The sequence below is a fragment of the Limibacillus sp. MBR-115 genome, from assembly GCF_040549425.1.
GTDB lineage: Bacteria > Pseudomonadota > Alphaproteobacteria > Kiloniellales > CECT-8803 > Limibacillus > Limibacillus halophilus.
Window position 1 is genome coordinate 170,575 of record NZ_JBEPTJ010000005.1, and the last position, 57,127, is coordinate 227,701.

At 55.8% G+C, this 57,127-nt stretch carries 53 protein-coding genes and 2 tRNA genes (2 of these 55 running past the window's edge); 40 read left to right on the forward strand and 15 right to left on the reverse strand.

The window, feature by feature from the left end; all coding sequences use genetic code 11:
* The 4 genes in view from ABIE63_RS12080 to ABIE63_RS12095 are tightly spaced (at most 28 nt apart) and all read right to left on the reverse strand, a layout consistent with a single transcriptional unit that may run on beyond the window.
* Positions 1–803: the 5' portion of a GNAT family acetyltransferase gene (locus ABIE63_RS12080; RefSeq protein WP_354504730.1), read on the reverse strand. 205 nt of this gene lie to the left of the window's left edge; only the first 803 of its 1,008 coding nucleotides appear in the window; its start codon is at positions 801–803; its stop codon lies off the left edge, out of view.
* Positions 804–820: 17 nt separating this feature from the next.
* The gene (gene sseA / locus ABIE63_RS12085; RefSeq protein WP_354504731.1) at positions 821–1,693 is read right to left on the reverse strand and encodes a 3-mercaptopyruvate sulfurtransferase; all 873 of its coding nucleotides are present in this window, start codon (positions 1,691–1,693) and stop codon (positions 821–823) included.
* 28 nt (positions 1,694–1,721) lie between these two features.
* Entirely contained in the window at positions 1,722–2,429 is a 708-nt protein-coding gene (locus tag ABIE63_RS12090; RefSeq protein WP_354504732.1) for an alanyl-tRNA editing protein, read from the reverse strand.
* Between the two features lie 3 nt (positions 2,430–2,432).
* On the reverse strand, positions 2,433–3,464 hold the full coding sequence (locus tag ABIE63_RS12095) for a cysteine synthase A (protein WP_354504734.1): 1,032 nt from the start codon (positions 3,462–3,464) through the stop codon (positions 2,433–2,435).
* Positions 3,465–3,662: 198 nt separating this feature from the next.
* Here ABIE63_RS12095 and ABIE63_RS12100 point away from each other — a divergent pair, with 198 nt between their 5' ends.
* From ABIE63_RS12100 to ABIE63_RS12120, 5 genes are all read left to right on the forward strand, one after another.
* On the forward strand, positions 3,663–5,240 hold the full coding sequence (locus ABIE63_RS12100) for an ABC transporter substrate-binding protein (RefSeq protein ID WP_354504735.1): 1,578 nt from the start codon (positions 3,663–3,665) through the stop codon (positions 5,238–5,240).
* 73 nt (positions 5,241–5,313) lie between these two features.
* Positions 5,314–6,324 (forward strand): ABC transporter permease, encoded by a 1,011-nt coding sequence (locus tag ABIE63_RS12105; RefSeq protein ID WP_354504882.1) that lies wholly within the window; start codon positions 5,314–5,316, stop codon positions 6,322–6,324.
* A gap of 1 nt (position 6,325) precedes the next feature.
* A complete protein-coding gene (locus ABIE63_RS12110) occupies positions 6,326–7,255 on the forward strand; it encodes an ABC transporter permease (protein WP_354504736.1) in 930 nt (309 codons plus the stop codon).
* A 3-nt stretch (positions 7,256–7,258) separates the two neighbouring features.
* The gene (locus ABIE63_RS12115; RefSeq protein ID WP_354504737.1) at positions 7,259–8,098 is read left to right on the forward strand and encodes an ABC transporter ATP-binding protein; all 840 of its coding nucleotides are present in this window, start codon (positions 7,259–7,261) and stop codon (positions 8,096–8,098) included.
* Positions 8,099–8,100: 2 nt separating this feature from the next.
* The gene (locus ABIE63_RS12120; protein ID WP_354504738.1) at positions 8,101–8,886 is read left to right on the forward strand and encodes an ABC transporter ATP-binding protein; all 786 of its coding nucleotides are present in this window, start codon (positions 8,101–8,103) and stop codon (positions 8,884–8,886) included.
* An 11-nt stretch (positions 8,887–8,897) separates the two neighbouring features.
* Here ABIE63_RS12120 and ABIE63_RS12125 read toward each other — a convergent pair whose 3' ends face one another.
* A complete protein-coding gene (locus ABIE63_RS12125; RefSeq protein WP_354504739.1) occupies positions 8,898–9,500 on the reverse strand; it encodes an NUDIX domain-containing protein in 603 nt (200 codons plus the stop codon).
* A gap of 96 nt (positions 9,501–9,596) precedes the next feature.
* Between ABIE63_RS12125 and ABIE63_RS12130 the strand changes: the two genes are divergently transcribed.
* The 5 genes from ABIE63_RS12130 to ABIE63_RS12150 all read left to right on the forward strand — a co-directional run bounded on the left by ABIE63_RS12130 (position 9,597) and on the right by ABIE63_RS12150 (position 17,070).
* The gene (locus tag ABIE63_RS12130; RefSeq protein WP_354504741.1) at positions 9,597–10,832 is read left to right on the forward strand and encodes an alpha/beta fold hydrolase; all 1,236 of its coding nucleotides are present in this window, start codon (positions 9,597–9,599) and stop codon (positions 10,830–10,832) included.
* 287 nt (positions 10,833–11,119) lie between these two features.
* Positions 11,120–12,763 carry an ABC transporter substrate-binding protein gene (locus tag ABIE63_RS12135; RefSeq protein ID WP_183416343.1) on the forward strand — a complete coding sequence of 548 codons (1,644 nt, stop codon included), beginning with the start codon at positions 11,120–11,122 and terminating at the stop codon, positions 12,761–12,763.
* Positions 12,764–12,835: 72 nt separating this feature from the next.
* Positions 12,836–13,771, forward strand: coding sequence for an ABC transporter permease (locus ABIE63_RS12140; RefSeq protein ID WP_183416344.1), 936 nt, complete (start codon positions 12,836–12,838; stop codon positions 13,769–13,771).
* Between the two features lie 11 nt (positions 13,772–13,782).
* Positions 13,783–14,934, forward strand: coding sequence for an ABC transporter permease (locus ABIE63_RS12145; RefSeq protein ID WP_183416345.1), 1,152 nt, complete (start codon positions 13,783–13,785; stop codon positions 14,932–14,934).
* A gap of 21 nt (positions 14,935–14,955) precedes the next feature.
* Complete coding sequence (locus ABIE63_RS12150) at positions 14,956–17,070, forward strand: ABC transporter ATP-binding protein (protein WP_354504742.1); 2,115 nt, start codon at positions 14,956–14,958, stop codon at positions 17,068–17,070.
* Here the strand turns inward: ABIE63_RS12150 and ABIE63_RS12155 are convergent.
* From ABIE63_RS12155 to ABIE63_RS12165, 3 genes are all read right to left on the reverse strand, one after another.
* Positions 17,063–18,922 (reverse strand): adenylate/guanylate cyclase domain-containing protein, encoded by a 1,860-nt coding sequence (locus ABIE63_RS12155; RefSeq protein ID WP_354504744.1) that lies wholly within the window; start codon positions 18,920–18,922, stop codon positions 17,063–17,065. The genes ABIE63_RS12150 and ABIE63_RS12155 overlap by 8 nt on opposite strands.
* Positions 18,923–19,054: 132 nt before the next feature.
* Positions 19,055–19,130 (reverse strand) — tRNA-Asn (locus tag ABIE63_RS12160).
* Positions 19,131–19,233: 103 nt separating this feature from the next.
* On the reverse strand, positions 19,234–19,659 hold the full coding sequence (locus ABIE63_RS12165; RefSeq protein ID WP_354504745.1) for a DUF4864 domain-containing protein: 426 nt from the start codon (positions 19,657–19,659) through the stop codon (positions 19,234–19,236).
* A 135-nt stretch (positions 19,660–19,794) separates the two neighbouring features.
* Here ABIE63_RS12165 and ABIE63_RS12170 point away from each other — a divergent pair.
* From ABIE63_RS12170 to ABIE63_RS12210, 9 genes are all read left to right on the forward strand, one after another.
* A tRNA-Cys gene (locus tag ABIE63_RS12170) sits at positions 19,795–19,868 on the forward strand.
* A 217-nt stretch (positions 19,869–20,085) separates the two neighbouring features.
* Entirely contained in the window at positions 20,086–21,471 is a 1,386-nt protein-coding gene (locus ABIE63_RS12175) for a hypothetical protein (protein ID WP_354504746.1), read from the forward strand.
* 126 nt (positions 21,472–21,597) lie between these two features.
* Positions 21,598–22,257, forward strand: a complete 660-nt coding sequence (locus tag ABIE63_RS12180; protein ID WP_354504747.1) for a protein-L-isoaspartate O-methyltransferase — start codon at positions 21,598–21,600, stop codon at positions 22,255–22,257.
* 13 nt (positions 22,258–22,270) lie between these two features.
* Entirely contained in the window at positions 22,271–22,606 is a 336-nt protein-coding gene (locus ABIE63_RS12185) for a rhodanese-like domain-containing protein (RefSeq protein WP_354504749.1), read from the forward strand.
* Positions 22,607–22,654: 48 nt separating this feature from the next.
* Entirely contained in the window at positions 22,655–24,034 is a 1,380-nt protein-coding gene (locus tag ABIE63_RS12190; protein ID WP_354504750.1) for a TolC family outer membrane protein, read from the forward strand.
* Positions 24,035–24,184: 150 nt separating this feature from the next.
* The gene (locus ABIE63_RS12195; RefSeq protein ID WP_354504751.1) at positions 24,185–24,685 is read left to right on the forward strand and encodes a DUF2497 domain-containing protein; all 501 of its coding nucleotides are present in this window, start codon (positions 24,185–24,187) and stop codon (positions 24,683–24,685) included.
* Between the two features lie 117 nt (positions 24,686–24,802).
* Positions 24,803–27,451, forward strand: a complete 2,649-nt coding sequence (locus ABIE63_RS12200) for a valine--tRNA ligase (protein ID WP_354504752.1) — start codon at positions 24,803–24,805, stop codon at positions 27,449–27,451.
* 167 nt (positions 27,452–27,618) lie between these two features.
* On the forward strand, positions 27,619–29,355 hold the full coding sequence (gene ilvD / locus ABIE63_RS12205; protein ID WP_183416353.1) for a dihydroxy-acid dehydratase: 1,737 nt from the start codon (positions 27,619–27,621) through the stop codon (positions 29,353–29,355).
* Entirely contained in the window at positions 29,336–30,265 is a 930-nt protein-coding gene (locus ABIE63_RS12210; RefSeq protein ID WP_354504753.1) for a DMT family transporter, read from the forward strand. Before ilvD ends, ABIE63_RS12210 begins: the two co-directional genes overlap by 20 nt.
* Here ABIE63_RS12210 and ABIE63_RS12215 read toward each other — a convergent pair.
* The gene (locus ABIE63_RS12215; protein WP_354504754.1) at positions 30,262–31,596 is read right to left on the reverse strand and encodes an NAD(P)/FAD-dependent oxidoreductase; all 1,335 of its coding nucleotides are present in this window, start codon (positions 31,594–31,596) and stop codon (positions 30,262–30,264) included. The two genes, ABIE63_RS12210 and ABIE63_RS12215, sit on opposite strands and share 4 nt — an antisense overlap.
* A gap of 2 nt (positions 31,597–31,598) precedes the next feature.
* Between ABIE63_RS12215 and ABIE63_RS12220 the strand changes: the two genes are divergently transcribed.
* Together ABIE63_RS12220 and metG are read left to right on the forward strand one after the other, a co-directional pair.
* Positions 31,599–33,095, forward strand: coding sequence for a M81 family metallopeptidase (locus ABIE63_RS12220; RefSeq protein ID WP_354504755.1), 1,497 nt, complete (start codon positions 31,599–31,601; stop codon positions 33,093–33,095).
* Between the two features lie 116 nt (positions 33,096–33,211).
* Positions 33,212–34,900, forward strand: a complete 1,689-nt coding sequence (gene metG, locus ABIE63_RS12225; RefSeq protein ID WP_354504757.1) for a methionine--tRNA ligase — start codon at positions 33,212–33,214, stop codon at positions 34,898–34,900.
* Positions 34,901–34,903: 3 nt separating this feature from the next.
* Here metG and ABIE63_RS12230 read toward each other — a convergent pair whose 3' ends face one another.
* The 3 genes from ABIE63_RS12230 to erpA form a co-directional block, all read right to left on the reverse strand.
* Positions 34,904–35,680, reverse strand: coding sequence for a rhomboid family intramembrane serine protease (locus ABIE63_RS12230; RefSeq protein WP_354504759.1), 777 nt, complete (start codon positions 35,678–35,680; stop codon positions 34,904–34,906).
* Positions 35,680–36,453 carry an exodeoxyribonuclease III gene (locus ABIE63_RS12235; protein WP_354504760.1) on the reverse strand — a complete coding sequence of 258 codons (774 nt, stop codon included), beginning with the start codon at positions 36,451–36,453 and terminating at the stop codon, positions 35,680–35,682. Before ABIE63_RS12235 ends, ABIE63_RS12230 begins: the two co-directional genes overlap by 1 nt.
* A gap of 130 nt (positions 36,454–36,583) precedes the next feature.
* Entirely contained in the window at positions 36,584–36,943 is a 360-nt protein-coding gene (gene erpA, locus ABIE63_RS12240; protein ID WP_354504761.1) for an iron-sulfur cluster insertion protein ErpA, read from the reverse strand.
* A 118-nt stretch (positions 36,944–37,061) separates the two neighbouring features.
* On the opposite strand from erpA, the gene ABIE63_RS12245 reads away from it, so the two are divergent.
* The 14 genes from ABIE63_RS12245 (at position 37,062) to ABIE63_RS12310 (ending at position 50,420) form a co-directional block, all read left to right on the forward strand.
* Positions 37,062–38,243, forward strand: coding sequence for a deoxyguanosinetriphosphate triphosphohydrolase (locus ABIE63_RS12245; RefSeq protein ID WP_354504763.1), 1,182 nt, complete (start codon positions 37,062–37,064; stop codon positions 38,241–38,243).
* Positions 38,240–39,991 carry an arginine--tRNA ligase gene (gene argS, locus ABIE63_RS12250; protein WP_354504764.1) on the forward strand — a complete coding sequence of 584 codons (1,752 nt, stop codon included), beginning with the start codon at positions 38,240–38,242 and terminating at the stop codon, positions 39,989–39,991. Before ABIE63_RS12245 ends, argS begins: the two co-directional genes overlap by 4 nt.
* 2 nt (positions 39,992–39,993) lie before the next feature.
* Positions 39,994–40,878, forward strand: a complete 885-nt coding sequence (locus ABIE63_RS12255; RefSeq protein WP_354504766.1) for an SPOR domain-containing protein — start codon at positions 39,994–39,996, stop codon at positions 40,876–40,878.
* 25 nt (positions 40,879–40,903) lie between these two features.
* On the forward strand, positions 40,904–41,911 hold the full coding sequence (nagZ, locus tag ABIE63_RS12260; RefSeq protein ID WP_354504767.1) for a beta-N-acetylhexosaminidase: 1,008 nt from the start codon (positions 40,904–40,906) through the stop codon (positions 41,909–41,911).
* A gap of 20 nt (positions 41,912–41,931) precedes the next feature.
* On the forward strand, positions 41,932–42,738 hold the full coding sequence (locus ABIE63_RS12265) for a ScpA family protein (protein ID WP_354504768.1): 807 nt from the start codon (positions 41,932–41,934) through the stop codon (positions 42,736–42,738).
* Positions 42,735–43,529 carry an SMC-Scp complex subunit ScpB gene (scpB, locus tag ABIE63_RS12270; protein ID WP_354504770.1) on the forward strand — a complete coding sequence of 265 codons (795 nt, stop codon included), beginning with the start codon at positions 42,735–42,737 and terminating at the stop codon, positions 43,527–43,529. The genes ABIE63_RS12265 and scpB overlap by 4 nt, the downstream gene beginning before the upstream one ends.
* Before the next feature lie 82 nt (positions 43,530–43,611).
* Positions 43,612–44,679, forward strand: coding sequence for an ABC transporter ATP-binding protein (locus ABIE63_RS12275; RefSeq protein WP_183416366.1), 1,068 nt, complete (start codon positions 43,612–43,614; stop codon positions 44,677–44,679).
* 88 nt (positions 44,680–44,767) lie between these two features.
* On the forward strand, positions 44,768–45,034 hold the full coding sequence (locus ABIE63_RS12280) for a twin-arginine translocase TatA/TatE family subunit (protein ID WP_354504771.1): 267 nt from the start codon (positions 44,768–44,770) through the stop codon (positions 45,032–45,034).
* A gap of 77 nt (positions 45,035–45,111) precedes the next feature.
* Entirely contained in the window at positions 45,112–45,612 is a 501-nt protein-coding gene (tatB, locus tag ABIE63_RS12285) for a Sec-independent protein translocase protein TatB (RefSeq protein WP_354504772.1), read from the forward strand.
* 11 nt (positions 45,613–45,623) lie between these two features.
* Positions 45,624–46,448 (forward strand): twin-arginine translocase subunit TatC, encoded by an 825-nt coding sequence (tatC, locus tag ABIE63_RS12290; protein ID WP_354504774.1) that lies wholly within the window; start codon positions 45,624–45,626, stop codon positions 46,446–46,448.
* A 139-nt stretch (positions 46,449–46,587) separates the two neighbouring features.
* Complete coding sequence (gene serS / locus ABIE63_RS12295; protein WP_354504776.1) at positions 46,588–47,865, forward strand: serine--tRNA ligase; 1,278 nt, start codon at positions 46,588–46,590, stop codon at positions 47,863–47,865.
* Complete coding sequence (gene surE / locus ABIE63_RS12300; RefSeq protein ID WP_183416371.1) at positions 47,858–48,643, forward strand: 5'/3'-nucleotidase SurE; 786 nt, start codon at positions 47,858–47,860, stop codon at positions 48,641–48,643. The genes serS and surE overlap by 8 nt, the downstream gene beginning before the upstream one ends.
* Positions 48,640–49,296, forward strand: a complete 657-nt coding sequence (locus ABIE63_RS12305; RefSeq protein WP_183416372.1) for a protein-L-isoaspartate(D-aspartate) O-methyltransferase — start codon at positions 48,640–48,642, stop codon at positions 49,294–49,296. The genes surE and ABIE63_RS12305 overlap by 4 nt, the downstream gene beginning before the upstream one ends.
* A gap of 98 nt (positions 49,297–49,394) precedes the next feature.
* Complete coding sequence (locus tag ABIE63_RS12310; RefSeq protein WP_354504778.1) at positions 49,395–50,420, forward strand: peptidoglycan DD-metalloendopeptidase family protein; 1,026 nt, start codon at positions 49,395–49,397, stop codon at positions 50,418–50,420.
* Between the two features lie 15 nt (positions 50,421–50,435).
* On the opposite strand, the gene ABIE63_RS12315 is transcribed toward ABIE63_RS12310, so the two are convergent.
* The gene (locus ABIE63_RS12315) at positions 50,436–51,314 is read right to left on the reverse strand and encodes an ATP-binding protein (protein WP_183416374.1); all 879 of its coding nucleotides are present in this window, start codon (positions 51,312–51,314) and stop codon (positions 50,436–50,438) included.
* A 175-nt stretch (positions 51,315–51,489) separates the two neighbouring features.
* Between ABIE63_RS12315 and yajC the strand changes: the two genes are divergently transcribed.
* The 4 genes from yajC (at position 51,490) to ABIE63_RS12335 (ending at position 54,827) form a co-directional block, all read left to right on the forward strand.
* A complete protein-coding gene (yajC, locus tag ABIE63_RS12320) occupies positions 51,490–51,828 on the forward strand; it encodes a preprotein translocase subunit YajC (RefSeq protein ID WP_354504779.1) in 339 nt (112 codons plus the stop codon).
* 71 nt (positions 51,829–51,899) lie between these two features.
* A complete protein-coding gene (secD, locus tag ABIE63_RS12325; RefSeq protein WP_354504781.1) occupies positions 51,900–53,462 on the forward strand; it encodes a protein translocase subunit SecD in 1,563 nt (520 codons plus the stop codon).
* 20 nt (positions 53,463–53,482) lie between these two features.
* A complete protein-coding gene (gene secF, locus ABIE63_RS12330; RefSeq protein ID WP_183416377.1) occupies positions 53,483–54,412 on the forward strand; it encodes a protein translocase subunit SecF in 930 nt (309 codons plus the stop codon).
* A 25-nt stretch (positions 54,413–54,437) separates the two neighbouring features.
* On the forward strand, positions 54,438–54,827 hold the full coding sequence (locus ABIE63_RS12335; protein ID WP_354504782.1) for an Mth938-like domain-containing protein: 390 nt from the start codon (positions 54,438–54,440) through the stop codon (positions 54,825–54,827).
* 21 nt (positions 54,828–54,848) lie between these two features.
* Here the strand turns inward: ABIE63_RS12335 and ABIE63_RS12340 are convergent, their stop codons facing one another.
* Complete coding sequence (locus tag ABIE63_RS12340) at positions 54,849–55,475, reverse strand: protocatechuate 3,4-dioxygenase (RefSeq protein WP_354504784.1); 627 nt, start codon at positions 55,473–55,475, stop codon at positions 54,849–54,851.
* 159 nt (positions 55,476–55,634) lie between these two features.
* Positions 55,635–56,234 (reverse strand): superoxide dismutase, encoded by a 600-nt coding sequence (locus ABIE63_RS12345; RefSeq protein ID WP_354504785.1) that lies wholly within the window; start codon positions 56,232–56,234, stop codon positions 55,635–55,637.
* 181 nt (positions 56,235–56,415) lie between these two features.
* Here ABIE63_RS12345 and ABIE63_RS12350 point away from each other — a divergent pair, with 181 nt between their 5' ends.
* Positions 56,416–57,127, forward strand: partial view of a phytoene/squalene synthase family protein gene (locus ABIE63_RS12350; protein WP_354504786.1) — the 5' portion only. 152 nt of this gene lie beyond the right edge of the window; only the first 712 of its 864 coding nucleotides appear in the window; it begins with the start codon at positions 56,416–56,418; its stop codon lies beyond the right edge, outside the window.

A 57,127-nucleotide genomic window follows, 5' to 3' on the forward strand; every position in this document is an offset into this window, starting at 1 on the left:
AACTCCGGCATCACGCCCAGTAACGCGAGGTCCACCGTTCCCGGCTTCCTCGCATCTAACTCGAAGAAGCCCGCGGGAACACCTTCGGCATAGAGAACGAAAACCTCTACGAGGTCGTTCTCGATAATGTCCCGAAGTGCATCGTCGCTCATGCGCCGCCGTTCGTACCAAAGCCAGTCCCGACCGACCGTATTGTAAAGGAATCTATAGAACGAGAGGGTCGGGCGCTCTGCCCGCAACAATCCCAAGCGATGACCGGTCAAGTGTGGGGTTTGGAGTGAGGCGACTTTACGTTCGGTCATCTCCAGGTAGGTGATGGTCACCTCAATGCGATCGTGGAGGTTAGCATCGGCCGGTGGTTCTCCCCGATCGATAAGCCACTTTTGTCGCAGACTGCAGGGGTTGATCTCGTATCCGATCGCTTCATAGAAGCTGTGCGCTTTGTGATTACCTGGACGGATCATGAGTTGAACCTTGGCCACTTTTCGGGCCTTCAACCATGCTTCCGAGGCATCGACGAGGAGGCGTCCAAATCCCTTCCTTTGATGGTCCTCAGCGACGGCTAGATAGTAGAACCAGCCGCGATGACCATCGTGCCCGACGCAAACACTTGCCGCTAAAGCACCATCGACTTCGCCGATCAGTATTTGCGCATCTTTGCTTGCTTGCCACAGACCGATATCGCGGGTCGGATCGTTGTACCAAGCGAGCATCCCCAGGTTCTTCCACAGAGCCACCAGCGCATCGAAATCAGTGTCCCGATACCTGCGAATCTTCAGCGATTTCTTCTCGCTTTGCCCCATCGACTTGATCTCTGTGATCAGTTGGACGCGATTTCGCCGGACTCCACCGGTGTTCCGCTGCTGTCCAGACCCCACTCACTCCAGGAGCCGTCATAGACCGCGAAATCCTTGTGCCCTATCTCATGCAGGGCGAGGGCCAGGACCGACGCCGTGATCCCCGATCCGCAGGTCGTGACGATCGGTTTTGAGAGATCAATTCCGGCTTTCTCAATGTGCTCCAGCAATAAGTGGTTGGGCAGAAGAACACCGGAGGCTGAATCGATTACGTCGGTGAAGGGGAGGTTCAGACTGCCTGGAATGTGGCCGCTGCGTCTGCCCGGCCAGAGCTCGGGCTCGCTGCCATCGAAGCGCCCCCGTGAACGAGCGTCTACCACCTGGAAACGTTGGGATTCGAGGTTGCGCATCATCTGGTCTTTGTCCTTGACCAAAAAGCTGTTTTTGCGCGCGGTGAAATGCCTGGGACCGGGCAATCGCATTGGGCCACTCTCAACAGGTTTCCCTTCCGCTTGCCACTTTGGAAGCCCGCCATCAAGGACGGTCACATCGCTGTGTCCAAAGACCTTGAACGTCCACCACACGCGAGGTGACGAACGCATGCCGAGGCGGTCGTAAACCACGATTCTGTTGCCATCACCCAGACCCAAATTACGGACTCGGGAGGAAAACTTTTCCGGTGACGGCAACATGTGCGGCAAATCGCTGTTGTCGTCCTTGATCTCATCGATATCGAAAAAGACGGCGCCGGGAATGTGGGCCTCTTCGAATTCTGCCTGGGCATCGCGCTTTTCGGCAGGGAGGAAGTAGCTGGCGTCCACGATACGGACATCTGGTGCTTGAAGATGCTCAGAAAGCCAAGCCACTGATACTAGAGCGCTGTTGTTGGGTTTCATGCAGGCTTCCCGTTTGCTGCTTGTGAGCTCATGCTTCGTCGAAAGCAAGGTTTATGCGGCGGTTCTGCTTACCCTTGTTTTCAATTTTGCGAACCACAACCTTGCCGATTTCCGCGGTTCGCGCAACGTGCGTTCCACCGCAGGCTTGCAGATCGACACCCTCGATCTCCAGTAGCCTGACACTGCCGAAACCGGTAGGCGGCGCGACGGACATTGTACGAACGAGATCAGGACTGGAGGCTAATTCCTGATCGCTGATCCAGCGGGGCGAGATCGTGTGGTCCTCCGCAATGACCCGATTGAGTGCCTCGCTCAGGGCTTCTTTATCCGGTGCCTCGGCAAGATTAAAGTCCAAACGGCCCTTGCCGTCGCCTACTTGGCCGCCGGTCACGTCGCCGTCGATCAACGAGCAAAGAACGTGCAGGCAGCTATGCATGCGCATATGGCGGTAGCGGCGATCCCAATCAATCCGTGCAGTTATCGGATCGCCTGGTTTCGGCAGTAGCGAACCTTCCTCCAGAATGTGGAGGACATCGTCCGGACCGGCGCCTTTGCGTGCTTCAACAACCCGTATCTGTGTGCCGTCAGCCAAAACTAATACGCCGCTGTCGCCCGGTTGCCCGCCGCCGGTGGGATAAAAGACAGTTTGATCCAACGAGACACCGTCCGGCCCGGCTGCAATCACGGTAGCGGTGCATTCTTTTAGATAGGAGTCTTCCCGAAAGAGTGCCGTCATTGATCAGTTTCCTTTCATTCCTCCATCTCGCAAATTAGCAACCCACTCAGGGAAAGGAATATCCTTGGAACGCAAAAAGTCCGCATTGAACAGTCTGCTGGTGTACCGCGTTCCGGAATCGCACAGCATCGTTACGATCGTGTGACCTGTCCCCATCTTCTTTGCCAGCCGTATTGCTCCGGCAACGTTGATCCCGCTTGATGTGCCTAAAATCAGACCCTCTTCCTCAACCAGGGAGAATACCTGGGGGATTGCTTCCTGGTCGGTTATTTGAAACGGCTCGTCTACGGGAGCGCCTTCCAAATTGTCTGTGATACGCCCCTGGCCAATCCCTTCCGTGATTGAACTTCCTTCGGCCTTCAGTTCGCCGTTCGCATAGAAACCATAGATCGCCGAGCCCATGGGATCCGCGAGGCCGATCGTGATATCCTTGTTGCGTTCTTTCAGGGCTAAGCCCGTGCCGCAAAGCGTGCCGCCAGTACCGACCGCGCAGATAAAACCGTCCACGGTGCCATCGGTCTGTTGCCAGATTTCCGGCCCGGTCGTTTCGTAATGCCCTTGCCGGTTTGCAACATTGTCGAACTGATTTGCCCAGATGGCGCCGTTGGGCTCGCTAGCCGCTCTTTCTTCAGCAATGCGACGCGAAACGTGCACGTAATTCTCAGGGTTCTTGTAGGGAACGGCAGGGACCTGGACCAACTCCGCACCGCAGAGACGCAACATTTCCTTCTTTTCCTCACTCTGCGTCTCCGGGATGACAATAACGGTGCGATACCCGCGCGCTCGTGCCACAAGAGCCAGGCCGATACCGGTGTTGCCAGCGGTCCCTTCAACAATAACGCCGCCGGGGCGAAGTTGGCCGCGGGTCTCGGCATCCTTGATGATGGCCCAGGCAGCACGATCCTTGACGGATCCGCCTGGGTTCAGGAACTCCGCCTTTCCCAGTATTGTGCAGCCTGTTTCTTCCGACGCTTTTCTGAGTTTGATCAGCGGCGTGTTGCCAATCGTGCCGATGAAGCCATTTCGTATATCCATTGTGTGGGTCTCCGGGAGAGGGGAGAGTATGCCTTTGCCACAGAGACTAGCCAGCAGGCTAGCGGGCGGCAAGGGGTGCCCATTTCGGGTTGACTCTTTTGCTGAGTCACGTTGAAGCTGTCCATACTTCATGCATTTCGAATGCCTGGTAACAAATAAGAAAAACAGGGAGTTCAGAAAATGATAAAGAGGCTGTTATTGTCTGCAGCAGCGGGCGTGCTGTTGTTTGGTTTGAGCGGGCCGGCTTCGGCTGAAACCCCAAAAGATACACTGGTTATTGCGGCGCAGATCGATGATATCGTCTCACTCGATCCGGCCGAGATTTTTGAATTTTCCGGCACCGACCTAGCCAACAATGTTTATGACACTCTGGTGGAGCTCGATCCTAATAACATGGGGCCACTCGTGCCGGGGATTGCAGAGAGTTGGAGCGTTGCGGATGACGGTGTGACCTACACCTTCAAGATTCGCGAAGGCGCCAAATTCCATAGCGGCAACCCCATCACCGCTGAAGATGCGGAGTTCTCCATCCGGCGTGTGATTGCTCTGGAGAAAACACCTTCATTCATTTTGACGCAATTCGGATTCACGACCGAGAACATGGAGCAGACCATCAAGGCGACGGGCCCTTATGAGTTGACCCTTGTGACGGACAAGCCCTATGCGCCTTCCTTTGTGTTCAATTGTCTGACGGCGCCAGTGGCTTCGATTGTCGACAAGAAACTGGCCATGGAACACGAGAAAGATGGCGACTTCGGATACGAGTGGCTGAAAACCAACTCCGCTGGGTCCGGCGCTTATTCTTTGCGATCCTGGAAGCCGAACGAATCTTATGTCTTGGACGCGAATGCCGATTACTGGCGTGGAACGCCTGCGATGAAGCGGGTGTTCGTGCAGCATGTGCCGGAATCCAATAGCCAGCGTTTGGCCCTTGAAAAGGGCGATATTGATATCGCGCGCAACCTTTCGCCCGATGACATCGCTGCTATTTCCGGAACGCCAGGCATCAAGGTTGAAGATGACCTGAAAGGCCGCATTCTTTACTTCTCGCTCAATCAGAAAGATGAGCGGCTGTCGAACCCCAAGGTGATCGAAGCCTTCAAGTATCTGGTCGATTACGAAGGGATGTCTCAGTCCTTCCTGCGTGGACAGTACACCGTGCATCAGGCTTTCCTCCCGCTCACCTATCTCGGTGAGTTGAAGGAAAAGCCATATTCGCTGAATCTTGAGAAAGCGAAGGCTTTGCTTGCCGAGGCCGGGTATGCGGATGGATTCGACGTGCAGATATACGTGCGTACCGATCCGCAGCGTCTGGAGGTTGCCCAGGCTTTGCAGCAGGTTTGGGCGCAAGCCGGCATCAAAGCCGAATTGGTAACGGGCACGGGCAAGCAGATACTGACCCAGTACCGTGCGCGCCAGCACCAAATCTACCTAGGTGCCTGGGGTCCGGATTATCCTGACCCGCATACGAACGCCGATACCTTTGCCCACAACACCGATAATTCGGACGAGGCGGGCCTTACGGGCAAGCTTGCGTGGCGTAACGCTTGGGAGATTCCGGCTATGACCAAGGCGACCGAAGCGGCCGTATTGGAAAAGGATTCTGACAAGCGTGCCGAGATGTATCGCACGATCCAGCGGGAGCATCAGCAGACCTCGCCGTTCGTCGTCATGTTCCAGCAAATCATTCAAACAGCGGAACGCGACAACGTTTCGGGTCTACGGACGGGTGGTGCTACGCACGACGTGTTTTTCTGGACCGTAACGAAGAACTGATCGGCGCAACGGACGATCCGTGACTGAAAATTCATCAAGCCGTGAAACGGCAACCGGGAAGCCCGCTTCCCGGTTGCCGGGCCTGAAGGCTGTCGCAAGCACGATTCTTTCCGTCGCCGTGACTTTCTTTGGCCTGTTGCTGGTTACCTTTCTCATCGGACGGGTCATACCCATCGATCCGGTGTTGGTGGTGGTCGGAGAACGCGCATCACCGGAAATCTATGCCAAGGCCGTAAAGGAACTTGGGTTGGATCAACCGATATATATTCAGTTTCTGGACTATATCGGAAAGGTGCTGACCGGAGATTTCGGGAAATCGCTGTTGACGGCCCGGCCCGTGCTTGAAGATATGGCGCGGGTGTTCCCGGCAACTTTGGAACTCGCGACCGTTGCGACGATTTTCGGTGTGTTCCTGGGCATTCCGGCCGGTGTTATCGCTGCTGTCAATCAGGGGCGTTGGCCTGATCACCTGATCCGTCTCGTCGCACTATTTGGCTACTCTCTGCCGGTCTTCTGGCTGGCCTTGATCGCGTTGCTGGTCTTCTACAGCGAACTCGGGTGGGTCGCCGGGTTCGGGCGGTTGGATATTTTCTATGAAGACATTGTTCCGGCCGTGACGGGCATGATCCTAGTGGACAGCCTTTTGGCCGGGGACATGGAGGTTTTCAACAACGCCGTCAGCCATATCATTCTACCATCCGCCGTCCTCGGATATTTCTCGCTGGCCTATATCGCACGTATGACCAGGTCGTTCATGTTGGAGCAATTGCGCCAAGAGTATGTGACGACAGCACGGGTGAAGGGGCTCTCGGAAAGTCGGGTCATATGGTATCACGCCTTGGGTAACGTCATGGTGCCACTGATCACGGTTGTCGCGCTTTCCTACGCCTTTTTGCTGGAAGGCTCGGTATTGACCGAAACAGTGTTCGCTTGGCCAGGGCTCGGCTTCTACATCACCAATTCTTTGCTCTCGGCCGATCTGAACGCCGTATTGGGTGGAACGATCGTTGTCGGCGCGGCCTTCATTGGTATCAATCTACTGTCCGACCTGCTTTACAAGCTGGTCGACCCTAGGACCCACTGAAATGCCTGATACCAAGGCACAGCACCCGCAGGGCGGTCTGAAAGCTTGGCTTACGAGCGATACGCCGACGTCGCGACTGCAGGCCCGCGCGGTTCAGGTATATCTCGCTTCCCTGGATTTCGTGCGTAACCCGCTGACCGTGACGGGATTGGCGATTGTCTTGGGGCTTTTGCTCGTCGCTCTTTTCGCGCCCTTCATCGCCACGCACGATCCTTTTGCTCAAGTGCTGGACGACCGCCTGTTGCCGCCTGGCGAGAAGGGTTACATCTTTGGCACCGACGAATTGGGCAGGGACATCTTCAGCCGGATCGTCTATGGCAGCCGGATCACCCTGATGATTGTTGCGATTATTGCTGTGATCGCGCCGACTGTCGGCCTGATAGTCGGTACCCTTGCCGGCTATCTTGGGGGCTGGGTCGATGTCGTCTTAATGCGGATTACCGATATTTTCCTCGCCTTTCCGCGCTTGGTTCTGGCGCTTGCCTTCGTCGCGGTACTGCCGCGCGGCGTGGAAAACGCCATTCTGGCAATTGCCATCACATCCTGGTCGCCTTATGCCAGAATCGCCCGGGCTGAGACGCTGACGGTTCGGCGGGCGGATTACATTGCCGCAATCCAGATTCAGGGGGCCTCCAGTTTTAGAATCATTCGAGGGCACATTGTGCCGATGTGCCTTTCTTCGGTGATCATACGCATGACATTGGATATGGCCGGGGTGATCTTGATAGCTGCTGGTTTGGGCTTCCTCGGCTTGGGCGCGCCGCCGCCAACGCCTGAATGGGGCGCCATGGTCTCCGCCGGGCGCAAGGTTCTGTTGGATCACTGGTGGGTGGCAACGTTACCGGGGCTTGCAATCGGCATCGTTAGCTTGGCCTTCAATCTTCTGGGCGATGGGCTGCGCGACTTGCTCGATCCGCGTAGTGGGGGGTAGCGAATGTCCGATGATCCGCTGCTTCAGGTAGATAGGATGTTTGTCGATTTCCACACCCGAACGGGCGTTGTTGAGGCGGTTCGGGGCATATCTTTTAGCGTCGGACGTGAAAAGGTGGGGATTGTCGGGGAGTCAGGGTCCGGCAAGTCGATGACGGGCAAGGGAATCCTGGGGCTGGTCCCTTATCCAGGCGTCGTTCGCGCCGATCGTATTTCGTTTGACGGCGTGAACCTATTGAACGCCGATGCGACTCGGATGCGCTCCATCCGCGGGCGGCGCATTTCAATGGTGATGCAGGACCCGAAGTATTCCCTGAATCCGGTGATGACGGTTGGGCGGCAGATTGATGAGGCCTACCGGAAGCACAATAAAGTCGGCCAGAACGAAGCCAAGCGCCGTACCTTGGAGATGCTGGAGGCCGTGCGAATCCGTAATCCCGAGCGGGTGTATCAGCTGTACCCCCATGAAGTGTCGGGCGGTATGGGTCAGCGAATCATGATCGCAATGATGTTGATCCCGGACCCGGACCTGCTGATCGCAGACGAACCGACCTCGGCTCTCGACGTGACGGTCCAGCTTCAAGTATTGGCGATCCTGGATGATCTGGTGACTGAACGTGGCATGGGATTGATGTTCATCAGTCATGATCTCAATCTTGTCGCCTCTTTCTGCGACAGGGTTCTCATCATGTATGCGGGCAGGATCGTTGAATCATGCGATGCCCGGAACCTGTCGGCGGCAAAGCACCCCTACACGCAAGGCCTGTTGAATTGCTTGCCGCAGGTCGACCAGCCTGCTGCTGAGCTCCCCGTCCTGGAACGCGATCCGGCGTGGTTGGATTAGGCATGTTACAGATCGAAAAGCTAAATGTTGTCTTTGGTACTAAGGATCGCCAGGTCCATGCGGTGCGTGACGTTTCATTATTGATCCCGCCGGGTGAGAGCTATGGATTGGTTGGCGAATCCGGCTCCGGAAAATCGACGGTACTGCGCGCCATCAGTGGGCTCGTTACCGAGTGGACAGGTAACATCAACCTGGCGGGCCGTGATCTGGGGCCAAAGCGTGAGCGTGGTTTCGCCAAGGATGTGCAGATGGTGTTTCAAGATCCTTATGGGTCTTTGCACCCACGCCACACAGTTGATCGAACCTTGATGGAGCCCGTTGCTATTCATGGTCTGGACAACGCCGACGAGCGCATAGAGAAGGTTCTTAACGAGGTGGGGCTGGGTCCAAGCTTTCGCTATCGTTATCCGCACCAACTTTCGGGCGGGCAGCGGCAGCGTGTGGCGATTGCCAGGGCGCTGATCCTGGAGCCGAAATTACTGTTGTTGGACGAGCCGACTTCGGCACTTGATGTCTCGGTGCAAGCCGAGGTTTTGAACCTGCTGCAACGCTTGCGGCGGGAACTGGGCCTGACTTATCTGCTCGTCAGTCATAATCTGGCGGTTATTGCGCAAATGTGCGGTCACCTCGCGGTCATGAACCATGGTCGCGTCGTTGAGGAAATGACGGCGGAGCAATTGCGTGGTGGCTTGCCGGAGCATCCCTATACACGCCAACTTTTAGTGGCCAGTCGCGGTTATGACCGTGCTGCGATCGATCAGTTCGAAGAATATGCGGATATGGGCTGACCGCGGCCCGCCTAGGTGTTCCAGCGTTTTGTTACGTCTTGGCGGTTAAGCTTCAGCCACTGGAGGGCGATGATGGCCGGAGAATTCTGGATTCGGCCTTCTTCCAACATGGCCCAGGCCTCGTCGAATGGCAGGACGCGCGCCAGAATATCTTCGTCCTCATCTTCCAGGCCGTGTATTCCGCCCAGCCCGGCATCATCCATATGGGCCAGAAAGATCGTGGTGGCTTCGGTACAGGCACCCTGGCTTGGCATGTAAGTCATGATCCTTTCAAGCGCCAGGGGTTTGAATCCCGCTTCCTCCTGGCACTCACGGACGGCTACGTCTTCCAGGTTTTCGCCTTCTTCGACGATCCCGGCAATAATCTCCTGCTGCCAGGCGTCCTGGCCGATTAAATGCGCGGGGAGGCGAAACTGCTCGAGCAATAGAATTGTATCGCGCACCGGATCGTAGGGCAGAACGGCAACGACCGGTTCACGCAGGAACACTTCCCGCTCGATCTCCCGGGTCCAACCTCCGTCGTGGCGGCGGTGGCGTAGTCGAAAGATGGCTAGGGCAAAAAAGCCTTTAAAACCGGTTTTCCTGGAATGAATTTCTATTCGAGGGTCATCCATCACGTTTGTGCTATCCCGTCTTACGCTATGCTGGCTCCGAGCATAGGTAGCAAAGGGCCAAGAGCAACAGCAATTCGATCCTGGAAGGAAGTAGAAATGGCAGCCAAAAGTGAAAAGGTGGTCTTCACCGGCGCTGAGGGACAGAACCTCGCAGCGCGGCTTGATAGCCCGCAGGGCGAACCATTGGGCTATGCCTTGTTTGCGCACTGCTTTACCTGCAGTAAGGACATATTTGCGGCATCGCGGATCGCGCGAGGCTTGGCTGAACAGGGTATCGCAGTACTTCGGTTTGACTTCACGGGGTTGGGTGCCAGCGACGGTGAGTTTGCCAACACCAACTTTTCCAGCAATATCCAGGACCTGTTGTCGGCCGTTGCTTTTCTGCGTCGCGACTATCAGGCGCCAGCACTACTGGTCGGGCACAGTTTGGGCGGTGCCGCAGTGCTGGCCGCGGCCGGGGATGTTCCTGAATGCCGCGCCGTGGCCACCATCGGCGCACCTGCCGATCCGGCACACGTGGCCCATAACTTCGGCGCCTCTCAGGAGGAGATCGAACGGGTTGGTGAGGCGGAGGTTACCCTTGCTGGCCGCAAATTCACGATCAAAAAGCAGTTTTTGGACGATATCGCCAGTCAGCGGCTGGAAAATCGTATTTCGGAACTAAAGAGGGCGCTTTTGATTTTCCATGCACCGCTCGACAACACCGTGGGAATTGATAACGCGAGCCGTATATTCATCGCGGCGAAGCACCCAAAGTCATTCGTTTCGCTTGACCAAGCCGATCATCTCCTCAGTCGCCATGAAGATGCCGCTTATGTTGCGCAAGTTCTGAGTGCCTGGGCAGGGCGCTACATCGCAGCAAGCACGACCGAAGCGAGGACCAGCGTCGAATCGACTGAAGGCACTGTGGTTGTACGCAGTTCAGGGGCGGGGCGATTCACCCAAGACATTGAAATCGGAAAACATCGTCTGATCGCGGATGAACCGACGAGCGTCAGTGGTGGTCTGGACCGGGGACCGAGTCCCTATGACCTGTTGCTTGCCGGGTTGGGGGCCTGTACCTCCATGACGCTACGCCTCTATGCCGAACATAAAAAACTGTCCCTCGATAAAGTCGCGGTACGTTTGCAGCATAAAAAAATTCATGCTGCCGATTGCGCAGACTGTGAAACAAAAGATGGAAAAATCGACTTAGTTGCCCGTGAGATAACAATTACTGGAGATCTCACCGATGCCGAGAGGCAGCGCTTGCTTGAAATTGCGGATCGTTGCCCGGTACATAGAACACTGGAAAGTGAAATCAAAATCAAAACAGTTTTAACAGCCGAATAGTATTCAAGATTAAGGCATAATTTTTCTATTCTGTTCATTAAGTCAGTAGTGTTGACCGAGTTGTAATCAGTTTGGATTTGTACTTTTAGGGAGGCATAGAAACCGAGGCGTAATTTTGTATGAAAGTGGGAGCTAGTATCGCTCTGGGGTTTTGACTTTACGCCGTAGGTCGTCCTCATGTTAGGATCGTTCGCATTCGCGATATTGTGACTCTGTTACCCCGTCTTCAATGAAGCTTCGGGGAGTGAACAGGCCCCGACTATCTAACTCCAGGGAGGCTATAAGAAATGTCTAACAACGAAACTTTGACCGGGGCCCGCCTACACCCGGCTATCGAGCCGATGGCGGAAACGGTTAAGTCCGGGAAAATGGACCGCCGAGAATTCCTCGCGCTCTCCACAGCTTTCGGCGCAACGGCTGCGACCGCATACGGTCTGCTCGGTTTGACGCTTCCGAAGCCCGCTGCGGCTGAAGGTAAGAAGGGCGGCGTCATGAAGGTCTCCATGAACATCAAGGGGATCGAAGACCCGCGTATTTATGACTGGTCGGAAAGAGCGAACGTGGCGCGCCAGTTTTGCGAGGCCTTGGTTCGCTGGAACTCAGAGTTCGTTTTCGAACCTTGGCTCCTTGAAGGCTGGGAAGCCAACGATGATGTAACGCAATACACTTTGTTTGTCCGTAAGGGCGTCAAGTGGAGCAACGGTGATGACTTCAACGCCGATGACGTTGTTTTCAACCTGAACCGTTGGTGTGAAGCCGAGATAGAAGGCAATTCTATGGCCTCTCGCCTTTCCAATCTTGTTGACCCCGACACCAAAAAGGCGCGTAGCGGTGCAATCGTCAAAGTTGATGATTTCACGGTTCAACTGAATCTTGCCGCACCGGATATTTCCATCATTCCCGGCGTGGCCGACTATCCGGCTTTGATCGTTCATCGTAATTTCGAAAAGGATGGCGGCGATCTCAGCAAAAACCCGATTGGAACCGGTCCGTTCAAACTTGATTCCTTCGAAGTAGGCGTGGGTGCGACCCTGAGCCGGTCCGATAACTGGTGGGGTGGCGAAGCCTTGCTTGATGGGATTGAGTTCATCGATTACGGGACCGATCCTGCTGCAGAAATTGCGGCGTTCGAAGCGGGCGAGATTCACACCAACTATCAGACGACCGGCGACTTCGTTGAGATAATGGAAGGCCTTGGCCTCGAAACCTCCAACGTGATCACCGCGGCGACGGTCGTTGCGCGTATGAACGTCACGCAGAAGCCTTACGACGACGTGCGCGTGCGCCGTGCGATCCAACTGGCGGTCGACAACGAGACGGTACTCGCTTTGGGTTACAACAACGCCGGATCGCCGGCCGAGAACCACCACGTTGGGCCCATGCATGAAGAATATTTCAAGCTTCCGCCAATCAAGCGCGACCCGGCAGCGGCCATGGCTTTGCTGAATGAGGCGGGTATGGCAGATACGGAGTTTGAACTAATCTCGATCGACGACGACTGGCGCCGCAATACCAGTGACGCCATTGCCGCTCAGATGCGTGACGCCGGAATCAAAGTGAAAAGAACCGTCATTCCCGGTTCATCATTCTGGAACAACTGGACGCAGTATCCTTTCTCGACCACCAACTGGAATGCGCGCCCGCTGGGTGTGCAGGTGCTTGCCTTGGCCTATCGGACCGGGGAAGCCTGGAACGAGACTGCCTACAGCAATCCGGAATTTGATGAGAAGATCAACGCGGCTCTTGCGGTTCTCGACGCAGACAAGCGTCGTGTGCTGATGGAGGATATCGAGAAAATTCTCCAGGACTCGGGCATTATGATTCAGCCTTACTGGCGTGGTCTATTCTGCAGCAACGTGCCTGAATTGAAGGGACGCAATATGCACCAGACCTTCGAGATGCATTTCGAAAAGGTTTACCTGGAAAGCTAAGGTCAGCGTGAAGGCGGGAAGGGGACAGATGTCCCCTTCTTGCTTTTCTGTCTCTTTGCGAAAGGGCCTGTGATGCTCACCTTCATCAGTCGTCGGGTTGGCGTGCTTGCGCTGACGATGATCGTGCTTACCCTTGTGGTATTTGCATTGGTCAACCTTGAGCCAAATCTGAAAAAATTGGCGCTTGAACAGAACAACAACCGCATGACGCAAGAAGCGGTTGATAGCTGGCTTGAAAAGAATGGATACAACCGGCCTCTGCTCGTGCGTTATGGCGAGTGGCTGTTCAATGCATCGCGCGGGGACCTCGGGGAATCGACTCGCTTCAAATCGCCTGTGAACGACGTGCTTCCCAAGCGGCTTGGATATACCGGAACTTTGGCATTCTGGGTCATGATCATCATGGTGCCCTCGGCGCTGATCGTGGGAATTCTCGCCGGTATGCGTGAAGGCAGTTTTCTTGACAGAGTCCTTTCTATTTTCTCGATCGGCACGACCGCAACGCCCGAATATGTGAGCGGTATCCTCTTTACCGTGGTTTTCGCCTCTTGGCTGGGGCTTCTAAAAGGGGTTTCCAATGTCGATAGCGTAACCGTCGAGAACTTTACGCTTCCAGTCATGACGATGGCGCTCTACGGAATGGGCTATATCGCGCGCATGACGCGAGCGTCCATGGCTGAAGTAATGACTTCCCAATACATTCGTACCGCGCGGCTAAAAGGACTCTCGTTTCGGGCCGTCGTCTTCAAGCATGCACTGAGGAATGCGCTGATAGCACCCTTTACCGTTATCATGCTGCAGTTCCCCTGGTTGCTGACAGGCGTCGTGATCGTAGAAAATCTATTCAACTACAAAGGATTTGGTTGGACCTTGGTGGAAGCCGCGGACAACAACGACATTAACCTGCTGCTTGCCTGCTCGCTGGTATCGGTTGCCGTTGTGATAACGACGCAGTTGATATCCGATATCGGCTACGCCTTCCTCAATCCACGTATTCGCGTCAGCTAGGGGGACGTTCAATGGAAAGCATAGGCTTCCTTGAGATCTGGGGCGTCGTCATAGCGCGGCTATGGCCGGTGTGGCTTGGCTTGGCAGTCTTGATGGGCGCGAGTGCATTTTACCGCGACCGGTTGGGGCTTTATGGACGGCTGTATCATAGCAATGTGGGTATGGTGGGTCTTGGGATCGTCTTTTTTTGGATCCTTACGGCATTATTTGCCGATATTGTTGCTCCCTTCGACCCGATTGAGCAGTTCGTGCTGCTGAAACGGGCGGCGCCCGGATCCATCGAAGCTGAGACCGGCAGAGCATTCCTGTTCGGTGCGGACAACCTGGGGCGCGATCTGTTCAGCCGCATGGTTTACGGCAGCCGTTTTGTGCTTCTGATTGCACCTGCAGCGACCTTGGTGGCCTTTTTGGTTGGAATCTCCTTGGGATTGCCGGCGGGGTACTTTGGCGGCAAAAGCGATGCGATTCTTTCCTTCATCGCCAATCTCGTGCTGGCCTTCCCTGTGATCTTGTTGTTCTACCTGCTGGTAACGCCCGGTGTTCGAGAGACCGCCATTCCGAATTTCATGGCGGGGGTGTTCTTTATCTTCCCGGTTTTGATTTTTGCGATGCTGTTCTACACCCGCTATGCGCAACGTGCCGGATTACTCGCAATTCTGCTCGCGGTTACCTTCGGGTTGGGTGGCTGGATGTACATCGGCGTGGTCTTTGACCTCGACCCGCTTGGCATCATCCATCTGGAACCGAACGAGCTGAACATCTTTGCCGCGGTGGTGTTTGCGTCATCGCCCGGTGTTTTCCGTATCGTTCGCGGTCTGACGATGGATATCAAGACACGCGATTACGTGGCTGCCGCGCAAACGCGAGGCGAGGGGTCCTGGTACATCATGTTGTGGGAAATGCTTCCCAACGCCCGCGGTCCGCTGATCGTCGATGCCTGCCTTCGCATTGGCTATACGACGATCCTCCTTGGAACGCTCGGTTTCTTCGGTCTGGGTTTGGCCCCGGAGTCTCCGGACTGGGGCTCCATGATCAATCAGACCCGTGGATTCATCCGCATTGTTCCAACGATTGTGCTGCCACAGACGATTGCTTTGGCATCGCTGGTTCTTGGCCTCAACCTGCTGGCCGACGGCTTGCGGGAAGAATCATTGCGAGACTGATCGAGGAAGGAGAATACAGCGATGAGTGATCCGATCCTGGAAATTGATAACCTCTCGATCTCCTTTTTTACCCGAATTGGAGAAATCCCGGCGGTCATGGATTTCTCCTGTAGTGTCCAGCCAGGCGAAGCGATGGGCCTTGTCGGTGAATCCGGCTGTGGCAAATCAACTGTTGCGCTCGCTATTATGCGCTACCTCGGGTCGAACGGCCGGATTGTAGATGGCTCGATCAAGTTCAAGGGCCGCGACATGAGCACACTCTCCGAAGAGGAGTTGTCGCAATTGCGCGGATCAAAAATCGCCATGATCTATCAGGAGCCCATGGCTAGCCTGAACCCGGCGATGCGCGTTGGCGCTCAATTGACCGAAGTCCCCATCCTTCATGAAGGGGTTTCGATGGCGGAGGCCGAGAAACGCTCCATCGAGATGCTGGAGGCCGTACGCCTGCCTGATCCGGAGCGGATCATGCGGGCCTATCCGCACCAACTTTCCGGCGGTCAGCAGCAACGCATTGTGATTGCTATGGCGTTGTTATCCAAGCCGGAGTTGCTCCTGCTCGATGAACCAACGACCGCATTGGACGTTACTGTCGAAGCTGGGATCATTGAACTGGTGAAGAACCTAGGGAAGCAGTTCGGCACCTCGATGATCTTCATCTCTCACAACCTGGGTTTGATTTTAGAGACCTGTGATCGCATTACGGTCATGTATTCTGGTGAGGCCGTGGAGACAGGCACGGTCGACGAGGTCTTCAACAAAATGCGCCATCCCTATACGCAAGGGCTGTTCCGTTCCATTCCCTTGCCGGGCACCGACAAGAACGCGCGCCCAATCGAACCAATTCCCGGACAGTTTCCCTTGCCGCATGAGCGCCCGCCTGGCTGCAATTTCGGCCCACGTTGCGCGCATTTCAAAGCCGGACTTTGTGACGTTGGTAATCTAGCCATGCACACAATTGGGGGCGAGGAAGGCCATGCCTCCCGTTGCGAGCGCATTAGTGACATCGATTGGGCAGCGCCAATTGTCGCGTCGAAGGAGTTTGCCGAAGTAGAGCCTGGCGACGTCGTTTTGAAGGTGGATAAGCTAAAGAAATACTACACCGTCAGCGCCAACGAGATTTTTGGCGGTAAGCAACGCACAGTTAAAGCCAATGAACGTATTACGATGGATGCGCGCGAAGCTGAAACCGTTGCCATTGTCGGCGAGTCCGGCTGCGGGAAATCCACCCTGGCGAAGGTCCTGTTGGGCCTGGAAACAGGCACCGATGGCGTGATCGAACTCAACGGGGAGGATATTACCTATAAACCTGTCGAAAAACGCTCAACAGGTACCGTGAGTTCGCTTCAGATGGTGTTCCAAAATCCTTTTGATACCCTTAATCCAAGCCATTCCATAGGCTCGCAAATCATCCGCGTGCTGGAGCTATTCAAGATTGGGAAGGACCAACAGGAACGCGAAGCACGCATGTTTGAACTGCTCGATATGGTCAAGCTTCCACGCGCATTCGCCGACCGCAAGCCTCGCCAGCTATCAGGCGGCCAGAAGCAACGTATCGGCATTGCGCGCGCGTTTGCGGGCCATCCAAAAGTCGTCGTTGCGGACGAGCCCGTTTCCGCCTTGGATGTCTCGGTCCAGGCTGCGGTGACCCAACTGCTAATGGAGATCCAGCGCGAGTCACGCACGACCATGCTATTCATCAGTCATGATTTGTCCGTCGTGCGGTATCTGGCGGATCGCGTTGTCGTAATGTACTTGGGGCACGTTGCTGAAAAAGGGACGACCGACGAGGTTTTCTCGCCGCCCTATCATCCCTATACGGAGGCGCTGCTTTCCGCCGTCCCCATAGCCGACACGTCGGTTCGCAAGAAGCGGATCATTCTGGAAGGTAATCTGCCATCGGTGATGAACCCGCCAAAGGGCTGCCCTTTCTGCACGCGCTGTCATCGGCGCATTGGCAAGGTTTGCGATACGGAAGTTCCGCCAATTCATAATATCTCGGATACCCACAGCATCGCCTGCCACATTCCGCTGGAAGAGCTTATGAAGGTTGAGCCGGTTATCGTGCTGGCGGGGAGCGGTGACGGCAATGCGGAAGGTGATGGTCCGACTACGCCGGAAACATCGACTCTTAGTTAGTATTGGTAGGCTCGTCGGGGAAATTTAGCCCAGCTTTACGTAGTCCAACTGCGAGAGCGGCAATCACCTCTGGATCCATGTTTCTGACTAGAAACGGGGTTAGGGGGGTCACTGCGGAATCCGGACGAAGCTGTAAGACATGCTCAAGTGTTTGCTTTGCCTTTTCCGGCTCTCCGTTCATTGCGTAAGCGGCCGCCAAGCTTGTCTGCACCATGTAATTATCCGGCAGGTTCACCTTCAGGGCGATATCCCGTGCGGATTTATAATCACCCTGCAAATAGGCGTGCAGATGCCAAATATAGTCCCACCAACTTTGATGTTTCGGGTTCAATATTTTAGCGCGCTGAACCCAGGATTTCCCTTTCTCCCATTCGCCTGAGTAGGCCATCCAAGTGCCAAGGTCGGCGAGCACGAAAGCATCGTTTGGATTTAACTTGATGGCACGATCAGCGAATTGCTGGAAGACAGTCCGGTCTTCCATTTGCATTTGGCTGAGAATTGCCAAGGCGTAATAGGCATCAGCATTCTCTGGGTTGAGTTTTAGTGCGCGATTGGCTGTCTCTTGCGCCAGCTCCGCCCAATCATCGGGCGTGTCGATGGCGTACTTCTTAGCCTCGATGTAGCTGAACGCCAGACGTGACCAGCCAAGAGAGTAGTCCGGATCGTTCTGTAATGTTTGCTTGAGGCAGTCTCGTGCTCTGCGGTGACGATCCGGTTCAAAGGTCTCGTAGAACCAATAGGACAACAAAACGCAATCATAGGATTTGAGAGTTTGGGGCGCTTCTCGCCGCAATCGATTGGCAACCTGGGTATCGAACAGCGGTGCATCGGCTGAACCGACTTGCGCGACCACCTTCTGAGCGATCTCAAGCTGTATATCGAAGATGTTAGCTATGCTGAGGTCGCGTCTGAAAGGGCCGGGGGAATCAAGCTCCTGGCAAGTCCGCGCATCCGTAAATCTCGTCGTCACCGCTAGTAAATCACCAGAGCGTTGGACACTTCCGGATAGAATATAGTCAGCGCTCAATTCACGACGCACTTGGGTGCATTGAGGCCGTGTGCCCAACTGGCGTGTGGAACTCAGATCAATCACAAAGAGATTCGAGAACTTCGAGAGATAAGTCACAATCTCTCTACTTAGACCTTCGCTGAAGTACTGGTTGTCTGCATTTTGCTCCAAAGTATCGAATGGAAGGACGGCGATGCGCGGGCCGTTTGGCAAATCGATCTCGCTGGTCGCGGTAAACCAGCCCAGAAAGGCTCCCAAAAGAATAATGATAGCAAGTGCAACGATAGGAAGGCGCCAGGGCTTCGTTCCTCTGCGGCGCAGTTGGCCCGCTTGTTCGGGCGGCCAGCACCAAACTTCGATTGGCTTTGCTATGTTCTTGACGCGTTGGCGCCCCCCCATAGCGAAGATGAAATCAACTTTTCCCTTCACTTGGTCGTGGACAGCGCCGGAAAGGCAGATTCCACTAGGCGGTGCCAAGCTTTCCAGTCTAGCGGCAAGATTAACGCTTTCACCGAACAGATTATCGCCTTCTTGGATCATCTCGCCGAAATGAATTCCTATTCGAAATTCCATTTTGGTATCGGCGCTTTGGTCCCTGTTGAGATCTTGCAGCGCGGTCTGGATTCGATTTGCACAGCGTACGGCGGTAACGGAGCTTGGAAATTCCGCAATCAGACTGTCTCCAGCCGTGCCAAAGACCCGTCCGCCAAGCTCGTCCACGATAGATTCGATAATAGTCCGACGTTCGGTAAGCAGCCGGTAGGCCGCTCCCTCATCAGCCTCCATGAGGCGACTGTAGCCAACTGCATCCGCGGCAAGAACGGCGGCCAAGCGATGGTCCATGAGCCTCTCCCTAACGCTAAGGATACTGCGAGAGAGTAGGATGGTCCATTATAGTTAAGGGTGTGCAACACCGCCCGAAGGAGCCGAAGAATGAGAAAGGGGCCTCCAAAATCTGAAGGCCCCTTTTAAAATTGGCTCCGCGGGCAGGACTCGAACCTGCGACAGGGTGGTTAACAGCCACCTGCTCTACCAACTGAGCTACCGCGGATCAGTGACGTTCGGCAATACCGTCAACGTCCGTATGATGGCGCGGCTTATAGCAAAAGAATTCATGCTTGCAAACCCATTCCGCACGACTTTCGGTGGTCGGTCTAACTGGTGGTATCATCTGCCTTTCTCAGGTGGACGCCGTTAATCTTCCAACTACCGTCTTCCTGACGTTGCATGATATAGGCGGCGATGACCGCGGTGCCGTCGGGTCCAACCAGATGAACCTGTTGGATAGGATGCCCTTCGACGACACTTAGTTCTGTAAATGTGACGTCTTGTGCACGATAGACGTGCTGATAATTGCGGCGCACGATGTTGATAAACCGGCCCGGGTTTTGGAATTTTTCTTGGATGTAAGGAGACGCATAGCTGAAGGCTGTGCCGGCGTCATCTAGTCGGAAGGCTTGGATCTGGGAGAGAATCGTGCTCTGGATAGCTTGCCGATCTGAGTCGCCAACCGGCTGGGCGCTCAGTCCAGCGGGCGACATGAGCGCTGCAATTAGCAGCAAAAAACGCAGAGGTCTCATTTCCTGGTTCCTCCTTGGGCCTTTATCATGACATAGCGCGGAGCCTTCGGTAATCCAGGCGTGATGAAATATTGTAAGTCTCGGCTTGAACTTCCGACCGGGAGAGGTTAATCCCTGTTCACCGCTCGCTGAGGCGGCCCGGTGGCAGAGTGGTGATGCAGAGGACTGCAAATCCTTGTACGTCGGTTCGATTCCGGCCCGGGCCTCCATTTCTTCTTCAGGACACCATGAGCGTCGCGGGACTGAAGAGGCGGGCACCGCCTTCAGCACAGCAGATATTTTTTGCTTTGTTAGTATTTCAATTAAGAAAATCTCAACTTTTATCTTTTAGCTTCATCGCTGCTACCAAGAGGCGAGGCTGGCACGACTGGCGCGACTTCTAGATGGTGGCACCTTTATTGAAGTCTTCGGGATGGAGCAGTAAGAATGACCAGCGAATTTGGCGCTCAAAAACTAGCGCAGCCTCAGGGTGATTTTGAGCAGCTTCAAAGCGAAAATTCGGATACCACCCCCCAAGAAACTCCGGACGTTGTATTGGAAGCCCCGAAAGAACCAAAAAACATTTCGGAGACTGGCGTCAGCAAAACAGTGATTGAGGCCCTGATCCTCAAGACCATGATCTCGCTGAAGGTCGAGACGATAGCAAAGTTATGCAAGTCCCTCTTTCTGCCTTACTCGATTGTCGAGCAGATCATGGAGGAGATGCGGACGAGCGGGATGGTTGAGATCCTCGGCTCGACGGGAGAGGGGGCGGGCGATCAGTTCCGTTTCACTTTGACTACGAGCGGTCGGAAGATTGCCCTCGAGGCGCTTGATCGAAACAAGTATGTCGGTCCGGCGCCAGTCGGGCTAAAGGCTTTTGCCGAGCGTGTGCTCAAGCAATCCATCATAAACGAGATGATACCGCGAGAGCGAATTGATGAATGCTTTGGCGATCTCGTGGTCCCTGAAGAACTGGTTGAGGAACTGGGTCCCGCAGTCAATTCCGGACGCGCCGTGCTGCTTTACGGAACCCCAGGTAACGGCAAGAGTTCTCTCGCCGAGCGAATGGGACGAATGTTCCTGAGCGAGATATACATTCCGCACTGCGTCGAGGTCGGCGGAGACATCATCAAGCTCTACGACCCTGCATTGCACCGGGCGGTTGAATCCGAGAATCCTGTCGACTCAATTTTCAAAACCGTATCGATCGAACGCGAAGATATCGATAAGCGCTGGGTCAAGATCAAACGGCCCTTGGTGATCGCCGGCGGCGAACTAACGTTGGAGATGTTGGATCTACAGTTCAATGCCTTGAGCGGCTTCTACGAAGCGCCGCTGCACATGAAAGCGCTCAACGGCATCATGATGATTGACGACTTCGGTCGTCAGCTGATATCGCCGGAAAGCCTTTTGAATCGCTGGATCGTTCCCCTGGAGAAGCGGATCGATTTCCTGAAGCTCCATACGGGAAAGTCTTTCGAGATACCCTTCGACGCTCTGGTCGTTTTCTCAACCAATCTCAGTCCGAAGGACCTGATGGATCCGGCATTCCTCCGCCGTATTCCCTACAAGGTACGTATCGAGGGTCCAACATTCGAAGATTTCGCTATGATCTTTCAGCGTGTTGCATCGGAAGCAGGACTGGTGATCGACGATGAAACGATTCGCGAGGTGGCCGGGTTCCTGGAACAGAAACAGCTTCAACTCGCGAATTATCAGCCAAAATTCATTATCGATCAGGTGGTGGCAGCATGTAAGTATGCGCGGACGGAACGCCGCTGTGATCAAAAGCTGATCAATCGAGCGATGCGTAATCTTCAAGTCGATTGAACGCTGCCAGTTCGTAAGTGATAGCGGCGGGGAATTGCTTCCCGCCGTTGTCATTGGCACAGGGGCAGCCTATAACGGCTCTACCATTTTTTTGCCTTGGGAGCGCCGACAGGCTGTTACGCTGCAATGATCGATTTTGAAGCTGCTCGTCACAACATGGTCGAAAGCCAAATTCGGACCAACAAGGTTCGTGATTTGAGAATCGTGGATGCTATGGACTCGCTTCCACGTGAGCTGTTTGCGCCTGAAAATCGCCGTGGTGTCGCATATATCGATGAAGATTTACCTATCGGGAACGGTCGCTATATGATCGAGCCGATGGTGCTTGCCCGTTTGGTTCAAGCAGCGGAAATAAAGCCTGGCGATCTGGTTCTCGACCTCGCCTGTGCAAGCGGTTACTGCGCGGCTTTGCTGACGATATTGGGTGCAACCGTTGTCGCTGTCGAACCAGACGCTGATTTGATTGCCATGGGGACGGAGGCCTTGAACGAGGCTGGCATCGAGAATGTGGTAATGCTTAAAGGCGATCCAAAGGCCGGTTACGAAAAGCAAGCGCCCTACAACGTGATTTTATTGCCTGGCGCCGTTGCGGAAGTGCCGGCGGCTTTGTTTGATCAGCTCGCAGACGGCGGGCGGTTGGTAACCGTTATTCGGACTGATCAAAACTCTGTTGGCGCAGCCACCCTGTATCGACGGAGTGGTAAGGCGATTTCCAGCCGTGTTTTATTTGATGCGTCGACGCCGCTATTGCCCGGTTTTGAGAAGCAACCTGGTTTCGTGTTCTGAAGATAGGAACCTGATGTCCGTGATAGATAGTCCGTTGGAAATGGAAGTCGAAGAATTACGGCAACGGCTTGCCAGCGATGATTCACTGGTGGTTCTGGATGTTCGGGAGCCTTGGGAGTTGGAGATTGTCCGCCTCTCGGGAACACTTGATATACCGATGAATCACTTGATTGAACGGATAAAGGAAGTGCCGCAAGATCGGCCGGTCGCCGTGTTGTGCCGCAGCGGTGGGCGCAGTATGAAAGTTACGCAGTACCTGCGTCAGCAAGGATTCTCAAATGTGATCAATGTCGCCGGAGGGATTCTTGCCTGGGCCGACCGCATCGATAACACTTTGGCCAAATATTGACTGTGATAATTGGGAGAGGATCTTCGTCCTGTGAGTAAGAAGAACCGATTGAGTCAATTTACAATGTTGACGGCATTATCGCTGGCTACTTTTACGATGGCGGGCGCTTTTACTCTTCCTGCAGCAAAGGCGGAAAGCTTGGAGCAAGCGCTGATTGCCGCCTATGAGAGCAATCCGACCTTGCGGGCCGCCAGGGCCAATCTGCGGGCCGGGGACGAAGCGGTCCCGCAAGCCCTGTCAGGGTGGCGGCCTTTAGTTACGGTGAACGCTAATACCGGTGGCCAATACACTGATTCGGACAGTGGAAGCAGCAAGAACAGCGATGGGACTTTGCCGATTGGGGCAAGCCTGGACATCGTCCAACCTCTTTATACCGGTGGTCGTACGGACGCCAATGTCAACGCTGCCGAGAACGACATTCAGGCGCAGCGTTCGTCTTTGAAATCGACTGAGCAGCAGGTGCTGCTGGATGCTGTTGCAGCCTACATCAATGTCTGGCGAGCCAATTCTGTTCTTGAATTGAATCTGAATAACGAACGTGTGTTGCAACGGCAGCTGGAAGCGACCCGGGATCGTTTTTCGGTAGGTGAGTTGACAAGAACTGACGTAGCACAGGCTGAATCCAGGCTGGCACGGGCGGTTTCCGATCGGATCGAAGCCGAGGGCGCATTGGCCGAGGCGGCTGCGGTCTATGAAGAAGTGATAGGCCGTTCGCCCAGCGATACCGTGCAGCCTCCCCTCCCGATGAGTTTACCTGCCAGCCTGCAAAGCGCGGTGGATGTTGCTCTCGCTAGCAATCCGGACGTGGTCGCAGCCGAGTTCCAACAACGCGCAGCGGGGCATCGCGTCGAAGCGGCGGAAGCGGAGTTTGAACCAGAGGTTAATCTGGTCGGGCGTGTGAGCCACGACCGGAACCGGACGGTCGATGATAGCAACACGACCCAAGCGTCTGTGCTAGCTGAACTGACTGTGCCGATCTACCAGCAGGGTTTTGTGTCCAGCCAGGTACGGCAGCAAAAGCAGATCTCCAACCAGCGTCGTATAGAAATTGAACAAGCGCGCAGGCGTGCTCGGCAGGAGGCCGTCGCCTCTTGGGAGGCTTTGGAAACCGCAAGGGCGCAAACAACGTCATTTGAATCCGAGGTGGAAGCCAATCGTATAGCGCTCGACGGAGTCCAGCAGGAAAACTTAGTGGGTGCACGAACTGTCCTGGATGTTTTAGATGCGGAGCAGGAGCTGCTAAACTCTCAGGTTAATCTAGTGACGGCGCAGCGGGACTTGGTGTTGGCGGCGTACCGTACAATCGCTGCAATGGGATCTATGACGGCCCAGGGCCTTGCATTGGACGTTACGCTCTACGACCCGCAAGCGAATTATAACGCCGTTCGGAACCGCGCTTACGGAACGGATGTCCAGCCCATTCAGTAAACGGCGGTCTGCCCAACGAGGCTGTTTTTGCAATCATGAGGGGCGACTGGCAGAATAATGGGTAGAGACTCGGCTGAAACGGTTTGATCCGAACGGGCGCGCCCATAGGGAGTATCCATGAGTCAAGCGACACCCGAAGGCGAAGCGACGATGGAAGATATCCTCGATTCCATCCGTAAGGCGGTGGAAGCCGAAGATTGGCAAGTCGTCGAGCCCGAGCCTGTTATCGAATTGACGCGGGTGGTGAAAGAGGACGGCAGTGTTGTCGATTTGACTATGCCTACATCAGAGTCTGGAACCGAGGGCAATGGGGAGCAAGTGAGCGAGGAACAGTCTGTGAGTGACGGAAAGAACAGTGATTTCGAACGGCCCCATGAAGGAAATTCGTTCAGCGAAAAACCAACGCCCGGACCGAATGACCGGCTGTCCGCCGCTGCCGGATCCGCTGCGCTTTCGAGTTTCATCTCAAAATCCGAAGAGAAACATGTCGATATTGGCCCGCAACTGGGATCAGGCCGCACCCTTGAAGGTGTTGTGCGGGAAGCTCTGGTACCCCACGTGCGTGATTGGTTGGAAGAAAACCTCGTTCCGCTCGTGCAGAATATAGTGCGCGAAGAAATTGAGCGTATGGTTCGTCGCAAAGACGACTAAGGTCCTCTCTAACCGGCCAAATCAGAAAAAATCTGTAAGAAAGGTTTGACGAGTGGCGGCCCAGCGCCGCATTAACTCTGTTGATCTCTGGTTTCGTATAAAAAGGAAACAGCAGCAGTGCTGGAAAAGACGTACCGACCCAAAGAGGTCGAGACAAAGAATTATGCGCGTTGGGAAGAGGCGGGATGCTTCGAGGCGCATGAGGACTCGGCTCAGCCCCCCTACACGATCATGATGCCACCGGCGAACGTGACCGGTAGCCTACATATCGGCCATGCCCTGACTTTCTCGATTCAAGACATTCTAATCCGCTGGAAGCGTATGCGCGGGCATGACGCGCTCTGGCAACCGGGCACAGACCATGCCGGTATTGCCACCCAGATGGTCGTGGAGCGGAACCTCGCGGCGGAAGGAATCCATCGCCGCGATTTGGGGCGCGATAAGTTTCTGGAAAAGGTGTGGAACTGGAAAGAGGAATCCGGCGGCACGATCATCCGGCAGCTTCGTCATCTTGGTGCGTCCGCGGACTGGAAACGCGAGCGCTTCACAATGGATGAGGGGCTTTCTAAGGCCGTCGTTAAGGTGTTTGTCGAGCTCTATAAACAGGGCCTAATTTACCGCGACAAACGCTTGGTGAACTGGGATCCCAAACTGCATACCGCAATCTCCGACCTGGAAGTTCAGCAAAAGGAAACGAAGGGCCATCTCTGGCATTTCCGGTATCCGATCGAGGGGGAAGAAGGGCGTTACATCGTCGTTGCCACCACACGGCCGGAAACGATGTTGGGTGACAGCGGCGTGGCGGTTCATCCAGAAGACGAACGTTATGCTGATTTGATCGGCAAGTTTGTCGTGCTGCCTCTAGTGGGGCGACGGATACCGATTGTCGCCGATGAATGGGCCGATCCAGAAACGGGCTCCGGCGCCGTCAAGATTACGCCGGCCCATGATTTTAACGACTTTGAGGTCGGCCGACGGCATGACCTGGAGATGATCAATATTTTTGATCAGGATGCACACCTCAACGATTCCGTTCCGGAACCTTACCGCAGGCTGGATCGTTTCGAAGCGCGAGCGCGAGTTGTAGCGGATCTCGAAGCATTGGGGCTTGTGGACAAAATTGAGGACCACGTTCACGTGGTGCCGCATGGTGACCGAGGCGGCGTTCCGATCGAACCCTACCTGACGGATCAGTGGTACGTTGATGCCGCAACCCTTGCCAGGCCTTGTATCGAGGCGGTTGAATCCGGAAAAACCCGCTTTGTGCCGCAACAATACGAAAACATTTATTTCGATTGGATGCGGAACATTCAGCCGTGGTGCGTCTCGCGGCAAATTTGGTGGGGACACCAGATACCTGCGTGGTATGGGCCAGACGGCACGGTATTTGTCGAGATGACGGAGGAGGCCGCTTCCGCGGCCGCTACAAGCCATTATGGCAAGGCCGTGGACCTTCGCCGCGACGAAGACGTGCTCGATACCTGGTTCTCCTCTGCGCTTTGGCCATTCTCGACTCTCGGATGGCCGGAGGACACCGCAGCGGTAGAACGTTATTACCCTGGTGATGTTCTGGTAACAGGCTTTGATATCATTTTCTTCTGGGTCGCACGCATGATGATGATGGGCATCCACTTTATGGGCGAGGTTCCCTTCAAGGATGTCTATATCCATGGCCTCGTTCGGGATGCCGAAGGGCAGAAAATGTCGAAGTCCAAGGGGAACACGATGGACCCCCTTGATGTGGTGGAGAAGTATGGATGTGACGCCCTACGTTTCACCTTGGCCGCTCTTTGCACCAACGGACGTGATATCAAGCTCGCCGAACCCCGCATCGAGGGTTATCGCAATTTTGCGACCAAACTTTGGAATGCCAGCCGTTTTGCCTTGATGAATGGCGCAGCGTTGCAGGCGGACTATGATCCATCCGCCAACAGTTTGACGATCAACCGTTGGATCGTCAGCAAGCTGACGAGCGCCGCGTCTTCTCTGGACCAGGCGCTTTCGAGCTATCGCTTCAATGATGCCGCTTCAATTCTGTATCACTTCGCGTGGGGTGAGTTTTGCGATTGGTACATTGAGTTGTCAAAACCAATCTTGAACGGTGAAGACCTGGTAGCCAAGGCCGAGACCCAAGCAACGACAGCGTGGGTTCTGACGCAGATCGTCAAGCTTATGCATCCGCTTATGCCTTACATAACAGAGGAACTTTGGGAAACGTTGTCTGGTGGTGGTGAGGGCCTCCTGATTTCGGCCGCATGGCCGGCGTTGCCCGTAACGCTGGCTGATGCAGAGGCGGAGGCCGAGATAGACTGGCTCATCAAGTTGATCACGGAGGTCCGGGGTACGCGGAATCAAATGAATGTTCCCGCTGCAGCGCAAGTGCCACTGCTGATTAAGGGCGCGAGCGATATTACACGAGCCCGCTTGACCGCTAATGAGGCCTTGATTGGGCGTCTGGCCCGCGTTTCAAAGCTCACTCACAGTGAAACCTCTGCGGGCGAAGGCGATGTTCAGATGGTGGTGGGTGAGGCGACCTTCGTCATGCCACTGGGCGATGTCATCGACTTGGCGGCCGAGCGCGCCCGTTTGCAACGCGATCTGTCAAAGCTTGAAGGCGAAATTTCGAAAATCGAAAAAAAGCTCGCAAACGAGCAGTTCATCGCAAAAGCGCCCGAAGAAGTCGTTGAGGAACAGCGCGAACGGTTGGTGGAAGCGTCACAGACACGCCAGAAGCTGTCGGATGCAGTTGCCCGTTTGGGTGCATGACGAAACGACCGGAAAGTTAGAGGTTTAGGCTACGACAATTTTGTTGGAACCTGCTTGCATGCTTTCCATGCGGAAAAAGCGGTAGAGGTGTCAGGCAGGCAGCGATAGTCTCCAGCCTTGCAATGTAATGCTTAGATATCCTGGCAGGAAACGAGGGAGGGCCCGCTATGCCACTCGATCACGGAAAAAAGAAATGGGACAAGTCGAAGCTGGTGAGTCGCCACGTCTCGATTGGGCCGGATAAAGCGCCACATCGGTCCTACTATTTTGCGATGGGCTTGACCGAAGAGGACGTGGCAAAACCTTTTGTAGGCGTCGCTACCTGCTGGAATGAGGCCGCGCCTTGCAATATAGCGCTCTCTCGCCAAGCCCAGGTGGTTAAGAAGGGCGTGAACGAGGCGGGCGGCATGCCGCGCGAGTTCACCACCATTACCGTGACCGATGGCATTGCCATGGGACATGCGGGCATGAAGTCATCGCTGGTGTCTAGAGAGGTCATCGCCGATTCGGTTGAGCTGACGATGCGCGGCCACTGCTATGACGCCCTGGTCGGGCTGGCCGGGTGCGATAAGTCGTTGCCCGGCATGATGATGGCCATGGTGCGCCTTAATGTTCCTGCGGTTTTCATGTATGGCGGATCGATCCTGCCCGGTCGTTTCAAGGGGCGGGATGTAACGGTTCAAGATGTGTTCGAGGCGGTCGGTGCCCACGCAGCCGGGAAGATCGATGCCGAAGAGTTGCATGCTCTGGAATGCGTCGCTTGCCCATCGGCCGGTTCATGCGGCGGTCAGTTCACTGCCAATACGATGGCTTGTGTTTCGGAAGCGATGGGTATTGCACTACCGGGGTCAGCGGGCGCGCCTGCTCCGTATGAAACCCGCGACGCCTATGCCGAAGCATCGGGCAAGGCTGCCATGGACCTGATTGAGATGAATCTGCGCCCACGCGATATCGTGACCCGCAAGGCGCTTGAAAATGCCGCCGTCGTGGTCGCCGCCTCAGGAGGTTCGACCAATGCGGCGCTTCATCTTCCAGCCATCGCCAACGAGGCAGGCATTGATTTTGATATTCACGAGGTTGCCGCGATCTTCCGGCGCACGCCCTATATCGCCGATCTCAAGCCCGGCGGTCGCTTCGTCGCCAAGGATCTTTTCGAGATTGGTGGCGTTCCGGTCCTGATGAAAGCGCTTTTGGACGGCGGATACCTGCATGGCGATTGCATTACGGTGACCGGCAAAACCATTGCGGAGAATTTGGCCGATGTGGTGTTCCCGACGGATCAGGAAGTGATTCGCCCGACATCAAACCCCCTCACTTCCTGGGGCGGTGTTGTTGGGTTGAAAGGGAACCTCTCGCCGCAGGGTGCGATCGTTAAGGTCGCCGGTATGAAGAAGTTGAAGTTCACCGGCCCGGCGCGTTGCTTTGATTGTGAGGAGGATGCCTTTAAAGCCGTCCAAGCCCGCGACTACAAGGAAGGTGAAATCCTAGTCATCCGCTACGAAGGCCCCCGTGGCGGGCCGGGCATGCGTGAAATGCTGGCGACCACCGCCGCAATTTATGGTCAAGGCATGGGCGACAAGGTGGCATTGATCACCGATGGCCGTTTCTCTGGCGCAACGCGTGGTTTCTGTATCGGCCATGTCGGTCCGGAAGCTGCGGTTGGCGGCCCGATTGGTTTATTGAAAGACGGCGATATCATTGCCATCGACGCCGATGAAGGTACCTTGTCGGTCGAACTTAGCGATGCTGAACTTGCTGAGCGCCGGAAGGCATGGAAGCCGCGTGGTACCGACTACAACTCCGGCGCAATCTGGAAGTACGCACAAACGGTCGGAGATGCGGAGAAGGGCGCGGTGACGCAGCCGGGCGCCAGGGCGGAGACACATGTCTACGCCGATCTCTGATCCTGGCCAATCTGGGGGCGCCTCTGATTCTGAGGGGCGCGATCCACTTTATCTGAGGGGGCTGGCATTCGTATTGGGTGCCAGCCTTTTCAATTCCTCCATCGGGTTCCTGATCCGTGTGGTCGAGGAAGCGGATGGCTGGACACTGCTCTTCTATCGTTCAATCGCTTTCGTCATCTTCATGCTCGGGTTTCTCGCTTTTCGCCACGGCCCAACTAACTTGCCGGCCCGCTTCAGGGCTATCGGTTATCCGGGTATCCTGGCGGGCGTCATGCTGGGTATTTCCTTTACCGGGTTCATATTCGCACTGCTAAACACGACCGTTGCGAACGTCGTGTTCATCGGCGCATCTTCGCCATTCCTGGCCGCATTCTTTGCCTATGTCGCGCTTAGAGAGCGATTGAGCTTGAAGACCTGGATGGCAATGGGTTTAGCACTTGTCGGCGTGGCCGTAATGGTTGGTGATGGCCTGACAGGCGGCGGAATTCTCGGAATTGGTCTGGCTTTGCTCACCATCACCACCTTTGCCATTGCGTTGGTCGCGCTGCGGTCCGGTCGGCGTAACGATATGCGGCCGGCCACCTGTTTGGCTGGGGTTTTCGCCTTGTGCGCAGCGACGGTTATGGCCGATACGCTCGTGATCTCTGCGCATGATCTTGCCGTAGCCTGCACAATGGGTGTCGTGCAGTTGGGGCTGCAGTACGCCTTCTTGACCGCTGGCACTCGCTATGTACCTGCGGGGGAGGTCGCACTGGTCGGCCGACTTCAGTTGGTCCTCGCACCGCTTTGGGCATGGTTGGCGGTGGGTGAGGTTCCCAGCGATATGACCTTCATTGGTGGGATTGTTATTGTGACGGCGCTCGTGTTTCACGGATTCAACGCCTTGCGAGGAACTTCCTTGAGAGTCTAAGCAAGACTTGCCGCGGCCCGATCGGCGGCCAGCAATCCGGTTTCCCAAGCGCCGTGCACAGTACTGAAAGCGTTGATGGAACAATGCTCTCCAGCCAGGAAGAGTTGATCGTCGAAGCACTCGGCCAGTAAGAGCCTTCTGTCGGCCAAGCCTGGCAAGGCGGCGGAGTATGCGCCGCGCGATAGCGGATCCTGGTTCCACGTCGTTGAGCAGCGAAAGGTCAACGATTTACCTGCCTCGCCACCAAAAACCGCCTTCAATTCTTCCCGCGCGATTGCTTCAATGGTCTGGGGTCCCGACTGTTCGAGCGCACGTGCATTCTCGCCACCGTAAAAGCCGTTAACCAACGGATAGCCCTGTGGGCGAATAAGATACGCGCCGGTTCTTTGGTCGCTGTCCTTTCCGACAGCCGAACTGGTCCGACCAAAGGGACTATCGCGCCCTTCGATGGTGAATACCGCTTTCAACGCACACCCCATGGGCACGGCTTCCAAAGCCTCGCGTATTTCTTCGGGAAACCCCGGCTCCATTCGAAGGAGACCATTGCGCAGTACATTGACCGGCAAAGCGATAATCAAACGTTGCGCATTCAGAATTCCGTTTGGGGTCTCTACCCGGAACCTAGTGGGATCGCGCTCGATAGATGTCACCGGATTGCAAAGTGCCACGTTCAATCCGTGTGAAAAGTGGGCAATGAGGGATCCGTAGCCTTCCAAAATCGACCAATCCTCGTGGGTGTCGAGATAGCGGCTTACATCCAGGGTGGAGACGCTATCGGCCTCCCGACTGCTGTGCCAGGTGATAATGGCGCGGAATAAACCTTCCCAGGCGCCAGCGCTGCCCAGATGGTTTGAAATGGCGTCATCGAGGCCTTTTTTGCCGGCTTGATCCACCGCAATGAATGCGCTCTCGATGGCCGCCTGGCGCTCCTTGATGCCGGCGTCATCAAGGGGCGTAGGCGCAAGTCGCCGAGACCAGTCGGGTGTGATGCCAGGGACAGTGAAGCCTTGTTCGCGAGCGAGTGGTACCAGGGGGTTCTGGCTACCGGAATGAAGGAACTGAGCGCCCAGATCCTGAAACACGCCAGGTGTGATTTCGATGGTATGCGCGCGGCCGCCGACTCGGTCCCGCGCTTCCAGCAATGAATAGTCGACGCCTAACTGCCGTAAACGTCGCGCTGCAGCGATTCCTGCCGCGCCAGCACCGATGATGGCAACGTCTGTGTCGGATTTCCGGGCAGGCAATGAATAGCGTTCCTTTTCGGCACTTGTATTCGGGGCAAGCAGACTTCTAATCTGACGCTCTTTTCGGATCAGGACAAGGATACCCATCCATGCGCATCGCCGTTGGCGGTTTCCAACACGAGACCAACACCTTTGCCCCTTCAAAGGCCACGTTCGAGGATTTCGAGCGTGCTGACGCCTGGCCGCCGTTGACCCGGGGTCAAGGTATGGCGCAGGTGGTATCGGGGATAAATCTGCCGGTCGCAGGTGCGTTAGAATACATACAGGATCAGGGGCATGAGATCCTGCCGCTTGTGTGGGCATCCGCACCTCCGTCGGCTCATGTTACCGAGGATGCTTTCGAACGTATTGTTGCAATGCTTTTAGAGGATCTGAAAAAAGCCGGGCGGCTCGACGGGGTCTATCTCGATCTGCATGGCGCCATGGTGACAGAGCATCTGGAAGATGGCGAGGGAGCGATCCTAAAGCGCGTGCGCGACCTGCTGGGACCGGATGTGCCCTTGGCGGTGAGTTTGGATCTGCATGCCAATGTGACGCCGGAAATGGTGGATTTGGCCGACATCTTAGAAATCTATCGGACCTATCCACACGTTGACATGGCCGCGACCGGGGCGCGTGCGGCTGAGCGGTTGGAGGCGTTGTTGAATACAGAGGAGCGTTGGCACAAAGCGTTTCTGCAATTGCCTTTCCTTATTCCTTTGACCGGGGGCTGTACTTTTATTGACCCTTCGAAAAGCCTTTATGAGAAAATTCCTCATCTAATAGATGAAAATAAATTGATATCATTTTCATTTGCTTGTGGATTTTCGCCAGCAGATATTTACCACGTGGGAGCCAGCGTGGTGGCGTACGGCAAGGATTCCGCGCGTGTTTGGAAAGTTGCCGAGGAGTTCCGTGACGCGGTAATTGCCCGAGAGGCCGAGTTTGCGGGCGACCTGTTTGCAGCACCGGATGCCGTCAGCAAGGCCCGTGAGATTAGTGCCGCCGCCTCGCGCCCTGTGGTATTGGCCGATACCCAAGACAATCCCGGGGCCGGCGGCAACGGCGACACGACGGGGTTACTCAAAGAACTGGTCGCGCAGCATGCGGAGAGGGCCGTCGTCGGTGTGCTTTGTGATCCAGCATCGGCCGCCGGGGCGCACGATGCCGGTGTCGGGGCAGATATACGCCTGAGCCTGGGCGGGAAGTCGGGATGGCCTGGCGTTACGCCATTGGAGGGCACCTTCAAGGTTTTGGCGCTGTCTGACGGCAAGACGGTCGGAACGGGACCTTTTTACAAAGGTGCAAACATCGATCTTGGGAAAACCGCCTTGCTTGAGATATCAGGCGTCAAGGTCATCGTTGGCTCGCGAAAGATTCAAGCTGCGGATCAATCCATGTTCAGGACTGTTGGAATCGAACCGTCGTCCATGGGAATATTGGCCTTGAAATCCTCAGTTCATTTTCGGGCCGACTTCCAACCGATTGCCGAAAAGGTGCTGGTCGCGGCATCACCCGGGCCCAATCCAGTGGACTATGAAGCTCTTGCGTATCGGCGTGTGCGCCCGGGAATTCGCTTGATGCCGGGATCATCCAGGACAAGCTAAACGCGAGGGTATCTTTGGCAATCCGTTGCGGTCGACGGCAGCTTGTCCTATAGCTTGGCGCGTTTTCACTGACTATGGCATAGCGACAGCCTTGCCGCTGACGAACAAGGATTGAAATGGCTCGCATACTCATCACATCGGCGCTTCCCTACATTAATGGTGTAAAACATTTGGGAAATCTGGTCGGCTCCATGCTGCCCGGTGATGTTTATGCGCGCTTCATGCGGATGCGTGGCCATGACGTGCTCTACATCTGCGCAACCGACGAACACGGTACGCCGGCTGAACTGGCAGCCCTGGAAGCGGGGCAGTCGGTTGAAGAGTATTGCCGTGAGCAGCATACCATCCAGGCAGCGATCGGTGCGCGGTTCCAACTTTCATTCGATCACTTCGGGCGTAGCTCCAGCCCGCAGAATGCGGAGCTGACGCAGCATTTCTGTAAGAAACTCGACGAGCATGGTCATATCGAGGAGCGAACCATCAGTCAGGTCTATTCCGTGGATGATGCGCGCTATCTGCCTGATCGCTACATCGTGGGAACCTGCCCACATTGCAGTTACGAACGGGCGCGCGGCGATCAGTGTGAAAATTGCACGCGACTGCTGGAACCTACCGACCTTATCGATGCTCGGTCAGCGGTCTCGGGATCGAAGAATCTGGAGGTTCGGGAAACTAAGCACCTGTTCCTGCTGCAAAGCAGCTTCGTCGATCAACTGAGGTCCTGGATCAACAGCAAGCACGATTGGCCAAATCTGGTACGTTCGATTGCCCTGAAATGGCTGGACGAGGGGTTGCATGACCGCTGCATCACGCGCGACTTGTCCTGGGGTGTACCTGTTGATCGGCCGGGTTTTGAGGGCAAGGTTTTTTATGTTTGGTTCGATGCGCCTATCGAATACATCGGCGCGACCAAAGAATGGGCCGACCTGGACCCGGAGAATAGAGACTGGCGTAGCTGGTGGGATGGCAAGGCGAAGGATCTGCGATACCTGCAGTTCATGGCTAAGGACAACGTGCCGTTTCACACGGTCAGCTTTCCTTGCACGCTCTTCGGTTCAGGGGAGGATTGGAAGGCTGTTGATTTCATCAAAGGTTTTAATTGGCTGACCTATTATGGCGGCAAATTCTCGACCAGCCAGAAGCGTGGAATTTTCATGGACATGGCGCTGGAGGAGTTCCCGTCGGATTACTATCGCTATTGGTTGATGGCCAACGCGCCGGAGGGTAGTGACAGCTCCTTCACCTGGCAGAGTTTCGTCGATGGCATCAACAAGGACCTTGCTGACGTTCTGGGCAACTTCGTCAACCGGACGCTCAAGTTCACAACGGCGCGGTTTGGCGACACGGTGCCAGACGGCGGCACATGGGGGGCGGCGGAAGCCAAGCTCGCGAGCGGCCTGGAACGACTGATCTCCAGCTATGCGGAGAACATGGAAGCCGTACAGGTTCGAAAGGCGCTTTCCGACCTTCGAGCTATTTGGGTTCTGGGGAACGAATATCTGACCGATGCTGCACCCTGGACAACGATCAAGACGGATCGTGATCAAGCGGCGGTATCCGTTCGCACGGCCATCAACTTGATTCGGCTCTTTGCGACCCTTGCACATCCGGTAATCCCTGAGAATGCGGGAAAGCTCCTTGAAAGCTTGGGGCTGGAAGATAATCCGGAATGGCCAGGGCGCGCGATTCGTGAAGAATTGACTGCCATCAAAGCGGGTCAGCCCTTCCAGGTGCCGCCTATTCTTTTCGAGAAGGTGCCAGCCGAACGCGTGGCGGAACTAATGGCCCGTTACGGCGGCGAGTAAGCCCTATCCCCATGGCCCGGGACTCTCGGGTTCATCGTTTCCGGGATTTTGCGTTTCCTGGTGTTTGCGCCTGCGCAGCTGCACCCCCTGTTTCAAGCCGTAGATACCGCCATAAGGAGCAGTCGCACGTTTGAATAGGGGCGTGAGGGCCATGCCAAGCAGGAAGCCGCCGACGTGCGCCCACCAGGCGACACCACTGGTGGCGCCGCCGCTACCCAAGGCCGAAAAGAGCTGAAACAGTGCCCAAATTCCGAGCATCAAATACGCGGGAACGGGAATGACGAGCCAGCCGACCAGCGCCATTATCGTGGCGCGAGGATGGAGTAGTAGATAGGCTCCCAGAACACCGGAGATCGCGCCGCTCGCGCCGACCATTGGCTGCAGGGAACCGGGCTGAGCAACGGCGTGTGCCAAAGTCGCACCAACACCACACAGCAAATAGAAGATAAGAAATCGACCATGTCCCATGGCGTCTTCGGTGTTATCACCGAACACGCGCAGGAACAGCATGTTACCAATGAGGTGCCACCAGCTACCGTGCAGAAACATGGATGTCAGGACGGTTAGCCAAGGCGTCAACATCCACGCGGCCGGTTGCCTGTCGCCAAAGAGTACCGCCGGTATTGTGCCATAGGTGAATACCACCCGCTGAAACTCACGGGTGTTGCCGGATATCTCGTAGAGAAATACCAGGACGCAAAGCGCAATCAGTCCATAGGTAATCCAGGGGCGCTCAATACGGATCCGGGGATTGCGGTCGAAGAGCGGGAGAAATGCCATTAGGCGGCCAAGGTGCACCAAACGGGTGTATGGTCTGACGCCTTTGGCTGGCCGCGTGGTTCACGGTCGATATCGCAGTCCTCCAGAAGATCGACCGCTTGCGGCGACAACAACAGATGATCAATGCGAATGCCATGGTCGGCATCCCATGCGCGGGCCTGATAGTCCCAGAAACTGTAAGCAACCCGCTGGGGATGGATTTCCCGGAAGGCCTCGTAATATCCAAGCGCCACAATTTCCCTCAATGCTTCGCGCGTCTGCGGTTTGAATAACGCATCACCGGCCCATGCCTTTGGGTCGTAGCAATCCCGTGGTTCGGGAATGCAGTTGTAATCGCCACCGAGAATGATGGCTTCTTCCGTTTTCAGGAGCGTGGCGGCATGAACCTTGAGGCGGTCCATCCAATCCAGTTTGTACTGGAACTTCGGCGTGTCCACGGGATTGCCGTTTGGCAGGTAGATACTGGCGACGCGAATACCGGCGGTCCTGGCTTCCAGATATCGCGCCTGCTGATCATCCGGGTCACCGGGCAGGCCTTCTTGTGTAATCTCAAGGGGATCGCGCGAAAGGATCGCAACACCGTTGTAACTCTTTTGCCCATGTATGGCGCAGTGATAGCCCAACGCTTGAATCTCCAGCAGCGGGAACTTGTCGGCCTCGCATTTGATTTCCTGCAACAACAGGACATCGGGTTTTGCTTGCTTGATCCAGGCTGTCGCATTGGGCAGCCGTGCGTTTATCGAATTGACGTTCCAGGTGGCGACTTTAACCATTTGCGTGGAATCCCGAGGTTACAGAAATCAATAGACTAGGTGCCGTGCGGCCCCACGGGGTCGCCGACTACATCCTACCAATTGCTCATTGCTCTGTCAGAAGGAAAGCTACTGAACGGCAGCGGTCGATCTAAATTGCGAAAGACGTTCCACACCCGCAGGATGCCGTTGCATTCGGGTTCTCGATCTTGAAGTAAGCCCCCATCAGATCCTCGACGAAATCGACCTGGGACCCGCTCAACAACTCCAGCGACATCTGGTCGATCACGACCCTGGCACCATCGCGCTCAAAGGTCACGTCGTCCGGATTGGTACTATCATCGAAGGAAAAGCCGTATTGAAAACCGGAGCATCCACCCCCTGACACGGCAATGCGTAGCATCAGGTTTGATTGCTCCTCCTGTTGCATCAGCCAAGCAATACGCTTAGCGGCGTTCTCGGTCAGGCTAAGACTCTGCGTTGCTCGTTGGACCGTCGTCATTTCGCTCATTCGGGGGCTGCTCCGCTACAATACTGCCCTTAATGTAAGCCTTAGATAGCAACTGTCCAAGGGGCATCATAGAAATGCCGGTTTACCCGGAGACTGCGGAGAGAGTAGCTTGCCTGCCATGACGGAAAAATCATTAGCGGCACTGGCCTGCCGCCCTGAACAGAGTAGGGGACGACGCTACCCCGCAGAGACCAGTCAAACACGCTCGGATTTCCAGCGTGACCGTGATCGGATTCTGCATGCTGGTGCCTTTCGCAAGCTCCAGTACAAGACACAGGTTTTTGTGATTCATGAGGGGGACTACTATAGGACACGCCTTACGCATTCCTTGGAAGTCGCGCAAATCGCCCGCTCGATCGCCCGCGCTTTGGAACTTAACGAGGATTTAGCAGAAGCCTGTGCGCTCGCCCATGATTTGGGACATCCGCCGTTTTCGCATGCTGGTGAGGATGCTCTCCATGCGGCGATGGAGCCCTATGGCGGTTTTGATCACAACGAGCAGACGTTCCGTATCGTGACGGAACTGGAACGGCTTTACGCTGCTTATGACGGTTTGAACCTGACCTGGGAGACACTGGAGGGGATCGTCAAGCACAATGGCCCACTGGGAGGTGCTCGCCAGCGACCGGTCCGTGCGTCAATCGCAGCCTTCGATGCCGAATGGTCGCTGGAACTCGGCGGCTTCCCAAGCGCCGAAGCACAGGTCGCGGCGCTGGCCGATGATATTGCTTACAACAGCCATGATGTAGATGACGGACTAAGAGCAGGCCTGTTCTCGGTGTCGGACCTAGAATGCGTTCCAGGCGTCGGAGACATCTTTGCTCAGTTGCGCGGGCAGTTCCCTGATCTGGCGCCCAGACGGCTGCGCTATGAAGGCGTGCGGCGCATGATTACGCTTCTGGTTGATGATCTTATTGCGGAAACCCGGCGGCGGGCGATTGAAGCTGGCCTTGATAGCCCTGATGCCGTGCGCACGATTGGTAGACCAGTCGTTGGGTTCTCCGAGCCGCTGCGTGAACAGGAGAAGCTCTTGCGCGCCTTCCTGTTCGAGCGTATGTACCGCCACTTCCGCGTCAACCGGACACGGCGCAAGGCGAGACAAGTAGTGCGGGATTTGTTCGAATGCTATTTGGCGGAGCCGGAATGTCTGCCTGATGAATGGCGTGATCGCGCGGAAAATTCTGTCGATAAGATCGCAGCAGCACGGCTCGTTGGGGACTACATCGCCGGGATGACCGATTCCTATGCCCTTAAGGAGCACAAGAAGCTCTTCGACCTCTATTCGATAGTAGATACATGAACATTTTCAATTACTTCTCTCAAAAAATTAATGTTGTGATAGGCGAAATGCAGGCGGCGGGCGAGGTCCCGCCAAACCTGGATCTACAGCGTGTCTCCGCAGAAGCGCCGCGCGATACGAACCATGGGGATGTGGCAACCAATGCGGCCTTGGTCTTGTCCAAGGCAGCGGGCATGAACCCGCGCGCTTTTGCCGAGAAGCTTTCAGCGCGCCTGGCATTGTTGCCGGACGTTTCGGCCAGCGAGGTGGCAGGCCCGGGCTTCATCAATCTACGCCTTTCCAATCTCTTTTGGCAGGAGCGGCTGCGTGAAATTATCCAGGCTGGCACCGACTACGGTAGTTGCGAGCTCGGTGGTGGGCGGAAAGTGAACGTTGAGTACGTATCTGCGAACCCCACAGGTCCCTTGACGGTTGGACACGCCCGCGGCGCGGTCGTCGGCGATGCTTTGGCCGCAATCCTGGAAAAAGCCGGCTATGACGTCTGTAGAGAGTACTACATCAACGACGCAGGCACCCAAGTGGATACGCTTGCCCAGTCGGCCTATCTGCGGTACCGCGAAGCGCTCGGCGAGGATATCGGAGAGATTCCGCCAGGTTTCTACCCCGGTGATTATCTGAAGGATGTTGGTCAGGCCTTGGCAGAAGCCGAAGGTGATTCCCTGGTGACATTGCCGGAAGTGGAATGGTTTCCACGTGTCCGGAGCTTTGCAATTGACGCACTCATGACTGAGGTCCGGAACAACTTGGCGGCACTTGGCATTCATCAGGATGAATTCAGTTCGGAGCGCGCATTGGTTGCAGCGGGCGGTGTCGAGGAGGTGGCCAGCTTCCTTAAAGCACGCGGGCTGATCTACGAAGGGGTGCTGGAGCCGCCGAAAGGTATGAAGCCGGATGATTGGGAGCCTCGCCCGCAGACGCTCTTTCGGTCGACGGATTTTGGCGATGATGTGGATCGTCCCCTCAAGAAATCTGATGGAACCTGGACCTACTTTGCCGGGGATATGGCCTATCACTTGGACAAATTCCGACGCGGCTACAAGTTGCAGATCGATGTTTGGGGCGCCGACCACGGCGGATACATCAAGCGCATGCAATCCGCGGTCAAGGCTTTGACCGAGGGAGAGGGGACACTGCACATAGTTCTGTGCCAGCTCGTTAAGCTGCTGCGTGGCGGCGACCCCGTGAAGATGTCGAAACGGGCCGGTACATTCATCACGTTGCAAGATGTCATCGACGAGGTCGGCAAGGACGCGCTCCGCTTCATCATGTTGACGCGCAAAAGCGATCAGCACCTTGAGTTCGACCTGGAAAAGGTTATGGAGCAGAGTCGCGAGAATCCGGTGTTTTACGTTCAGTACGCGCACGCTCGTTGTCGTTCGGTGCTCAGACATGCCGCATCCGAAATGCCTGAAATTCCACAAGATACTGTGGGTATGCTCGCCGCGCCCTACAATCTCTTGACCGATCCCGAAGAGCTTGCTTTGATCAAGGTCATGGCAGGCTGGCCCAAAGTAGTGGAAGGGGCGGCTGAGGCTTACGAGCCGCATCGTGTGGCGTTTTATCTCTACGATCTAGCGGCGGCCTTCCACCAGCTTTGGAACAAAGGGCGGGACGATGCACAGCTTCGCTTCCTGCTTGACGACCAGCCGGAATTGACGAGGGCTCGCCTTGCATTGGTTCAGGCATTGGCAACGGTAATCGCCTCCGGGCTAGCAGTGATGGGCGTGGAGCCGGTCGAGGAGATGTAGAAATGGCTTCCAATCCTTATGAGCGCGGCTGGCAATCAGTGGATGACCTCGATCGCCCGGTCATAAGCGAGGAGGATATCTCGCGGCAGCAGGCGGCTCGCCGATCCCGCAGTCTCTTGCGATCTGGCATCCGGATCGGCAGCTTGCTTTTGGTGCTCGGCGGTTTTGGTGCGCTTGTTGTATATGCGTACAATTGGGGTACGGGGGAGATTGCGGAAAGTCAGGTGCCTGTCGTCGCCGCTGATCAGACACCGGAAAAAGAAGCGCCGAGCGAGCGTGGTGGCCTGACGGTTCCCTATCAGGACGCGTTGGTTTTGAATGAGACTTCCAAGGGTCAGGAGGTCGAACGCATCATACCACCGCCGGAGGAACCTATGATCGTCCAACCCGCCGAAGATCCCGCGCCGATGGTGGAGTCGGCAACGGCGACAGCCAAAGCCGTTTCGGATGCAGAGGAGGCCGCTGCAAGCGAGAGCAGCGATCCCATCGCATCTTTGATCCAGATGGCTGAACTTGATGCGGCCAACACCGATGCCAAGGGCACTGCCGACGCCCCTGAGGAGGTTACGGCGTCAGAACCGCCAATTGCACCGGCCGCCGATCCGCAGACACAGCAGCTGGCGCAGGTTGGCCAAGTTAGCGGTTTCAAAGTCCAGCTTGCATCCCTTAAGACAGAAGATGCCGCCCGGTCGGAGTGGGCAAGGGTACAACAAGCTAACAAGGATTTGCTTGGTGGCTTGAAGCTGGATATCCAGCGGGTCGATCTTCAAGACAAGGGGATATTCTATCGAATTCAGGGAGGCCCATTGCCAAGCCGTGAAACCGCCAGTGATATCTGCGCGCAATTAAAGGGTCGCGGCCAACCTTGCATCGTGGTGGCCCCCTGAGGGGCGGCGACACGGGACGGGTATAATGCTCTCAGCAGTCTTCGGCTGTTCCGGCACAAGCGTGACCGCGGACGAACGGGCATTCTTCCGGGAGGTGCGTCCGACGGGATTTATCCTATTCGCAAGGAACGTTGAAAATCCCGACCAGTTGAAGAAGCTTATCGACGCTTTGCGAAGCTGTATCGATGATCCCCATGCGCCTGTTTTGATCGATCAGGAAGGGGGGCGCGTGCAGCGGTTGCGACCGCCCTACTGGCGCGATGCGCCGCCTGCGGCACGTTTTGCCGACCTATATCGCGCAAATGCAGAGGTCGGCTGCCAAGCCGCTAGAACCAATGCCAGATTACAAGCGGCAGAGCTATTGGCACTGGGCATTACAGTGAGTTGTGCTCCGGTCTTGGATTTGCGTATAGAAGGGGCTCACGACATCATTGGCGATCGCGCTTATGGCACAACGCCCGCATCGGTCGGTGATCTCGGGAGTGCCGTGTGCGACGGATTGTTGGATGGCGGTGTCTTGCCGGTTATCAAACATATTCCTGGGCACGGCCGGGCGAGCGAGGACAGCCATATGGCATTGCCGCGCGTTGCCGCAGATCTCGCGACCCTTCGCGAGCAGGATTTCAAACCCTTTGCCGCCCTCAATCAGGCCCCTTGGGCGATGACAGCGCACATCGTTTATGAAGCCTTGGATTCCGGTAACCCAGCGACGCAATCGTCAACGGTTGTCAGTCTGATCCGCCATGAACTAGGCTTTGATGGACTGTTGATCAGCGATGATCTATCCATGAAAGCGCTGCGGGGGGATTATCAGTTGAGGGCCGAACGCAGCTTGGCTGCCGGCTGCGATGTAGTTCTGCACTGCAATGGCGATATTTCAGAGATGCAAGATGTCGCCGCGGGGTGTGATGAACTGAAAAGCGCTGCATTTACCAGGCTCGCGCGGGGCGAAGCGCTGCGTCAGCAAAGACAAACGACATTCGATGTCGAAGCGGAGCTGGCGCGGCTTGAAAGTTTGTTGGTAAGCGCCTGAGATAGAGGTGATGCGTCCTTATGGCGGGTGACGGCGAACAGAGCACAAACTCATTCAACGAGGACCCTGAGAAGGTTCGCGGTGCAACGCGAGACGAATTACGTCTGGATTTGGAGGGCTTCGAAGGGCCAATCCACGTTCTGCTTGAACTGGCGCGGGATCAGAAGGTTGATATCCTCCAGATTTCCATGCTCAAACTAGCGGATCAATATCTCGAATTCATTCGCCGCGCACAGGCGATCAACCTTGAGTTGGCTGCAGACTATCTGGTGATGGCAGCCTGGCTTGCTTACCTGAAGTCGCGCCTGCTTTTACCGGCGCTAAAGGACGATGGGGAAGAGCCGAGCGCTACCGCCTTGGCTGCCTCCTTACGATTCCAACTGCAGCGGCTCGAAGCTATGCAAAACGCGGGCAAACAGTTGATGGAGCGTCCGCGGTTAGGACAGGATTTCTTTGCACGAGGCGCACCAGAACCCATCGATGTCGTGCAGGAATCCCAGTACGAAGTCACGCTTTTTGATTTGCTACGGGCCTATAGTCGGCACCATGTCAGGGTCAAGGCGACCAGCCTCCATATTCAGGCTTTCGATCTCTACAGCGTCGAAGAAGCGATTCAACGATTGAATCGGTTCCTGGGGAACCTTCCGGATTGGCACAGCCTTACATCGTTCCTGCCTTCGGATATAAGGGATAATCTGGTACTGCGATCTGCGTTCGCCTCTACCTTCGCGGCGTCCTTAGAGCTAGCAAAAACCGGGAAGGTTGAGATCCGACAGGACAGTACCTTTGGCCCACTCTTCATCCGCAGCAAACCTACGAGCAAATGACTGAATCTTACGATCATCTAAGATTGCTTGAAGCGCTGTTGTTTGCAGCCAAGGATCCCATGACGGTCAAGCAGCTACAGCGTCATTTTCCCGATGACCTTGACTTGGAAACGGCCCTTGTGGATCTCAAGGCGCGTTACGCCAATCGGGGCGTCGTTCTGCAAAGGGTGGGTGAAGCTTGGGCATTTCGCACGGCGCAGGACTTGGCGCCGCACATGCGTATCGAACAGACCGTGATGCGCAAATTGTCGCGGGCTGCGGTTGAGACCCTGGCCATTATTGCTTATCACCAGCCGCTGACGCGTACGGAGATCGAGGAAATCAGAGGCGTGGCGATGTCGAAAGGCACGCTCGATGTGCTCCTGGAAGCCGGTTGGATTCGACCACGCGGGCGACGGCGCACACCAGGGCGGCCGGTGACTTGGGGCACGACACAGTCGTTTCTCGATACCTTCGGGCTTGAGGCCATCGACGAACTTCCCGGTATCGAGGAACTCAAGGCTGCAGGCCTGCTCGATAAACGGCCAGCCCTGACCGCACTTACATCTCGGGGGATGCTGACAGCCGTTATGGATGCCGACGACGCAGAGGATATGGGCGAAAGGTCTCGTAGCCGATTTGAAGACACGGATGATGAATTCGAGGAAGACGAACTGGATGAAAGCGAGGTCGATATCGCGCTTGCCGAGGATTTTGGCGCGGATATCCAGACCCCTGACATCGGTGATGACGTCGACCAGGAGGACGACGCGTCAGACAACGAAGATGAAGAAAGGGAATCCTCGTATTGAAGTCACTTTCTTCCTATCTTTAGGCATACTTTCGGTAACATCGCATCGTGCTTGCACCACAATAGGATAAAGCAGTCCCTTCATGCTATCTCTCGAGACCGTACATCATTGGTATGGCAGTCTGCATGCCGTTGATGGCTTGACCTTGTCCGTCGAAGCTGGGGAGGTCGTTTGCCTGCTTGGTCCGTCCGGTTGCGGGAAAACGACAGCCCTGCGCGTAGCGGCGGGCCTTGAGCGCTTGCAGCAAGGCAAGGTAAGCCTGGATGGTTCAGTAGTTGCAGATGGCCGAAGGGACGATCCGCCCGAGGCCCGTAACGTCGGCTTGGTGTTTCAGGATTTCGCACTTTTTCCCCATTTGAGCGTCCTGGAGAATGTAGGATTTGGTCTGCAGAAATTGGGGGCTGAGGCCCGCCGCGCTCAATCGATGGAGAGCTTGCAGCTAGTCGGGATGGCCGACAGTGCCCAAGTTTACCCACATCAACTCTCAGGCGGTCAGCAACAGCGCGTCGCCCTGGCAAGAGCCCTTGCGCCAAGGCCGCGCGTAATGCTTTTGGATGAACCCTTTTCAGGGTTGGATACACGCCTGCGCGGGCAAGTCCGTGACGAGACCTTGCATGTTCTCAAAGAAGTGGGCGCAGCTACGCTTCTCGTAACGCACGATCCCGAGGAAGCAATGTTCATGGCGGACCGGATCGCCGTCATGCAGGGCGGGAAATTGATGCAAATCGGCACACCTGCCGATCTTTATTTTCGACCGGCAAATGCTTTCGTGACGGCATTCCTGGGAGATACCAACCGATTTGAGGGAACCGTCACACAGCGGCAGGTCGATACGCCGTTCGGGCGGTTAGACTGTGCAAAATTGGATGAGGGCAGCGCCGTGGAAGTCCTCATCCGTCCGGAAGCTTTGCAATTGATGGCTGGGCAAGGGGCTGGCTCGCCAGAAGGAAAAGGCAGTGCAACGGTGTTGGCAGCACGGCTGCTGGGGCGAACAAGCTTGATTCATCTCAGTGTTTGTAACGGCGATGGGCGTCATCTCCATCTCCACGCACGTGTGCCTGGGCGTTTCCTGCCACAAGAAGGTGAGCGTCTTGAAATCCAACTTGATCGCAGTCAGGCCTTTGTTTTCCCTCTTAGCACTGCTAGATAGGGTATGAAGCGGGCCAGCGAGCTCGCATGGGATCATGGTATTGTTCCGTTCTGCAGGAATGCAGCGGTAAGCTCAGGGAGAATCCCCGATGGGAAGTTTTAGTGTTTGGCACTGGTTGATCGTTCTGGCGGTTGTTTTGTTGTTGTTTGGCGGCGGCGGAAAGATTCCGAAGCTCATGAAAGACATGGGATCCGGAATCAATGCCTTCAAAAAAGGCTTGAAGGAAGAAGAGAAGAAGAAAGCCGAAGCCGAAAGCGAAACTCCGAAGGCGATCAAGAGCGACGAGGCAACGACGACCGACGCGTCTTCGAGCGAAAGCGAATCAGAGACCGAGAAGAAGGCGGCCAACGGCTGATCTTGTTTCACGGCTTGTGCCCTGTAGGCAACGCTGCGTCGGCGTTAATGCCACGCATTCTGAGGACTTAGGCATCCATGTTCGACATCGGCTGGACCGAGATGGCGATCATCGCGCTGATTGCTCTCGTGGTGATCGGCCCTAAGGATTTGCCGGGCGCGATGCGCACCGTCGGTCACTGGGTCCGAAAAATTCGGACGGTCGCGCGGGACTTTCAATCCGGTCTGGATGACATGATCAGGGAGTCCGAGCTTAGCGAGGCACGGAAGTCGATTGAAGGTGCCAGCAATCTCAACCCTAAGAAAATACTGGAAGACACCGTTGACCCTACCGGCGATGTCGCTAAAGAAGCGCGTAGCCTGCAACAAGATGCAGAGGCAATGCCCGGCGATGAGGCCAAAGAATCGAAAGTCGAAAAGGCGCCTGTTTACAAGACAACCAGCGCCGCTGCGTTGAAATCCTCTCCGAAACCGAGCTCGCCGGAAGCGGAGGCGCCTAAACCGGCGGATAAAGCCGCGCCAACTAGCGCCCCCGAGCAAAAGTCCGAATCCAAACAGCCCGACAAGGGCGAATCCTGAGGCAGCAATAGATGAGCGACGATTCCGCCGACGCGAACAAAATGCCTCTGCTAGAGCATCTGATAGAGCTTCGTCAGCGGCTGCTCTACAGCGTGATCGCGCTTTTTGTTTTCTTTGTCATTTGCTTCTTTTTTGCACAGGAACTTTACAACTTCCTGGTTCAGCCACTAGCGGACATTCTGCTTGAACGGAGTACACCCGAACATCAGCGCAGGATGATCTTCACGGATTTGACGGAAGTGTTCTTTACCCACGTCAAAGTCGCCTTCTTCTTCGGCGCCTTCATCGCCTGCCCAATTTTTCTCTCGCAGATTTGGTTGTTCGTTGCGCCAGGGCTGTACAAGCATGAAAAAAGCACGCTGGCGCCTTTCCTGATTGCCAGTCCAATTCTTTTTTTCATCGGCGGCGCGATGGTCTATTACGCGATTATGCCGATGGCCTGGGAATTTTTCTTGAGTTTCGAGGTTCCGGCAAACGAGGGTGGCCTCGCCGTGCAGCTTGAAGCGAAGGTCAACGAATACCTTTCCCTGGTCATGAAGTTGATATTTGCATTTGGCCTATGCTTTCAGTTGCCGGTCATCATGACCTTGTTGGCGCGCGTCGGCATGGCTAGTTCCGAGGGAATGAGGGCCAAACGGAAGTACGCAATTGTTGGTGTTTTTGTTGTCGCTGCGATTTTTACACCTCCCGATCCCTTAAGCCAGATTAGCCTCGCGGTTCCGATTATCATTCTCTATGAGGTGTCCATCTGGATGGCCAAACTCGTTGAGAAGAAAAGGGAAGAACGTGAGGAGGAAATGGAGCGGGAGTTGGATGACGAGACCGGCACCGATTGATAAAAAGCCGTATGTTTCCGGCTTGCTGCGGTCAGATGGCTGAAAAGACAGTGCTTCTTCTCTAGACCTCAGCGCCTTCGGGGCTTTATAAGGCCTTCCAGTCACCATTTTAAACCCGATTCGCCAAAGCGAAGTATCTATGCTCGACATCAAATGGATTCGCGAGAACCCACAGGACCTCGATAGCGCGTTGGGGAAGCGCGGCATTTCGCCTCTGTCCCGGGATTTGCTGCTTTTGGACAAGCGCCGCCGCGCAACGCAAACAGCATTACAAGAACTGCAAACCCGTCGAAACGAGATATCTCGATTAATCGGAGATAAAAAGCGCAAAGGCGAGGACGCTGAGGCTGAAGTGCAAGAAGTCGCGCAGTTGAAGCTACGCATGAGCGAATTGGAAGCCGAGGAGCGGGATACCGGGCACTCGCTCGATCAGTTGATGGCGGGAATTCCTAATATCCCTGCTGAAGATGTGCCGGTCGGCGATGATGAGAAGGCGAATGTTGAGATACGCCGGTGGGGTACCCCTCGGCAGTTCGACTTTACACCGCAGCAGCATTTTGAAATCGGCGAAGCGCTCGGTGGGTTGAACTTCGAGCAGGCTGGCCGTCTGGCGGGTGCCAGATTCACTGTTTTGCATGGTGCGATCGCGCGGCTTCATAGGGCGCTGGCCCAGTTCATGATCAATCTCCACACTGAGCAGCACGGTTACCTTGAAGTGGCGCCGCCCTATCTGGTGCGTGACGAGGCTTTGTTTGGTACTGGTCAACTCCCTAAGTTTGGCGAAGATCTGTTTAGAACGACCGATGACCGATGGCTTATCCCTACCGCAGAGGTGCCACTGACGAATTTGGTCGCTGGTCAAATGTTGGATGCGGGTGAGTTACCGCTTCGTGTTACAGCCTGGACGCCCTGTTTTCGGTCAGAGGCGGGGGCGGCCGGTCGGGATACCCGCGGGATGTTGCGCCAGCACCAGTTCGAGAAGGTAGAGTTGGTTTCCGTCACGTTGCCCGAGGATTCCGGAGCCGAGCATGAAAGGATGACAGCGTGCGCAGAAGAAGTCCTGCGCCTGCTGGAGCTACCTTATCGTACCGTCGTGTTGTCTACCGGAGACATGGGCTTTGGCGCCCGCAAAACCTATGATATCGAGGTTTGGCTGCCTGGACAGGATACCTACCGCGAGATTTCAAGCTGTTCTAACTGTGGCGATTTCCAAGCGCGTCGCATGAAAGCCCGTTTCCGTAGCAAGGAAGACAAAGGCACCGGCTTCCTCCACAGCTTGAATGGTTCAGGAGTTGCGGTCGGGCGGGCCTTGATTGCGGTGATGGAAAATTACCAGGAAGCAGACGGCAGCATCACCATCCCTGAAGTTTTACGCCCACTGATGGGTGGGCTGGAAAGGATCACAGGACGTGCTTGAACCGCTTCCAGACCTATCCAAGGCGCGTATTCTCGTCACAAATGACGATGGTGTACATGCCGAAGGAATCAAGGTCTTGAGGCGGGTCGCGGAGAGCTTGAGCGACGATGTCTGGGTTGTTGCCCCTGATGTCGAACAGAGCGCAACATCCCATTCTCTAACCATGCGGCGCCCCCTTCGGGTCCGTCAGTTGGAGGAGAGGCGATTTTCCGTCGATGGCACGCCGACCGATTGTGTTCTGGTCGCAACGCGATCGATCCTGAAAGATCAGAAACAACCGGATTTGATCCTTTCAGGCGTAAACCTTGGCAGCAATCTTGGTGAAGACGTAACCTATTCGGGTACCGTGGCAGCAGCGATGGAGGGCGCTTTGCTGGGTTTCCGTTCCATGGCGTTTTCCATGGCAGGGGGAGGGGATAATCCCTATCGCTGGCAAACCGCCCTGGAACTAGGACCCGATATTATTTCAAGACTTGCGGTGTGTTCTTGCCACCCTGAAGTTCTCTTGAATGTGAATTTTCCAGACCGGGAGCCCAAGGATGTATTGGGCTTGCGCATTTGTCGCCAAGGCAAGCGGCAGGACGCCACCAACGTCGTTGAAGGCATAGATCCCGGCGGGCGTCCTTATGTTTGGATTGGCAGCTACCTGAGTGATCGTACAACGGAAAACGAGAGCGACCTTGCAGCCGTCGCTGCGGGCTATATTTCGGTAACACCGCTTCACCTTGACCTGACTTTCTCGCCGATGCTCGATGAGCTTAGGGAAAGGATGCAATGACTCTGGAAGCCCGCAAGATACGGCTGATCATGGAACTACGCAGAGGCGGTATCGTTGATACGGCAGTGTTGGCGGCCATTGAGCGTATTCCGCGTGAAACCTTCGTGCCGGCACCCTTTCAGGACCAATCCTACGAGAACCGGACGCTTCCAATTGGTTGCGGCCAAACGTTGAGTCAGCCGGGCGTTGTCGCCCTGATGACTCAGGCGTTACGACCAAATCGCCTGATCAAGGTTCTGGAGGTTGGCACCGGATCCGGCTATCAAGCCTCGATCCTTTCTCGATTGTTCCGGCGCGTCTACACCATAGAGCGCTATCGAGAGCTGTTGAAGACTGCGGAAAGCCGGTTTGATCAACTACGGATCAGCAACATTACAACGCGGGTCGGCGACGGAAATTTGGGTTGGAGCGAGCAGGCGCCATTTCAACGCATTATCGTGACGGCGGCAGCGACGGACATTCCGGGGAAGTTGGTTGATCAGTTGGGGGAGGACGGCGTTATGGTCGTTCCCCTTGCTCGACCGAACCGGGAACAAGAGGTGGTGCGTTTGATTCGAGGCCCAAGCGGATTACAGGAAGAGCACCTGACTACAGTGCGTTTTGTCCCATTGGTTCGCGGTCTTCCGCGCGCATCGGCCATCAAATCCGCCTAATCGGCGATACCCGAATACTGGACCCTTCCGAGTAAGTCTGGCATCAAAAGAGATTGAAGCAGCGCCCGATTCGCGACACCTGCCGGAGCGTGCCCGTTATGCAGTTAAAGAGGCTGTTTAGACCGACCGTGCTTTTAGCTTGTCTGTTCCTGGCGTCTTGTAGCCGGAGCAACGGCCCGGCACCGGTTGTCTATGGCGGCAGTCAGCCGGTAAATGCTTCATCACAGCAACGCTTACCCATACCAAACGAACATGTCGTGGTGGCAGGAGAGACGCTGTTTGGGATTTCTCGTTACTATAATCTTCCAATCCGCGCGCTTATCGAGCGGAACGGATTGCAGCCACCCTATCTGCTGCGCACCGGGCAACGCCTCAGCCTACCTGCACCGGCCGTTCATGTGGTCCGCCGAGGCGAGACAGTCTACGGCCTGTCTCGGCAGTATGGCATCACGACGTCGGATCTTAGCCGCGCGAACGGTCTGACGGCGCCTTACACGATCCAGGTAGGCCAACGGTTGGTGATCCCAAAGAGCGATGATGCTCAGCAGAACCGTACGGTAGGCAGTACCGTGCCTCAATCCACGGTGCCTACGACCGGTGAAACCGCGCCCAACCTGACAGCTGTTCCGGTCGCCAAACCGAGCGTCAAACCGGCATCCAATGCGCAAGCGTCGGTGGGGACGAGTGCCACGCGCCCAACCCCCGCACCGCTACCACAGCCTCCCAGCAGCACAGGGCGCTTCGTTTGGCCCGTCGCAGGAAAGTTACTTTCCACCTTCGGGCCGAAAGCCGGCGGCTTGCATAATGACGGTATCAACATTGCCGCCGCCGCGGGAACGCAGGTGGTAGCCGCCGAGAACGGGGTGGTCGCCTATGCATCGAATGAGATGAAAGGGTTCGGCAATCTTCTGCTTATCAAGCATGACGGCGGATGGGTCACGGCTTATGCCCATAATGCCAAGTTGTTAGTTAGTCGCGGGCAAACGGTTGCGCGCGGTCAACGCATCGCCCTTGTGGGGGCTACCGGTGCGGTTGGAACGCCGCAACTGCATTTCGAGCTTCGTAAGGGCAGTCAAGCAGTTGACCCACTCGGCTACCTCCCAACTCAAACATCGCAACGCTGATTGCATTGAAACCCGCTAGTCGAGCTTCTTTCCGAGGCGCCCCGCTAGATCCTGAACAAACTGCCAAGCAACGCGCCCCGAGCGGCTACCGCGCGTCATTGACCATTCGACCGCTTGGCTGTGGAGGTCCTCCGTGGTGATTTCCAGGCCATACCTCTTGGCGTAACCTTCGATCATGGCAAAGTAGGTATCCTGATCGCAGTTATGGAAACCGAGCCATAGCCCGAAACGGTCTGACAAGCTGACTTTCTCTTCCACCGCTTCTGAAGGATTGATGGCCGTGGAGCGCTCGTTCTCGATCATATCCCGCGGCATCAGGTGTCGCCGGTTAGACGTGGCATAGAAAATCACATTGTCTGGGCGCCCTTCAATTCCGCCCTCCAGAACCGCCTTGAGCGATTTATAGCTAGCGTCCTGTTGATCAAAGCTAAGGTCGTCACAAAAAAGGATGGCACGGCGCGGTTCGCTCCGAAGACGGGTGAGCAGCCTGGGTAGGCTCGGTATATCTTCGCGATGAATTTCAACCAGGATAAGCGCAGTCGCGCTGTTTTCTTCTCTTATTTTATTAACTTCAGCATGTACAGCTTTGACAAGACTAGATTTCCCCATGCCACGTGAGCCCCACAACAAGGCATTGTTGGCAGGAAGATTTCGCGCAAATCGCAACGTATTGTCGAGCAGTATCTGGCGTTGGCGGGCGATGCCTTGCAGCAACTCGATCTCCACGCGGTTTACCTTTTCGACGGGCTCAAGCCAGTCTCCGTCGGCATGCCAAACGAACGCTTCGGCCGCCGGATCGACAGCGGCGCTCGGTGCTCTTGGCGCTAAACGGTCCAGCGCCTCCGCAATGCGTGTGAGCACGGCAACCAAGGTGCCATCTTGCGGGTCATTCATCGCTCGTCCCATCTCCTCAAGGCTATCGAAACGGCGGGAGCCTAGACCTCTGCTAAAAGTGGGTCAATCGGCGGGAGGCCGCAGCATGGCCGCTTTGTTCAGCAAGCATTGCATTTCCTCTATGGGGGGTTATAGTCCGCCCGACTTGAAATGCCTGCGAACCTAGGAGTCGAACATGTTGATTTCTCCCGCCTACGCCCAAGCGGCTGCCCCAGCCGGGGGCGCTGGATTCGATATCGTCAGCTTTTTGCCGCTGATCCTCATTTTCGTTGTTTTTTACTTCTTCTTGATCCGCCCGCAACAAAAGCGGATGAAGGAGCACAAAGCCATGGTGCAAGCATTACGCCGTGGCGACCGTGTTGTGACAGCCGGCGGCATCATCGGCACCGTGACCAAGGTTATTGACGATGCCGAAGTGCAGGTCGAAATTGCGGAGAACGTGAAGGTTCGGGTTATGCGCGCGACCATAACGGATGTGGTTTCCAAGACACCGTCTGGAAAAGACGGCGAGTAAGCATCTGATTGGGGGGTAATAACACCGGTCACCAATGATGATCGGGTTCAGGTAAGCCGGATAGAGCAACCATGATAAATATACCACGTTGGCAATCGATCCTGATTATTGCGGTCGTCTTGTTGGGATTGGGGTTCGCAGCGCCTAATCTCCTTCCCAAGGACGATGCGGAAGCTCTTCCGGATTGGTTGCCCAACCAGCAAATCAATTTGGGTCTCGACCTGCGTGGCGGATCATACCTGCTGCTTGAAGTGCAGATGGATGCGGTAATCCAGGAGCAGCTCGAGAACCTAGTGGATGCGATCCGGCTGTCTCTGCGAGCAGATAAGATCGGTTACACGGACCTTGGCGCGCAAGGAGACCGGGTATCCTTCACGCTTCGCGAAAGTAGCGACGGCGACAGAGTGAGTGCGTTGCTCCGCAACTATAGTGAAGGGTTCCAGATTGGACGGGACGGGGCGGCGTTCTCCTTGACGCTGACCGAGGAGGCTATTCGTCAGCGGCAGGCGACGGTGATGGATCAGTCCATTGAAATCGTGCGTCGCCGCATCGATGAAACGGGAACGCGGGAGCCCTCCATCCAACGTCAGGGCAGCGATCGAATCGTGGTACAGCTTCCTGGGATCGACGATCCAGAGCGGATTAAGGATATCCTGGGGCAGACGGCCAAGATGACCTTCCGTTTTGTTGACAGTGAAATCGTTCCCGGCCGCGACGCCATTCCACCTGGATCGGAGGTGCTCCCGGGTGCCTCACAGAGAGATGGCTTGGATTCTCAGCTTTATGTCGTGCGCAAGCGCGTGATGGTAAGTGGCGATACCTTGACCGATGCCCAACCCACGTTCCAGGAAGGTCAGCCGGTTGTCAGTTTCACGTTCGATTCAGTAGGGGCTAAACGCTTCGCCGATGCCACACGGGAAAACGTAGGTCGTATTTTTGCGATCATACTCGACGACAAGGTTATCTCCGCCCCGGTTATCCGTGAGCCGATCCTCGGCGGAAGCGGCGTTATTAGCGGACGCTTCACGGTCCAAGAAGCTCAGGATATGGCTCTGCTTCTGCGCGCCGGCGCTTTGCCTGCGCCCTTGACCATCCTGGAGGAGCGGACAGTAGGGCCCGGCCTTGGCGCCGATTCCATTCGCGCCGGTGAGATTGCCGCAGTTCTGGGTATGATTCTGGTCATCATATTCATGGGCGCAGCGTATGGACTGTTTGGGGTCTTTGCCAACATCGCACTTCTCGCGAATCTGGTTTTGATCTTGGCGGCATTGTCGGGATTACAGGCGACACTGACGTTGCCTGGAATCGCCGGTATCGTGTTGACCATTGGCATGGCGGTGGATGCGAACGTCCTTATCTTTGAACGCATTCGCGAGGAAGTACGGAATGGGCGTGGCCCGGTTTCCGCAGTTGAATCGGGATTTCGCAGCGCGCTTACGACCATCGTCGATTCGAATCTGACCACATTGATTGCCGCCGTTCTGTTGTTCAACTTTGGCTCCGGTCCCATCAAGGGATTCGCCGTTACTCTGGCCATTGGAATTGTGACCTCAATGTTCTCGGCCATCATGGTGACGCGTTTGATAATTGTGGCATGGCTGCGCCGGCGACGGCCGCAGACCTTGGCTATCTGAAGGGCGGAGGATTAAAAAAAATGGCTCTTATCCGACGTCTTTCCACCAACATGCACCTCCACATGATTGAGCGCCGGTGGTTTGTTTTCGGTTTTGCGGCGCTTATCGTCTTGGCATCGCTGGGCAGTTTCATGGCAAAGGGCTTGAACCTGGGCGTTGATTTCCGAGGCGGTATTCTGATCGAAGTGCGGACGGAAGGTGCGGCCAACCTATCTGATCTGCGGTCGCGCGTCGGCGGGCTGGGCCTGGGCGAGGTAACACTTCAGGAATTTGGTGAACCAACCGATGTTCTCATCAACATCGAGAGGCAACCGGGCGAGGAAGAAGCACAGCAAGCGGCCATCGAGAAGGTGAAATCGGCGATTGGCGATGTGGTTGTCGATTATCGCCGTGTCGAATTGGTAGGGCCCAAAGTTGGTCAGGAGCTTCGCGAGGCGGGCATTCTGGCAACCGTGTTGGCGCTTCTTGGGATAGCCATCTATGTGTGGTTCCGTTTTGAATGGCAGTTCGCCGTGGTCGCTCTGATTGCCCTGATGCATGATGTTATTGGCACGATTGGGTTCTTTGCCTTGACCGGATTGGAATTCAATTTGGCCAGCGTCGCCGCCGTCTTGACGGTGGCTGGCTACTCCATCAACGATACGGTGGTTATAGCCGACCGAGTCAGAGAGAATCTCAGGCGATTCAAGAAAATGCCCTTGGCCGAGGTCTTGAATCGATCGATCGACGAGACGCTTTCACGTACCACGATTACCGGGCTAACGACATTGCTGGCGCTTGTTGCACTCTCGGTTTTCGGTGGCGAGGTGATCCGCGGATTCTCCCTGGCGTTGGTGTGGGGCGTGATTATCGGTACTTACTCGTCGATTGGCTTGGCCGTGCCTTTGCTTGTCTATGTAGGCGTGCGCCGTTCCGCGGTTTCCGAGGAAGCGGCCGAAGCATCGTCCTAGATAATTTTCCGGGGAGGCACATGTCATGGACATCAGTCCGATGGTGCCGAAAGACAGGAAGCTGATCGAAGGCTACGGAGCCGAGGGGTTTCGTATCGCCGGCACGCTCTATGCCGGCTCTGTGCTCCTGATGCGGGACCGCGTCTTGGAATGGGACGTCACAGCGATGGACGAGCTCACCATCGATAGACTGGAACCTCTTTTCGGCGATACATCCGACCTGGAAATACTTTTACTCGGTTGCGGCCTTCAAGGTGTACTGCCCCCAAAAGAACTGAGGTTGGCGGTTCGCGAGCGGGGACCGGTACTTGACAGCATGGATAGCGGAGCTGCCTGCCGGACCTACAACGTTCTTCTGGCGGAGGAGCGGCGGGTGGCGGCCGCGTTGATCCTGCCGCGACCTGAAACCCGCTAAATCGAGCCCTTTCGCTGAACGCTATCCGATCACGATGGTGAATTGAGCTGCAAGAGCATTCCCACCTAGTTCGGGAGCTTGCGCAATTTCCAACGTTACCGCTTTTCGCTCAGCTTCCGTTGCGATCGCGCGATAGATACCGTCACGCTCATTCGCGGGGTCTCCAGCGACATAGAACTGCGTGGTGAGCGTTTCCGTACCGTCTGGGGTGAATACCTTGAGGTGGATGTGGGGTGCCCGCCAGCTATAGGGCACGGGTTTGATTGTGCGGAATCTACATGCGCCTTCGACATTGCTGCGAGTTTCGCCGAAGCCTTGGAAGTTCGGATCGCGTCCGGCCGCGCGGTCGCGTGGGTGATGATAGATCCCTTTGGCATCGCACTGCCAAATTTGAATGATGGCCCCGTCGATTGCAGCACCATCGGTGTTCAGGATACGGCCAAACAAGTGTAACGGTGTCCCCATGACCCTGCCGGATTTGCCGGCTATTTTTAGGAGGTCGTTGTCGTGATCAAGAGGGAGCTCTCGCGGATAGAAGGGCCCCTCGGTCTGTTGCGGGGTCGGGGTCAAGGCGGCGAGAGCCACGCGCGGCATTGCTGCGAGGCCGCTGACAAGTAACCCGGACTTCACGAACCAGCGTCGATTCATCTCGTTCTCCTGAGTAACTTCTGCTGGGGTCTCACTAATACAAGAAGCAAATGGGCCTGTAATAGCCAGACACATCTGCGTGTGATGGATACCCCTCAGACCAAAAGAAAAAGGGCGCCCCGTTGGACGCCCTTCCCATAACTCTTTAACCCATTTGGGCTATGCTTTCGCCAGATTGGCGTTTGCAAAATCCCAGTTCACTAAATGGTCCAGGAAAGCTGCAAGAAAATCCGGGCGGCGGTTCTGGTAATCCAGGTAATAGGCGTGCTCCCATACATCGCAAGTCAGGAGCGGCGTCTGACCGGGCGTCACCAACGGCGTATCAGCATTCAAGGATGCAACGATCTTAACGCTATCGCCTTCAGCAACCAGCCAAACCCAACCACTACCGAAACGCCCGGCACCGGCGGCCTTGAATTGCTTGGCAAACTCCTCGTAGGAGCCAAAGGAGGCGTTGATCTTCTCGGCGATCGCACCACTTGGCGCGCCACCACCGCCTGGCTTCATGGAATTCCAGAAGAACGTGTGGTTCCAAATCTGGGCCGATTGATTGAACAGGCCGTTATCGCCTGAATCCTTGGCGGATTGGATCACGGCTTCCAGGCTTTTGCCTTCCAAAGCGGTGCCTGCAAGCAGCTCATTGGTTTTAACCACGTAAGCATTGTGGTGTTTGCCATGGTGGAAATCAAAAGTTTGCGCGGAGATATGCGGCTCCAGTGCGTTCTTAGCGTAGGGCAACTGCGGAAGCTCGAAGGCCATCTCTTCCCCCTTAAAGGTTAAACAAATTTGGAAGCCGACCCGTTTCCGGATCGGTTCAGGAATTACACACATCAGATAAGCTTTTTTCCCTCAGATGTTAACCCGTCACGACATGAAAAATACATTATGCGCCGCCTTTTATCCTCTTGGCTGCCCGACCGTGTCCTTCTAGCTTGTGGCCATGACCCTGACGGACGACCTTTCCTATTGCAGTGACCAGCTACGCCGGCTGGATCATGATCGCTATCTGATCACTCTTCTGGCACCGGAGCGGACGCGAGCTTCTTTGCTGGCGCTCTACGCTTTCAATCTTGAGATCGCGCGAACGGCTGAAAGTGTGTCCGAGCCGATGCTAGGGCAGATACGTCTGCAATGGTGGCGTGAGGCGATTGAGGGTATCTACAGCGGCACGCCGCGGCGTCATGCTGTGATCCAACCTTTGAACGAGGCGATACGGTCCTTGGAACTGCCCCGCGCGCATTTCGATGCCTTGATCGACGCGCGCGAATCAGATCTGGAGTCCGAACCCTTCGCCGATCGGGAAGAATTCCTTCGATATACCGAGATCACGGGCGGCCTGATAGAAGAACTCGCGGTCCGAACGGTAGCGCCCGATGAGGCCGAAGCTTGGTCGGCTGCCCGTCAGGTCGGACAGGCCTGGGCAATCATCGGCATAATGCGTGCCGTTCCTTTCATGGCAGCGCAAGGGCGCGCAATGTTACCGATGACGGACCTGCGAGCGGCCGGCATGACGCGTGACGACCTGACCTTGTCAGGCAAGGACTCAAAAAACGGCAGTCGGGGGCTGGCCGGAATCGTCGAGGCCTATGTTCAGGTCGCCCAAGAAAACCTGACAAGGGCGCGGCGCGAGGCTAAGCATCTTCCCCGACAAG

Excerpts from the sequence above, each read along its gene's own strand:
- sseA (WP_354504731.1), bottom strand. The coding sequence starts at position 1,693 with ATGAAACCCAACAACAGCGCTCTAGTATCAGTGGCTTGGCTTTCTGAG.
- ABIE63_RS12090 (WP_354504732.1), bottom strand. The coding sequence starts at position 2,429 with ATGACGGCACTCTTTCGGGAAGACTCCTATCTAAAAGAATGCACCGCT.
- ABIE63_RS12095 (WP_354504734.1), bottom strand. The coding sequence starts at position 3,464 with ATGGATATACGAAATGGCTTCATCGGCACGATTGGCAACACGCCGCTG.
- ABIE63_RS12110 (WP_354504736.1), top strand. The coding sequence starts at position 6,326 with ATGCCTGATACCAAGGCACAGCACCCGCAGGGCGGTCTGAAAGCTTGG.
- ABIE63_RS12115 (WP_354504737.1), top strand. The coding sequence starts at position 7,259 with ATGTCCGATGATCCGCTGCTTCAGGTAGATAGGATGTTTGTCGATTTC.
- ABIE63_RS12120 (WP_354504738.1), top strand. The coding sequence starts at position 8,101 with ATGTTACAGATCGAAAAGCTAAATGTTGTCTTTGGTACTAAGGATCGC.
- ABIE63_RS12125 (WP_354504739.1), bottom strand. The coding sequence starts at position 9,500 with ATGGATGACCCTCGAATAGAAATTCATTCCAGGAAAACCGGTTTTAAA.
- ABIE63_RS12130 (WP_354504741.1), top strand. The coding sequence starts at position 9,597 with ATGGCAGCCAAAAGTGAAAAGGTGGTCTTCACCGGCGCTGAGGGACAG.
- ABIE63_RS12135 (WP_183416343.1), top strand. The coding sequence starts at position 11,120 with ATGTCTAACAACGAAACTTTGACCGGGGCCCGCCTACACCCGGCTATC.
- ABIE63_RS12140 (WP_183416344.1), top strand. The coding sequence starts at position 12,836 with ATGCTCACCTTCATCAGTCGTCGGGTTGGCGTGCTTGCGCTGACGATG.
- ABIE63_RS12145 (WP_183416345.1), top strand. The coding sequence starts at position 13,783 with ATGGAAAGCATAGGCTTCCTTGAGATCTGGGGCGTCGTCATAGCGCGG.
- ABIE63_RS12150 (WP_354504742.1), top strand. The coding sequence starts at position 14,956 with ATGAGTGATCCGATCCTGGAAATTGATAACCTCTCGATCTCCTTTTTT.
- ABIE63_RS12155 (WP_354504744.1), bottom strand. The coding sequence starts at position 18,922 with ATGGACCATCGCTTGGCCGCCGTTCTTGCCGCGGATGCAGTTGGCTAC.
- ABIE63_RS12165 (WP_354504745.1), bottom strand. The coding sequence starts at position 19,659 with ATGAGACCTCTGCGTTTTTTGCTGCTAATTGCAGCGCTCATGTCGCCC.
- ABIE63_RS12175 (WP_354504746.1), top strand. The coding sequence starts at position 20,086 with ATGACCAGCGAATTTGGCGCTCAAAAACTAGCGCAGCCTCAGGGTGAT.
- ABIE63_RS12180 (WP_354504747.1), top strand. The coding sequence starts at position 21,598 with ATGATCGATTTTGAAGCTGCTCGTCACAACATGGTCGAAAGCCAAATT.
- ABIE63_RS12185 (WP_354504749.1), top strand. The coding sequence starts at position 22,271 with ATGTCCGTGATAGATAGTCCGTTGGAAATGGAAGTCGAAGAATTACGG.
- ABIE63_RS12195 (WP_354504751.1), top strand. The coding sequence starts at position 24,185 with ATGGAAGATATCCTCGATTCCATCCGTAAGGCGGTGGAAGCCGAAGAT.
- ilvD (WP_183416353.1), top strand. The coding sequence starts at position 27,619 with ATGCCACTCGATCACGGAAAAAAGAAATGGGACAAGTCGAAGCTGGTG.
- ABIE63_RS12210 (WP_354504753.1), top strand. The coding sequence starts at position 29,336 with ATGTCTACGCCGATCTCTGATCCTGGCCAATCTGGGGGCGCCTCTGAT.
- ABIE63_RS12215 (WP_354504754.1), bottom strand. The coding sequence starts at position 31,596 with ATGGGTATCCTTGTCCTGATCCGAAAAGAGCGTCAGATTAGAAGTCTG.
- ABIE63_RS12220 (WP_354504755.1), top strand. The coding sequence starts at position 31,599 with ATGCGCATCGCCGTTGGCGGTTTCCAACACGAGACCAACACCTTTGCC.
- metG (WP_354504757.1), top strand. The coding sequence starts at position 33,212 with ATGGCTCGCATACTCATCACATCGGCGCTTCCCTACATTAATGGTGTA.
- ABIE63_RS12230 (WP_354504759.1), bottom strand. The coding sequence starts at position 35,680 with ATGGCATTTCTCCCGCTCTTCGACCGCAATCCCCGGATCCGTATTGAG.
- ABIE63_RS12235 (WP_354504760.1), bottom strand. The coding sequence starts at position 36,453 with ATGGTTAAAGTCGCCACCTGGAACGTCAATTCGATAAACGCACGGCTG.
- erpA (WP_354504761.1), bottom strand. The coding sequence starts at position 36,943 with ATGAGCGAAATGACGACGGTCCAACGAGCAACGCAGAGTCTTAGCCTG.
- ABIE63_RS12245 (WP_354504763.1), top strand. The coding sequence starts at position 37,062 with ATGACGGAAAAATCATTAGCGGCACTGGCCTGCCGCCCTGAACAGAGT.
- argS (WP_354504764.1), top strand. The coding sequence starts at position 38,240 with ATGAACATTTTCAATTACTTCTCTCAAAAAATTAATGTTGTGATAGGC.
- ABIE63_RS12255 (WP_354504766.1), top strand. The coding sequence starts at position 39,994 with ATGGCTTCCAATCCTTATGAGCGCGGCTGGCAATCAGTGGATGACCTC.
- nagZ (WP_354504767.1), top strand. The coding sequence starts at position 40,904 with ATGCTCTCAGCAGTCTTCGGCTGTTCCGGCACAAGCGTGACCGCGGAC.
- ABIE63_RS12265 (WP_354504768.1), top strand. The coding sequence starts at position 41,932 with ATGGCGGGTGACGGCGAACAGAGCACAAACTCATTCAACGAGGACCCT.
- scpB (WP_354504770.1), top strand. The coding sequence starts at position 42,735 with ATGACTGAATCTTACGATCATCTAAGATTGCTTGAAGCGCTGTTGTTT.
- ABIE63_RS12275 (WP_183416366.1), top strand. The coding sequence starts at position 43,612 with ATGCTATCTCTCGAGACCGTACATCATTGGTATGGCAGTCTGCATGCC.
- ABIE63_RS12280 (WP_354504771.1), top strand. The coding sequence starts at position 44,768 with ATGGGAAGTTTTAGTGTTTGGCACTGGTTGATCGTTCTGGCGGTTGTT.
- tatB (WP_354504772.1), top strand. The coding sequence starts at position 45,112 with ATGTTCGACATCGGCTGGACCGAGATGGCGATCATCGCGCTGATTGCT.
- tatC (WP_354504774.1), top strand. The coding sequence starts at position 45,624 with ATGAGCGACGATTCCGCCGACGCGAACAAAATGCCTCTGCTAGAGCAT.
- serS (WP_354504776.1), top strand. The coding sequence starts at position 46,588 with ATGCTCGACATCAAATGGATTCGCGAGAACCCACAGGACCTCGATAGC.
- ABIE63_RS12305 (WP_183416372.1), top strand. The coding sequence starts at position 48,640 with ATGACTCTGGAAGCCCGCAAGATACGGCTGATCATGGAACTACGCAGA.
- ABIE63_RS12310 (WP_354504778.1), top strand. The coding sequence starts at position 49,395 with ATGCAGTTAAAGAGGCTGTTTAGACCGACCGTGCTTTTAGCTTGTCTG.
- ABIE63_RS12315 (WP_183416374.1), bottom strand. The coding sequence starts at position 51,314 with ATGAATGACCCGCAAGATGGCACCTTGGTTGCCGTGCTCACACGCATT.
- yajC (WP_354504779.1), top strand. The coding sequence starts at position 51,490 with ATGTTGATTTCTCCCGCCTACGCCCAAGCGGCTGCCCCAGCCGGGGGC.
- secD (WP_354504781.1), top strand. The coding sequence starts at position 51,900 with ATGATAAATATACCACGTTGGCAATCGATCCTGATTATTGCGGTCGTC.
- secF (WP_183416377.1), top strand. The coding sequence starts at position 53,483 with ATGGCTCTTATCCGACGTCTTTCCACCAACATGCACCTCCACATGATT.
- ABIE63_RS12335 (WP_354504782.1), top strand. The coding sequence starts at position 54,438 with ATGGACATCAGTCCGATGGTGCCGAAAGACAGGAAGCTGATCGAAGGC.
- ABIE63_RS12340 (WP_354504784.1), bottom strand. The coding sequence starts at position 55,475 with ATGAATCGACGCTGGTTCGTGAAGTCCGGGTTACTTGTCAGCGGCCTC.
- ABIE63_RS12345 (WP_354504785.1), bottom strand. The coding sequence starts at position 56,234 with ATGGCCTTCGAGCTTCCGCAGTTGCCCTACGCTAAGAACGCACTGGAG.